Here is a 43102-nt window from a genome sequence, read left to right on the forward strand (position 1 = left end):
AGCCCGCGCACGGCGGCTATGTCGGCGAAGGGATGCTGAGCGCGGCCGTGTGCGGCGAAGTGTTCACGTCGCCGTCGACCGACGCCATACTCGCCGCGATCCGCGCGAGCGCCGGCCCGAACGGCGCGCTGCTGATCGTGAAGAACTACACCGGCGACCGGCTCAATTTCGGGCTCGCCGCCGAGCTCGCGCGCGCGGAAGGCATTCCGGTCGAAACCGTCATCGTCGCCGACGACGTATCGCTGCGCGGCCGCGTCGAGCGCGGCCAGCGGCGGGGGATCGCCGGCACCGTGCTGATCCACAAGCTCGCGGGCGCTGCCGCCGCGCGCGGGCTGCCGCTTGCCCGCGTCGCGAGCATCGCGCGCGACGCGGCGGCCGAGCTCGGCACGATGGGCGTCGCGCTCGACGGCTGCACGATCCCGGGCGCCGACAAGTCGGGATTCAGCCTCGCCGATCACGAAATCGAGCTCGGCCTCGGCATCCACGGCGAGAAAGGCGTCGAGCGCCGCGCGCCGTTGCCGGCCGACGCGCTGGCGGACACGCTGCTGTCGAGCATCGTCGCCGATCTCGTGCTCGACCGCGACGAACGCGTCGCGCTGTTCGTCAACGGCCTCGGCGCGACGCCGGAGATGGAACTCGCGATCGTGCTGCGCGCCGCGTTCGACAACCTGAGCCGGCGCGGCATCGTCGTCGCGCGCGCGTGGGCCGGCACGTTCCTGTCCGCGCTGAACATGCCGGGCTGCTCGATCTCGGTGCTGCGGCTGAACGACGAACGTGCGGCGCTGCTCGACGCGCCGACGCAGGCGCGCGCATGGCCCGGCGGCGGCATCGTCAACACGCAGATTCGCGTGGCCGCGGCCGCGTCGCAGGACGCGCCGCCGCCGCCGCTCGATGCGGCCGGCCGCGCATGGGCCGCGCGCCTGCAACCGGCGCTGCACGCAGTGGCGCAGACGCTGATCGATCACGAGCAGACGTTGACGGATCTCGATGCGGCAGCGGGCGACGGCGATCTCGGCGCGAGTATGCGCCGCGCCGCGCAGGCGATCCTCGAACTACCCGACACCGCGTACGGCACGCCGTCCGGCGCGCTCGCGGCGCTCGGCGCCGCATTGCGCCGCGCGATCGCCGGCAGTTCCGGGCCGTTCTATGCGACCGCGCTGCTGCGCGCGTCGCGCCGGCTGGCCGATATCGCCGAGCCGTCGCCGCGCGACTGGGCCGCGGCGTTCCGCGCCGCGGTGGATTCGATCGGCGAACTCGGCGGCGCGCAGGCGGGCGACCGGACGATGCTCGATGCGCTGGTGCCGGCCGTCGACGCATTCGGCCGCGCGCTCGACGGCGATCGCGATCCCGCGAGCGCATGGGCGGCGGCCGTCGACGCGGCAGAGCGAGGCGCGGAGGACACGGCGCGCATGACGCCGCGCGCGGGACGGGCCAGCTATCTCGGCGAGCGCGCGATCGGCACGCCGGATGGCGGTGCGGTGGCCGTGTCGTACTGGCTGCGCGCGCTGCTGCCGCACATGCGGTAACGGGCGCGCGCGGCCGCGTTCAGACGCCTTCGACCAGCACCGCGCGATAGCGGGCGCCCTTGAACCGGTGCTGGACGACCGCCTGGTATTCGGGGCCGTGATACCACGCGTGCGCGGCCTCCTTCGACGGGAACTCGACGATCACGACACCTTCCGGGCCTTCACCCTCGAGGATTTCCTGCTGCCCATATGCGGCAAGCACCTTCACCGGATGGCCGGCAAGGGTCGCGCCGACCTGGCTCGAGTAGAGGTCGAGCTCATGCTGGTCCTGCGTGCTTTCCCGTGTAAAGACGATGTAGGTCGCCACGATATGCGCTCCTGATCAAGGTTGAAAAAAGGGACGCCACGCGCGGCACAGTCCGAGAAATCCCGCGTGGCAGCGCGCAGCTTACCGCCGATCGCCGGGCGGCGCCGCGCCGAGCCGGCCACGGCCTCCGCGGGCCGCCCGCCACGGCGCGGGAAAACCCCGATCTCCACATCGTCCTATGACATCGGGTGTCGCTAATTGGCGGGATTACTTTGATCCTCGTCGGCGCCCGCCCGGGCGCACGCTGATAGCGAGGACCCCTCATGCGATACGTGCCATCGTGGACTTCCGTTTCCGCCGCCGCGTCCGTTCCGGACGAGACGGCTTCCCGCGGCGACGAGCCGCACAGCCTGCCGCGGGTCGCGATCGCGGCCGCCGCCCTCGGCAATGCGACCGAATGGTTCGATTACGGCATTTACGCGTACGGCCTCGCGTACATTTCCGCCGCGCTGTTTCCGGGCAACACGGCCAGCGCGACGCTGTTCGCGCTCGGCACGTTCGCGATTTCGTTCCTGATCCGCCCGCTCGGCGGCCTGTTCTGGGGGCCGCTCGGCGACCGGCTCGGCCGCAAGCGCGTGCTCGCGCTGACCGTCCTGACGATGTCGGGCGCCACGCTGCTCGTCGGCGTGCTGCCGAGCTATGCGACGGCCGGCTGGCTCGCCCCGGCCGCACTGATCGTGCTGCGCATGGTGCAGGGTTTCTCGACCGGCGGCGAATACGGCGGTGCGGCCACCTTCATTGCCGAATACGCGCCCGATTCGCGGCGCGGCCTGTGCGGCAGCTTCCTCGAATTCGCGACGCTCGCCGGCTTCTCGCTCGGCGCGTTCCTGATGCTCGGCTTCGCGCTGCTGCTCGGCGATTCGGCGATGCATGCGTGGGGCTGGCGTCTGCCGTTCCTGGTCGCCGCGCCGCTCGGCCTGATCGGCTTCTACCTGCGCTCGCGCCTCGAGGAAACGCCGGTGTTCCGCGAGCTCGAGGAACAGGCGCACCGCCGCGAGAAAAGCGTCGTCGCCGCGCTGCCGATCCGGCTGCTGCTGGTGCGCTATGCGAAGCCGCTGCTGCTCCTCGGCGGGCTCGTCGTCGCATTGAACGTCGTCAACTACGTGCTGCTCGCGTACATGCCGACCTACATGCACAAGGAACTCGGCGTCAGCGAGAACATGTCGCTGCTGATTCCGCTGATCGGTATGCTCGCGATGATGGTGCTGCTGCCGTTCGCCGGCTGGCTGTCGGACCGCGTCGGTCGCAAGACGATGTGGTGGTTCTCGCTCGTCGGGCTGTTCGTCGCGGCCGTGCCGATGTTCACGCTGATGACGCATGGTCCGCTCGGCGCGTTAATCGGCTTCGCGGTGCTCGGCGTGCTGTACGTGCCGCAGCTTGCCACCATTTCCGCGATGTTCCCGGCGATGTTCCCGACCCACGTCCGGTATGCGGGCATGGCGATCGCGTACAACGTGTCGACGTCGCTGTTCGGCGGCACCGCGCCGATCGTCAACGACTGGCTGATCGGCAAGACCGGCAACGCGCTGATTCCCGCCTACTACATGATGGCCGCGTGCGCGGTCGGGTTGGTCGCGCTGCTGGCGGTGATCGAGACGCGCGGGTGTTCGCTGCGCGGCGACACCCTTCCCGGCCAGCCGGGCTGACCTGTGCGCCGGCCGCGCCGGCTTCTCATAAACGGCATCCATTACATCGCCCGCCGTCCGGTAACGGACGGTGGGCGATGTGCGTTTCGGGCGGCTGAAGCCGCCGCCGGATTGTTGTCGTCCGGGCAACACGATGTGCGCACGTGCGGCGCTGTCGGCATGTGTCGGCCGTCACTACAATCGCTGACACGCTCGACCGGAATCCGGACGAACCGAAGCGCGCGCCATTCACGATCGCGCTCGCGAACCGCTCTGCGCCGCGCAGTGCGGATTACCTCACTCGACGAACAGGATTACTGAACATGAACGCACCCATCCGCAACGTCCAGCCGGTCATCGAACCCCTGGGCAACGAAGCTTCGGGCGAGCTCGTTCCGTCCCGCTACGCCGTACGCATCGGCGATGTCGATGTCGTGCTGATCAGCGACGGCGTGCTGCCGCTGCCGACTTCCACCATGTCCACCAATGTAAGCGAAGCGGATCGCAACGCATGGTTCGACGGCCGTTTCCTGCAACGCGACATGTTCGACTGGGCGCTCAACATCGCGCTCGTGCGCAGCGCCGATCGCGTGATCCTGATCGACTCGGGCGTGGGCGACGGCTTCGAATACTTCACGCGTGCCGGGCGCTCGGTGATGCGCCTGGAATCGGCCGGCATCGACCTGGCTGCGATCACCGATATCGTGATCACGCACATGCACATGGATCACGTGGGCGGGCTGAACGTCGACGGCGTCAAGGCGAAGCTGCGCCCGGACGTACGCATTCACGTATCGGCCGCCGAAGTGGCGTTCTGGAAAAATCCGGACTTCAGCAAGACGGTGATGCCGGAAACCGTTCCGCCCGCGCTGCGCAAGGCGGCCGCGAAGTTCGTGGAACTCTATGGCGAAAACATCGTGCCGTTCGACCGGACCGTGGAAGTCGCCGCGGGCGTGTCGGCGCGGGTCACGGGCGGCCATACGCCGGGCCACTGCGTGGTCGACATCGCATCGAACGGGGAAAAGCTGACGTTCGCGGGCGACGCGATTTTCGAAGTCAACTTCGACAATCCCGACTGGCAAAACGGCTTCGAGCACGATCCGGACGCGGCGGTCGACGTGCGTATCGCACTGTTCAACGAAGCCGCCGACACCGGCGCGCTGCTGGCCGCGGCCCATGTCGCGTTCCCGTCCATCGGGCATGTTGCGCGGCACGGCGACGGGTTCCGCTTCGTTCCGGTCGTGTGGGATTACTGAGTGACGGCCGATAGCCGACGCGCGCCGTCGGCGATGCCCTGACGGTTTCCCCCAAACCGTACCGGCAAAGAAACGCCGCCGCACTTGCATGCGGCGGCGTCACCTCACGCGCCGAAGCGCGCATCAGGACCGCTTGAAAATCACGCGACAGCCGAAAGATTCCGCTCCGCGACCTCATCCACCGCATCCTTCACGATGCCGACGATCTCGTCGGCTTCCTCGCGCGTCATCACGAGCGGCGGCGCAAACCCGAGAATGTCGCCGTGCGGCATCGCCCGCGCGATCACGCCACGCTGCAACGCGGCAGCCGACACCTGCGCGCCGATCTTCAGCGCGGGATCAAACGGCGTGCGCGCATCCTTGTCCGCCATGAACTCGAGCGCGGCCAGCATGCCGACGCTGCGCACCTCGCCGACGAGCGGATGCGCGCCGAATGCATCGCGCAGCTTCGCGCCGAAATACGCGCCCACGTCCGCAGCGTTGCCGACCAAGTTCTCGCGCTCCAGGATCGCGAGGTTCGCGAGCGCGGCGGCCGCGCATACCGGATGCCCGGAGTACGTCCACCCGTGCCCCATCGGCCCGTGTTCCTGCGAGCCGCGCGCGATCACGTCCCACACCTTCTCGCCGACGATCACGCCCGACAGCGGCGCATACGCGCTCGTCAGTCCCTTCGCGACCGTGATCAGGTCGGGCTCGATCCCGAAGTGCTGCGCGCCCATCTTCGAGCCGAGACGCCCGAACCCGCACACGACTTCGTCGGAGATCAGCAGGATGTCGTGCTTGCGCAGCACGGCCTGGATCGCGGGCCAGTAGCCGGCCGGCGGTTCGATGATGCCGCCCGTGCCCATCACCGGCTCCGCGATGAACGCGGCGACCGTGTCGGCGCCCTCGCGCGCGATCAGCTGCTCGAGTGCGTCGGCGCAGTACGCGACGAACTGCGCTTCGTTCATGCCGGCCGGCGCCCTGCGATACCAGTGCGGACACACCGTATGCTTCACGCGGTCGATCGGCAGGTCGAAATGCTGGTGGAAGCTCGGCAGGCCCGTGAGGCTGCCGGTCACGATGCCGGAGCCGTGATAGCCGCGCTCGCGCGAGATGATCTTCTTCTTGTTCGGGCGGCCGAGCACGTTGTTGTAGTACCAGACGATCTTGACCTGCGTCTCGTTCGCATCGGAACCCGACATCCCGTAATAGACCTTCTTCATCCCCGCCGGCGACCAGTCGATGATGCGCGACGACAGCTCGATGATCGCGTCCGACGCGTGACCGACGTACGTGTGGTAGTACGCGAGCTGCTTCGCCTGCTCGTACATCGCGTCGGCCACCTCGGTACGGCCGTAGCCGATGTTCACGCAGTAGAGTCCGGCGAACGCGTCGATATAGCGCTTGCCCTGGTGATCCTCGATGCGGATGCCTTCGCCGCCGCGCACGATCTTGCCCGGCAGCGCGCCGGTCTCGTGGTCGTACGCGTGCGTCGACGGGTGCATGAAGTGGGCGCGGTCCTCGCGCAGCAGTGCGTCGATGGATTTTTGCATGATGTGCTCCTTTGAATGGGTCAGGCCGTCGCCGCGACAGGCAGGCCGAGATTGCCGAGGCAGAAGTACTTAGTTTCGGTGAACGGCTCGAAGCCTTCGGCGCCGCCTTCGCGCCCGAGTCCCGACGCCTTCATCCCGCCGAACGGGATCGGCGCGCCGGTGAATTTCACGCCGTTGACCGACACCATCGCGAAGTCGAGCCGCCGCACCAGCTGGAAGATCGTGTCGATGCGCGTCGCGCACACGTACGCGGCGAGTCCGTATTCGGTGTCGTTGGCCGTTTCGACCGCTTCGTCGAGCGTGTCGAACGCGCAAACGGCCGAGATCGGCGCGAAGTTTTCCTCGTCGACCACCCGCATGCCCGGCGCGGCATCCGCAATCACGGTCGGCTCGTAGAACCATCCGCCGAGCGCATGCGGCCGGCCGCCCGCGACGATGCGCGCGCCGCGTGTCCGTGCGTCCTCGACACGCGCCACGGTCGCGTCGAACGCGGCCTGGTGCATCAGCGGGCCAACGTCGACGCCTGGCTCGAATGCGGGCCCCGTCTTGAGCGCGCGCACCGCGTTCGCATACCGTTCGACGAATGCGTCGTACAGCGGGCGCGCGACGAGAATCCGGTTCGCCGCGCAGCAGTCCTGGCCGGACGTCTGGAACTTCGCGCCGACGGCAATCCGCACCGCCTGCTCGAGATCCGCATCCTCGGTCACGATGAACGGCGCATTGCCGCCCAGTTCGAGCGCGATCTTGCGGATGCCGGCCTTCGCGGCGGTCTCGCTCACAAGCCGCCCGACGCGCGTCGAGCCGGTGAAGCTCACCGCGCGCACGCGCGCATCGCCGACCAGCGTTTCCATCGCCATCTGCGGCTCGCCGAGCACGACGTTGAACACGCCGGCCGGGAAGCCGGCCTCGTCGGCGAGCTGCGCGAGCGCGAGCGCCGAGAACGGCGTTTCATGCGCGGGCTTCACGACCACGGTACAACCGACCGCGATCGCGGCCGCCGCCTTGCGCGTGATCATCGCGGCCGGGAAATTCCACGGCGTGATCAGCGCCGCGACGCCGACCGGCTCCATCACGGTGCCCAGATGCGCGCCGTCGATGTGGGTCGGAATCGTGCGTCCCGCGAAGCGCTTCGCCTCGTTCGCGAACCATTCGACGAAGCTCGCCGCATAGCGGATCTCGCCGCGCGCTTCGGCCAGCGGCTTGCCCTGTTCCAGCGACAGCAGCGCGGCCAGATCGTCGACGTGACGCAAGATCAGCGCATGCCAGCGCAGCAATGCCGCGCTGCGCACCGCTTGCGGCGTCCAGCGCCAGGGGTCGTACGCGCGCTGCGCGGCGTCGACGGCCGCGACGATCTGCGCGCGCTCGAGCATCGGCACGTGGCCGATCACGGCCTGATCGGCGGGGTTCACGACGGCAACCGTCGCGGCACTGTCGCTGTGGATCCAGCGACCGTCGACATAGCAGGTCGACTTGAACAGAACGGGGTGTCCGGGCAGCATGCTGCGTCTCCTCGTTGGTGAGCACGAGCTTCATTGTGTCGCGCCGGCGCATGCGGAAATTTCGGTTTGCACGGCCGGAAATGCCGGTTTTTTCCGTATTGCCGCGCGCCGGCGCGAACTTTTACAGCCAGTCGGGCGCTCCGCCGGATGCGCACTTCACGACCTTCGTCACGATGTACGTGAAGTAGCGCTCGATGCCGAGGTCTTCCATCAGCAACGCATCAATGAAGCGCTGGTAATGGTCGATGTCGCGCGCGACCACGTGCAGCACGTAGTCGACGCCGCCTCCCGTCGCATAGCACTGCGCGACCTCGGGCGCGGCGGCCACGCGGTCCTCGAAGCGCCGCATGTCGGGTGCAGTGTGCCGCGACAGCGTCACCTCGACGACGATGCGGCTGCCGGAGAATGCGCCGATCCAGTCGACGTCCGCGCGATAGCCGCGGATCACGCCGCTTTCCTCGAGCTTGCGCACGCGCTCCCATGCCGGCGAAATCGACAGGTTCACGGCCTCCGCGAGCTTCGACTTCGTGATGCGCCCGTCGCGCTCGAGCAGGCGCAGGATCGCGAGGTCGTATCGGTCGAGCTTGATCACGTCGTGCGCGTCCTCATACGGCCACCGGAATGTTGCGCTCGACGATGTCGGCCACCACCGCGATCGTGTCGCCGGTCTGCACGATGCCCGGAAAATGCCGCGCCGCGAGCAGCCCGCGCCGCCGCGCGACGTACTCGACCGCCGTGACGCCCGTGCGGTCGATGTCGTGCACGCGCGCGAGCACGTCGCCGGCCTCGACCTCGCTGCCGAGATCGCGGCACATCTCGAGCAGCCCGCGATGCTCGCTCGTCGTGAAGCACGAGCCGTCCGGCATGTCGAGCAGCGTCGTCGTGCGCGGTGCGTTGCCATCGATGACGTCCTTCGCTATCACGCCCGCATGCGCGAGAAATCCATACACGCCGCGCTCGGCGATCGCGACGCTCGCCGCCGTCGACGTGCCGCCGCCGCCCAGTTCGGTCGACACGAACACCTTGCCGGCTTCCTCGGCTGCGCTGTCGTATAGGCCGACGCTGTCGAGTTCCAGCATGCGCATCGAATACGGCGCGCCGAACGCGCGCATCGCGCGCTCGCAGCGTGCCTCCTGGTCGCGATCTTCCAGCACGTGAATCGCCGCGAACGGCACGAAGTCGAGCGTGCGGCCACCCGCGTGAATGTCGAGCACGTGCGTCGCAAGCGGCAGCAAATGCCGCTGGAAGTAATCGGCGATCTTCTCGGTCACCGTGCCGTCCGGCCGGCCCGGGAAGCTGCGATTGAGGTTGCCCGCATCGATCGGCGACGTGCGGCAACCGGCACGAAACGCCGGGTAGTTCATGAACGGCACGACGATCACGCGGCCGGTCACGTCGGCCGCCTTCAGCGAACCGGCGAGCTTCGACAGCGCGACCGGCCCTTCGTACTCGTCGCCGTGATTGCCGCCGGTCAGCAACACCGTCGGCCCGTCGCCGCGCTTCACGACGGTCACCGGAATCATGATCGCGCCCCACGCGGAATCGTCGCGCGAGTAAGGCAGCTTCAGGAAGCCGTGCTGTTCGCCGTCCGCGTCGAAATCGACGGTCGGCGTAATCGGGGAAGCACGCATCGCCCTACTCCTTCACGAACAGCTTGCGCGGCACGTTGCAGAACGTCTCGACGCCGGTCTCGGTGATCAGGATGCTCTCCGTGATCTCCAGCCCCCAGTCGTCGAGCCACAGCCCGGGCATGAAGTGGAACGTCATGCCGGGTTCGAGCACCGTCCGGTCGCCCGGACGCAGGCTCATCGTGCGCTCGCCCCAGTCGGGCGGATAGCTCGCGCCGATCGGGTAGCCGCAGCGGCTGTCCTTGTCGATGCCCGCGCGGCGCAGGACCGCGAAGAACGCGTTCGCGATGTCCTCGCACACGTTGCCCGGCTTCGCGGCCGCGAGCCCGGCCTCGATCCCTTCGACCACCGCGCGCTCGCCTTCGATGAAGTGCGCGGGCGGTTTGCCGAGATAGACGGTGCGCGACAGCGGGCAGTGATAGCGGCGGTAGCAGCCGGCAATCTCGAAGAACGTGCCGGCGCCGCGCGCGAACGTCGAGTCGTCCCAGGTCAGGTGCGGCGCGGCCGCGTCGGCGCCGGTCGGCAGCAGCGGCACGATCGCCGGGTAGTCGCCGCCGAAACCATCCGCGCCGCCGATCCCGGTCGCATAGATCTGCGCGACCAGGTCGCTTTTCTTCATGCCCGGCTCGATCGTCTCGACGATGTGCGCATGCATCCGCTCGACGATGCGCGCCGCCACGCGCATGTACTCGATCTCGCGCGGCGACTTCACCGCGCGCTGCCAGTTGACGAGCGCGGTCGCGTCGACCCAGCGCGCGGCCGGCAGGTGCCTCTGCAACGACGCGTATGCCGCCGCGCTGAAGTAGTAGTTGTCGAGCTCGACGCCGATACGCAGCGTGTTCCAGCCGCGCGCGGCGATGACTTCGGTGGACAGGTAATCCATCGGGTGGCGCGCGGGCGACTGCACGTAATGATCGGGATAGCCGACGATGTTCTCGTGCGCCATGAACGCGGTGCGCTTCGCGCCGTTCGCGTCCTGGCCGCGCCCGAACCACACGGGTTCGCCGTCCAGCGCGAGCAGCACGCACTGGTGCACGTAGAACGACCAGCCGTCATAGCCGGTGAGCCAGCCCATGTTGGTCGGATCGGTGACGATCAGCAGGTCGATACCGGCCCGCTCCATCGCCGCGCGCGTCTTCGCGATCCGCGCGGCATATTCGCTGCGCGCGAACGCGAGACGCGGCGCGGCTGTCTGGGTTTCGATGACTGCGGACATCTGTCTCCTCTCAAGTCGTGAGGTCGTTGTGAAAAATCGTGCCCACTTCCGCCGCGCGGGCGCGTTGCAGCGCGAGCACGGCAATCGCGGTGTCCTGCGCGCCGGTGCCGGTCAGGTCGCAGATCGTGATGTCGTCGCGATGCGTACGGCCGTCGCGGCGGCCGGCGATCACTTCGCCGAGTTCGGGAAACACCGCGTCGGCTGCAACGGCACCGGCCGCGATCGCATGCGCGAGCTCGCCGGCCACGCGGGTCTGCTGCAGTCGGTCACAGAAATAGCGCGCGGCGCCGAACACCGGCGGCGCGAGTTCGGTCTTGTAGTCGGCGTCCGAACCCATCGCCGTCACGTGCAACCCAGGATGCAGGTCTTCCGCGTGCACGAGCGGCGCACGGCTCGGCGTGGTCGTCACCGCGATGTCCGCGTCGGCCAGCGCCGCGTGCACCGAGCGCGCGACGAGCGCGTCGATCCCGTGCGCGGCACGCACGTCGGCCGCGAATCGCGCGGCGCGTTCGGCATCACGCGCCCACACCGTCACATGGGTGATGTCGCGCACCAGCATCAGCGCGGCCAGCTGCAGCCGGGCCTGCTCGCCCGCGCCGACGATCGCCGCGCGATGCGCATCGGCGCGCGCGAGCCGGCGCGCGGCCACGGCGCCGGCCGCCGCGGTGCGTACCGCCGTCAGGTAACCGTTGTCGAGCAGCACGGCTTCGGTCAGGCCGGTACGCGCCGACAGCACGAGCATCAGCCCGTTCAGGCTCGGCAGCCCGAGCGACGGGTTGTCGAAGAAGCCGGGGCTGACCTTGATCGCGAAGCTGTCGAAGCGCGGCAGATACGCCGTCTTCACGTCCACTTCGGCATGGCGTTGCGGCAGCGCCAGATTCAGGATCGGCGGCATCACGACGGCGTCGGTCGCGAGCGACGCGAACGCGGTCTCGACCTGGTCGATCGCGACGAGATCGAGCGGCACCAGCGCACGCAGTTGCGCGTGGCCGAGCAACGTGACGGGATGGGCCATGTCAGTTCTCCGAAACGAGCCGGCGATGCACGGCCATGTCGATGTTCGCGCCGCTCACGACGACGACGACCGGGCCGCGGCGATCGCGGCGTGCGATCCGTTCATCCAGCAGGGCGGCGAGGCCGACCGCGCCGGCGCCTTCGACGACGAGCCTCTCTTCCCGATACGCATGCGCGATGCCGCGCGCGATCGACGGCTCGTCGAGCAGCACGACGTCGTCGGCCAGTGCGCGCGTCATGTCGAACGTGTAGCGGTTGTCGAGGCCGATGCCGCCGCCGAGCGAATCGGCCAGCGTCGGCTGCTCGTCGACGTCGACCGGGCGGCCGGCCGCGAGGCTCGCGTGCATCGCGGCGCCGCGTGCCATCGATACGCCGATCACGTCGATCGCCGGCCGGATCGCCTTCGCGGCAAACGCGACGCCGCTGAACAGGCCGCCGCCCGACAGCGGCACGACGAGCGTCGCCGTATCCGGCAGCGCTTCGAGTATCTCGACGCCGATCGTCGCCTGGCCCGCGATGATGCGCGGATCGTCGAACGGCGGCACGTACGCATAGCCTTCGTCGCGCACCAGCCGCCGCGCTTCCACCTGCGCGTCGTCCTGGCTGTCGCCGACGATCACCACGCGCGCGCCAAGCGCCGCGACCGCCTCGACCTTGTTGGCCGGCACGAGCGACGACATGCAGACGGCCGCGTCGATGCCGAGCGCGCGTGCCGCATGCGCGACCGCGCGGCCATGATTCCCGGTCGATGCGGTGACCACGCGCGTCACGCGTTGCGCGGCGAGTTCCGCGAGCGCGTTGGTCGCGCCGCGCAGCTTGAAGCTGCCGGTCGGCTGCAGCGTTTCGAGCTTCAGGTAGACGGGTGCGCCGACGCGCGCGGACAGCGCGGCGGACGCGACGAGCGGCGTACCGTCGGCGCGCCCGGCGAGGCAGCGGCGCGCGCGGTAGACGTCGGACAGCGACAGGAAAGACATGGAACGCACGCCTCGCGACGAATGTGATGCGATCCAGTCTAATGTTCCAAATCGCGCTTTCGAATGTCCTGATACATTGCGCGCGATGTCGCGACGACACCGCCGGTTCAGTGGAAATCGTTCAGATGCGGATACTGTTCGAACACGCCCGCGATCGTCTCGAGCGCTGCATTGCACGCCGCATCGGAGGTTTCGGCGCCGATGCACACGCGCACCGCGTTCGGCCGCTCCGTGCCGCCGACGAGAAACGGATCGGGCGACGTCACCGCAATCTTGCGGGTGCGCAATTCGCGCACGATCCGCTCGGCCTGCCAGTAATCGGGCACGCGCAGCCATGCGGAAAGTGCGTTCGGGTGCGCACCGAGCACATACGGCCCCAGTGCGGCCCGCACCATCTCCTGACGCACGGCGAGCCGCTGGCGCTGCAGTTCGACGAGCCGCCGCGCGGTGCCGTCGGCGATCCAGCGCGTCGCGATCTCGGCGATCGGCGACGTCGCCATCCAGCTGCTCACGCGCAACACGCTCTCGACGCGCAACGCGAGCCGCCGCGGCATCGCAAGATAGCCGGTGCGCAACCCCGTCAACACCGATTTCGTCATGCTCGTGCAGTAGAAGCCGAGCTCCGGAATCAGGCTGGCAATCGGCGTGCCCGTCTTCTCGGGCAGCGGGCCGTACACGTCGTCCTCGATCACGTATACGCCGTAGCGCGTCGCGATGCGCGCGATCGAGCGCCGCCGCGATTCGGTCATCATCGACACGGTCGGGTTATTGAGGGTCGGCGTGCAGACGAGCGCGCTGATCCGCTCGCCGTCGCACATCTCCTCGAAATGTTCGGGACGGATGCCGTGCTCGTCCATCTCGAGCCCTTTCAGCGTAAACCCGAGCACGTTCGCGGAGCCGATCACGCCGTGATCGGTCAGGCTCTCGCACAACACGGTGTCGCCCGGCCCGACGATCGACGCGAGCGCGAGAAAGATCCCGTGCGCCGCGCCGTTCGTGACCAGCAGCGCTTCGCGGTGCACCGGCATGTTCAGCGACGCGAGCCACGCGGCGCCCGCGTCGCGATGCGCATCGAGGCCGGCGATCGGCCGGAACGAGCGGATCCACGGCTGATCGTCGGCGCCGGCCAGCGCCGTGCACACGCTGCGCCACGCCGCATCGTGCTCCGGCGTGTGCACGATGCGGGCGATCGAGAAATCGACGAGCTCGCGCTCGGTCGTATCGAGGATGTAGTTCGACATCGATTCGGTCACGCGCGCGGCCACGAAGCTGCCGCGGCCGACCTCGCAGCGGATCAGTCCCTGACGCTCGAGCTCCTTGTACGCGTTGGTGACGGTCTGCACGCTGACGCCGAGGCTCGACGCGACGTCGCGCTGCGGCGCGAGCCGCGCGCCCGGCGCGAGCGCGCCGTTCTCGATGTCGCTGGCGATCGCCTTCACGAGCCGCTTGTATTTCGACTCGATGCCGTGCACCGCGCCGATCGCGTCGCGCCAGCCTGCCGATACCTCGGTCCGTCCCATCTCGATGTCTCCGTCGTGGCTTCCGCATGGTCGCTCAGAAAGACACCCCGAAAATATTGTCCTAGTTCAATCGCGTGCGGAAGCAGGACGCTGCGGGTCGAATCGGACGAGGCAATCGGCGTGCCCGGACGACTGCGGCCCACACCTTTTTCGGTCGATCGAAAGTCGCGGGCTGCCTACCCGCGCAGCGTGCGACGCGCCGGCTTGGAATTTGCTTTACATGCGCGGTCGTGCTCGTGTGGCCGGACAGTGGTCGTCCGCCGATTCAATATAGCCGCCGCGCCTCTTGGGACGTGCCGTCCGGGTAAAGAAAACGATAGTTTGCTATCGAATGTTTTTGCCCCTATCATCTCGCCCATGACCAATCTGCACGACCTCCGCCTCGCCGTCAGCAGCCTGCTCGTGCTCACCGCGCGCAAGTGGCGCCGCACCAGCGACGGCGTGCTGACCGCATACAACGTATCCGAAGCCTGCGCGACGCCGCTGCTGATCGCCGGGCGCCTCGGCGAAGGCGTGCGGCAAGGCACGCTCGCCGAGCACGTGGGCATCGAAGGGCCGTCGCTCGTGCGCCTGCTCGACCAGCTGTGCGCGGCCGGCCTGGCGCGCCGCGACGAGGATCCGCACGATCGCCGCGCGAAGACGATCTCGCTGACGGCCGCCGGCCGCGCGGTCACCGCAAAGATGGAGGAAGACCTGCGCGCGCTGCGCGCCCAGGTGCTCAAGGGCGTGTCGCGCGCCGATCTCGAAGCGACGCTGCGCGTGCTGAACGCGTTCAGCGCAGCCGATCCGCATCCTCCGGCGTCGCACCCGTCCCGCCCCGCCGATTCCGCGTCATGACCTATCCGAGCCTTCGCGACTGGCTGTTCTCGGGCAAGACGTTCGCCGCGTCGATGCTGGCGCTGTACCTCGGCCTGTATTTCCAGTTGCCGCGCCCGTACTGGGCGATGGCGAGCGTCTACATCGTGTCGAACCCGTTCGTCGGCGCGACGCGCTCGAAGGCGCTGTACCGTGCGCTCGGCACCGCGCTCGGCGCGGCCGCCGCGATCTTCTTCGTGCCGCCGTTCGTCGAGACGCCGCTCCTGTTCAGCATCATCGTCGCGACCTGGTGCGGCACGCTGCTGTACCTCGCGATCTCCGACCGCACCGCGCGCAGCTACGTCTTCATGCTCGCCGGCTATACGATGCCGCTGGTCGCGCTGCCGACCGTCACCGATCCGTCCACGATATTCGACGTCGCGATCGCGCGCACCGAGGAAATCGTGCTCGGCATCGTGTGCGCGAGCGTGGTGGGCAGCGCCGTGTTCCCGAACCGGCTCGCGCCGACGCTGATCGAGCGCACCGACGCGTGGTTCAAGGACGCCGCGTTCTACGGCCGAGAAACGCTGTCCGGGCACCTGGCCGGCAAGGCGCTGTCCGCATGCCGGCAGCGGCTCGCCGCGACGATCACCGGCCTCGAATTCCTGCTGAGCCAGCTGGGCTACGACCATGCGCATCCGCGTGTCCTCGCGCGCGCGCAGGCGCTCGCCGGTCGGATGCAACTGTTCCTGCCGCTGATGTCGTCGCTCGCCGATCCGCTGATCGCGCTGATGCGCGACCTGCACGTGCGCCCGCCCGCGCTCGACGCGCTGCTGGCCGACGCCGCGAAATGGTTCGACGCGCCACTGCCGGCCGTGAAGACCGGCTCCGACGGCGACATGGCGCACGATCCTGTCGCCGACGACCTGCGCGAGCGCATCGCCGCGCTGCAGCCGCCCGACAGCGCGCTGGCGAGCTGGGACGGCGCGTTGCTGTCGAATGCGCTGTGGCGGCTGCGCCAGGTCATCGACATCTGGCAGGACTGCCGCTCGCTGCGCGCGCTGATCGCGAACGAGTCCGGCGTGTGGCAGCCGCGCTACCGGCACTGGCGGCTCGGCGGCACCGAGCGCTTCTTCGATCGCGGGATGATGCTGTTCTCCACGCTGACCGTCGTGTTCGCGATCGTGTTCGCGTGCTGGCTGTGGATCTCGTCCGGCTGGCACGACGGCGCGGCCGCCGTCACGCTCGTGGCCGTGTCGTGCAGCTTCTTCGCCGCGCTCGACGAGCCCGCGCCGCTGGTGTTCAAGTTCTTCCTGTCGACCGCCGCGAGCGTCGTGTTCGCCGGCCTGTACCTGTTCGTCGTGCTGCCGCACGTACACGATTTCGCGATGCTCGTGCTGATGTTCGCGGGCCCGTTCATCCTGATCGGCACGCTGCTGCCCCGCCCGCAGTTCAACATGGTGACGATGCTCGTCGCGGTGAACACGGCCACCTTCATCAGCATCCAGAGCGCGTACGAAGCCGATTTCTTCGTGTTCCTGAACAGCAACCTCGCGGGTGTCGCCGGGCTGCTGTTCGCGTACGTGTGGACACGCGCGACGCGGCCGTTCGGCGCGGAGCTCGCGGTGCGGCGCCTGCTGCGCGCGGGCTGGGAGGACGTCGCGCGCTCCGCGTCGACGCAACCGCTCGACGATCAGCGCAACCACGCATCGCGGATGCTCGATCGCGTCACGCAGCTGCTGCCGCGCCTCGGCGCGTCCGACGACCACCGCCACCCGTCGATCGAGAGCTTCCGCGACCTGCGCATCGCGCTGAACGCGCTCGATCTGCGCCGCTCGCGTCGCAGGCTGTCGGGCGACGTGCCCGACGCGATCGATCGCGTGCTGGCCGGCGTCACCGATCACTACGCGCGCTGCGCGGCCGCGAACGCGCGCCAGCCCGTGCCGCCCGAGCTGCTCGCGACGATCGACGACGCGCTGCGGCGCGTGGCCGGCCGCAACCTGCCGGGCGCCGAGCAGGCCGACGGCGTGCCCACGCCCGCGGTACCGGCCACGCACCGCCGGCTGCGCGACACGCTGCATGCGCTCGTCGGCATGCGCCTGTCGCTGTATCCGGCCGCGGCCGCGCAAGCGCCACAGGCGCCGGACGGAGCACGCGCATGAGCCGGCTTTCCACTTTGTCCTTCCGACCGCGACCATGATCGGCGAAATCGATATCTTCGGCGTGTTCGTGCCGGCCCCGCTCGTGCTGATGCTGATCGCGTACCTGATCAACATCGTCGTGCGCGCGGTGCTCGAACGCGTCGGCTTCTACCGCCTCGTCTGGCACCGTTCGATCTTCGACCTCGGCATCTACGTGTTCGTGCTGGCCGCCGTCGTGATCGTGTCCCACCAACTCGTGGCTACCTAACGTGAAAAAAACCTGGCTCTCGGCAGGGCAAGTCCTGCTCACCCTGATCGTCGTCGTCGTGGCCGGCCTCGTGCTGTGGCGCATCATCAACTACTACATGTTCTCGCCGTGGACGCGCGACGGGCACGTGCGCGCCGACGTGATCCAGGTCGCGCCGGACGTGTCGGGCCTCATCACGTCGGTGCAGGTCGCCGACAACCAGGCGGTCAAGCGTGGTCAGGTGCTGTTCGTGATCGACCAGGCGCGCTACGCGCTCGCGGAACGGCTCGCCGAAGCGACGCTCGCGCAGCGCCGTGCGACGCTGGCGCAGGCGAAGCGCGAATACGCGCGCAACCTGCAACTCGGCAACCTGGTCGCGAGCGAACAGGTCGAGGAAAGCCGCACGCGCGTCGAGCAGGGCGAAGCCAGCGTCGCCGATGCGCAGGTGTCGCTCGACACCGCGAAGCTGAACCTGCGGCGCACGACGATCGTCAGTCCCGTGGACGGCTACCTGAACGACCGCGCACCGCGCGTCGGCGAATACGTGCCGGCCGGCCGCGCGGTGCTGTCGGTCGTCGACCGCAACTCGTTCCGCGTCGACGGCTACTTCGAGGAAACCAAGCTGCGCGGCATCCATATCGGCCAGCCGGTCGACATCATCGTGATGGGCGAGCCGCATGCGCTGCGCGGCCACGTGCAGAGCATCGTCGCCGCGATCGAGGATCGCGACCGCACGCAAGGCGCAAACCTGCTGCCGAACGTGAACCCGGCGTTCAGCTGGGTGCGGCTCGCGCAGCGCGTGCCGGTGCGCGTCGTGCTCGACGAGGTGCCTGACGATTTCCGGATGATCGCGGGCCGTACCGCGACCGTGTCGATGCGCGGCGCCGACGCGCGTCGCAACGACGACGCGAAACCGGCAGGCGCCGGCACCGCGTCGGCGGCCGCGCCGGTTTCGGCTACGTCAGGTACGGCCGCCAGCGCCGTGGGAGCATCGCAATGAAGCGGCACGGTCTGCGCGTCGCGGCGACGCTCGCCCCGCTCGCGCTCGCACTCGGTGCGTGCAAGTCGGTCGGCCCCGACTACACGCTGCCGCAACAGGCGTACGTCAACGCACCGCTCGCGAACCATGCGCTCGACGATGCGAACGGCGCGCTGGTGTCGCGCGACGCGGTGCCCGGCAACTGGTGGCAGCTGTACGACGACCCGGTACTCGACGCTCTCGTGCGCGATGCGCTGAAGTCGAACACCGACCTGCGCGTCGCCGCGGCGAACCTCGCGCGCTCGCGCGCGGCGCTGGTGGTCGCGAACGAACAGGGTGGCTTTTCGGGCAAAGCGGAAGCGGCCGTGCAGCGCGCGCAGGAATCCGCCGAGCAATACCTGCTCGAAAACAAGCTGCCGGTCGTCAACGAAGGGGCGGTCGGCATCAACGTGTCGTACGAACTCGATCTGTTCGGCAAGCTGCGGCGCGGCGTCGAAGCCGCGCGCGCGGACAGCGAGGCCGTCAAGGCGGCCGGCGACCTCGCGCGCATCACGGTCGTGGCCGACGTCGTGCGTGCATACGTCGAAGCGTGCTCGGCCGGCGACGAACTGGCGATCGCGAAGCAGTCGCTTGCGCTGCAGCAGCAGCGCGTCGCGTTGTCGCAGCGGCTGCGCGATGCCGGGCGCGGCAACCAGACCGACGTGACGCGCGGCGTGACGCAGGTGCGCACGCTCTCCGCCGACATTCCGCGCTTCGAAGGCCGCCGCAAGATCGCGCAGTACCAGCTCGCCGCGCTGCTCGCGCGCGCCCCGGCCGACCTGCCGAAAGCCGCCGCCGAATGCGAACGCCTGCCGAAGCTGCGTCAACCGATTCCGATCGGCGACGGCGCCGCGCTGCTGCGCCGCCGGCCCGACGTGCGCGAAGCCGAGCGGCAGCTCGCCGCCGCGACCGCGCGGATTGGCGTGGCGACCGCCGCGCTGTACCCGTCGGTCAGCATCGGTGCGTCGGCCGGCTCGGTCGGCGTCGCCGCCGACCTGTTCTCGTCCACCACGAATCGCTGGTCGTTCGGCCCGCTGATCAGCTGGTCGTTCCCCGTCAACGGCCAGCGTGCGCGCGTACGCGAAGCCGAAGCCGCAACCGGCGGCGCGCTCGCGCACTTCGACGGCGTCGTGCTGAATGCGCTGCGCGAAACGCAGTCGAGCCTCGCGACCTACGCGGCCGACGTGCAGCGCACGGATGCGCTGCGCACCGCGTACGAATCGGCCCGCAACTCCGCCGCCGAAACGCATCGTCTCTATGCGGCCGGCCGGGAATCGTTCATCGCCGATCTCGATGCGACGCGCACGTTGACGAGCGTGCGGGCGCAGGTCGCGGCGGCCGAGGGTCAGGTCGCGGCCGACCAGGTGCGGCTCTTCCTCGCGCTCGGCGGCGGATGGGACGGCGACGGCGCAACGGCCGCCGTGGACGCCGGCTCTGCGGCCACCGCACCTGCGGCCGGCCCGTCGGCGCCGTAGCGACATCGGCATATGTCGCATGCGTGACGAAACACCCTGCGGCGACCGGTTTTACTGATTCACGCGACAGCATTCGCAGGGGCGGCGTTGACGGTACACTGGCCGATGCATTTCCAGTCACCCGCTACCGCGGCCGGCCCGGCCGCGGCACCTACCCGGAGAGTCATCATGCGAACGAGCGCCCGCAACCAATTTGCCGGCGAGATCAGCGCCGTCAAGCCCGGTGCCGTCAACGACGAAATCACGCTGCGCACGCAGGACGGCCTCGAGATCGTCGCCGTGATCACCCACGGCAGCGCAGCGTCGCTTGGCCTCGCGGCCGGCACGAAGGCATTCGCGCTCGTCAAGGCGTCGTCGGTGATCGTGATGGTCGACGTCGACAGCAGCAAGGTGTCGGCCCGCAACTGCGTCGCGGGCACCGTCGTGTCGGTCGCGAAGGGCGCGGTCAATTCGGAGGTCGTGATCAAGGCCGCGGGCGGTGCCGAAATCATCGCGATCGTCACCAACGACAGCGTCGATCGTCTCGGGCTCGCGAGCGGCACCGCCGCAGCCGCGATCTTCAAGGCATCGAGCGTGATCGTCGGCGTCGAGTGATCGCGTGACGATCGCGACGGCGATTCATTGGACGCCGCGCATGCGTGCGACCCGGTTCTCGTCAGGAGCGACGCGATGATCGCTCCGGCCGATCGCACGCATGAACGGGCGTTGCAGTCGCTGCAAGCTGCTGCGGCCCACGCCGACGCGCCCGATGCACGGCTGTTCGGTGCGCTCGTGACGGCACGCGCGTGCCGCAACGAACTGTCGCTGCTCGGCTTGCTGCCCGGCCAGCTCGCCGGCCTGCTGGCCCGGCAGTTTCCGCACCTGCGGTCAGTCGATGCCGCCGCACTCGTGCCGACGGCCGCGCCGTCGCCGTTGCCCGCCACCCACTCGGCATTCGTCGCGACGCTGCATGCACGGCTGATGGACGACGCGAATCCCGCCGTCGCCCGCGACGATGCCGACTGCCTTGCGTCGATCATCGCGCATGCGTGCCTGCGCCCCGACCATCTGTGGCGCGACCTCGGGCTCGACGGGCGCGATGCGGTATCCGCGATGCTCGAGCGCTTTTTCCCCGTGCTCGCCGCGCGCAACATCGCTCATCTGCGCTGGAAGAAATTCCTCGCGCAGGAAGTGGCCGCATCGCGCGGCGTACCGCCCGGGCCCGCGCCCGGATGCCCCGGTTGCGAGGATTTCGGTTTCTGCTTTCCTCGAGCGCGATAGTTGCCATGGCGACGCGTGACGCCGCCTGTTTCGTCGCATCGTCAGCCGGAAAAGCCGCGTTGACCGGCATGGCAAGCGCGAACCTACCGTTACGCAACTTCGACGCCGCATCCCACTTCGACGAAAGAGCGCGGATAGCCCGCATCTCACGCGGCAACAGCTGAATGATCGTCAAATCGCTGACCGGTTGCCCGCGCGTGTTCCGCGCGTCGCACCCCGAGGCGGCAACGCGCGGCTTCCGGCACGCGAATGCCGGCAACCGGCGTCGGCGGACCGATGAACGGCCGCTCGCGCTTCCCATAAATGGGAACCTCGCGATCCGCCGCCCGTCGCTCACGACACGGTCAGTGTCGATGCCGGTGATGAATATCCGGAAAATGCGCGTGACTATGCGTGATCGGCAGATGCACGTGCGGATGCGTGTGCGGTTCATCGCCGTCATACGGGAAGTCGTGCGCATGCTGGTGATGGTCGTCGTGCCGATGCCGATGCGTATGCTCGAGCCGCTCGTGCGCATGCGTGTGTTCGTGCCGTTCGCGCACGTGCAGCCAGATGCCGAGCGCCATCAGCGCGGTCGCGATCCAGAACGTCGCGGGCGGCAGCGCGGGCCAGATCAGCAGCGACAGCACGACCCCGAACAGCGGGGCAATCGAAAAGTACGCACCGGTGCGCGCGCTGCCGAGATGACGCAGCGCGACGACGAACAGCACGAGGCTGATCCCGTAGCCGCCGAGCCCCGTCAGCATTGCCGCGGCCGTGACCGGTATCGCAGGCGGCGTCGCGCCGGTCGCCAGCGCGATGCCGATGTTCACCGGCCCCGCGATCAGCCCTTTCACGCACGCGATCACCATCGCGTCGTTGGCGGCCACCTTGCGGGTCAGGTTGTTGTCGATCGCCCAGCACAGGCATGCGCCGACGATCAGCAGCGCACCGACCGGCACGCCGGCCCGGCCCGGTGTCCACGACAACAGCGCGCCGCCGGCGACGATCGCCATCATGCCGACAAATACCTGCGTATCCACGTTCTCGCGAAACACGACCCACGCGATCACGGCCGTCAGCACGCCCTCGAGATTGAGGAGCAACGCGCTCGTGGCCGCCGGCGTGCTCGACAGCCCGAGCATCAACAGAGCCGGGCCGGCCACGCCGCCCGCCGCGATCGACCCGGCCAGCCACGGCAGATCGGCGCGCTGCAACGGCGCGGCGTCCGCGGCCGGTGCACGACGGCCGTGCCAGCCGCGCAGCAGCATCCCGATGCCTAGCCCGATGCCACTGCCGAGATAGAAAAGGCCGGCGACCATGAACGGCGACATCGCGCCGATCAGCGCCTTGGCGAGCGGTGTCGCAGCGCCAAACAGCGCGGCAGCGGCGAGCGCGACGAAAATCGCGGAATGTCTCGGGTTCATGGTCCGGGTTGAATTGACGTTGACGACGCTGGGCGTGGCTTTGGATCGAACCGGGGCTTGCCTTACTTTTCGAAAGACAGGTTGTATCGCGACAATCGGCTTGCCTGCGGGGTGATGATCCAGTCGTGATTATCGCGCGCCATTTTTGTCGCGACGAGCAAGCGGGATCGCTCGCGTGTCGGTCGACGCGTTTCGCTTCGCCATTTCGGAACGCGAATTATCGGGTCAGGCCGCTTCATTATTCTGCAATACGAAGCATTGGAACGAAAACGAAGCCGTCGAAACATCATGCATGCCGAGGCTGATCGACGAATATGAGTCGTCCGGTCGCTGTGTCTGTTCGACAGGGAGGAGATGTACCGGCCGATTCAGCGCCGGTGGAGGCAGTCCCGACCTGCCTCTGTCGAGGCAGGTCGGTCTGTCGTGTCATGCGTCGCCGCGGCTTGCAGCGGGTGCGCGGCGCGCGGTGCGGATTACTCGTTGCCGGCTGCTTGCTGTTCGACCTGCTGCGCGGCGTCGGTCTGCACCTTCGCTTCCGCTTCGGCTTGCGCCGGTTGCTGTGCGACAGTTGCCTCGGCCGGCTGCTCGGCCTTCGGCTGCTGCTGCGCACCCTTGGCCGATTGTGCCGCACCCTTGCCGCCAGGGCGGCGAGCCTTCAGACGGCGCGCACGCGCCGCGTCGTCGTGCGTCACGCGCCCGGCTTCGTTGCCCTGCAGATCGACGCGCACCGCGTCTTCGACGAGGCAGGACCAGTAGCGATTGCCGCGGCACCACGTCGACATTGCTTCGCGCAGTTCCGCTTCGTTGAGGCCCACGGCCTGCGCTTCGCGTGCGAGATCGTCCCAGATGCCAACCTTGAGCGGCACTTTAGGGGCCGGATTCTTCGGGAACGCGCGCGGAAACTTTCGCTGCAGTTTGCCGATTGCGACGATGACCGGATCGACCGGCGCCGACGGCTTCGCCGGAGCAGGCTTCGCCCGATGCTGCGCCTTCGCGCCGGCGCCCGGCTTGGCGCCGCGGGACGGCTGGTCGCCGGACTTCGGCTTCGCGCCGGCGTCCGTCGGCGCCGCCGGCCGCTTCGCGTTGCGCTCCTGCTTGGCCTTCGCTGCGAGCTGCGCCCGCAATTCGGCAAGTTGTTCAAAACCCATAAATTCAATCCACCAGGAATATAAGTGTGGTTCGTGCGGCCATGCCGCGCGGCACAAAAGCATCGCCGCCATGCGTGGGGCCGGCCTGCCGCCGGTGCGGAACACGACGGGGCCGCATCGCGCACGCCACTCTGTTTTCAGGCACCCGGCCTCGATGCCGGACAAGACAGGAGTGGAAGTATACCGGTACGCGGGACGGCCGGTTGACTCGCCGGTCTGCATTTGCCCGAGCCGCGGCGCCGAAAATGCGTCCGCGTGGTCGTGTTGCGCATTATATGGATACGTTTCCGGATGTCACGCCATTCGCGGCCCGGCCGGAAATCGGCTGTGCGGACGCTCAACTGAATACGCATCTTCCGCGCGACAGCCGTTGAACAGTGTCGTGTCGCATCCGCGATGCGTTGCGTGTCCCCGACGTCGCACGACACGCCCGCCCGACCCTCGCTTGCGCCGGCATCGGCGTCCGATTCGTTGCGTCCGCATCGATCGCGTCGCGGACGAAAATATCGGAAAGTGCGTAGTATGGCCGAATCGACCTCGTTGGCAGCACGTCCCGTCGGCTTTTCACCGCGCGCCCGATCGGCGCGCGCGATCCCGTTGCCTGCGAAAAGACCCGGTTACACGAGATGGAGCGGATGCATGGTTTCCCAAGACGACACCCCGCACGACGGCATTACGCGCGAGGAGATCCACCATCGGCAGATCGACATGCGCGGCTATCGGCGCAGCGATGGCCTGTTCGAAGTAACGGCCTGCCTCGCGGACCGCAAGACCACCGATTTCACGCCGCCCGGCGGTGCACGGACGGTCGCTGCGCTGACCCCGCTCCACGATCTCGGCGTGACGCTGGTCTTCGACGTCGACATGGTCGTGCGCGCCGTATCCACGTTCATCCGTTCGCATCCGTATGCGCAATGTCCGGGCGGCGGCGACTCGCTGCAGGCGCTCGTCGGGTTGAATATCGGCACGGGCTGGAACAGCGAGGTGCGCAAGCGCCTGCCGTCTTGCGATACGTGCACGCACCTGAAGGAATTGCTCGGCCCGATCGCCACGACGGCCTATCAGACGATGGTCGGCATGCGGCGATCGTCGCTCGATTACCGAGACAGTGAAGGCAAGCCGCTCAAGATCGACAGTTGCTATGCATACGGCGCATCGCGCGATCTCGTGAAACGTCTTTGGCCCGAATACTACCGGCCTTCGGGCACTGCAAAGGGCAACTGAAGCCCCGGCCCTCGGCGGTTCGGCGTTGTTTGCGAAATCGGTATTGCGCGAACGGCCGCAGATCCCGCCTGTATCGCTTCGTCAGATCGGCGCCCCCGGCTCCGTCCTCAGAACACGCCCAGTGCCAGCCCCGCAGCAAGCCCCGCACCCAGTTCGGCGCAGCGCGCGAGCGCGTCACCGTCGATCGTCTTCGCCGCGAGAATACGTTCCTGAGTCTGCGCATGCGTGCAGACGATCAACCCGGGCGCGACGTTCTTCAGCCGCCATCCGGTCGCGATCCGGTCGATCTGCCGCAATGCGTTCTGTCCGTCGCTGCCCGCGCAGACCATCGCCGCATACGGACGGCCGTTCACGCGATCGAGCGCCGCGTAGTAGCAGCGATCGAAGAAATCCTTCATCAACCCGGACATCGCCGCAAGATTCTCCGGCGTCGCGAACAGGTACGCGTCGGCTGCCAGTACGTCGTCGGCGCTCGTCGCGTCCGCGCGCTGCAACCTGACCTCGACGCCGGGCTGCTCGCGAGCCGCACCGGCAGCCGCTTCGGCCATCTGCTGCGTGCCTCCGGTCATCGTGTGATAGACGATCAACAGCGTCTTCATGGGTCGTTGCTCGCAGTCGGCTTCGGGGTCCGCGGACGGTATCGCCGGGTTTGGGCCGGCGGACCGGTCGACACGGGTAGGGGCGATTGTGCGTTCGTTTTCTCCGGATCGGTGGGTTTCGCGCATCGCAACGATTTCGATCGGCCCACGCTTGCGGATGCGCGGTCAGTCCTGCGTGCGATGCGACGCGGCGCCGTCGTCCGGTCGCGCGTAGTACGCGAGGAACATGTCGGCGGCCGATTCCGCCACTTTCTGCTGCTCCTGCACCGTCAGCGGCGGCTGGCCCATCGTGATCTGCGGCCAGAACGCGAATGCCTTCACGGCGCCATGCAACTGGTGCGCGGCGAACGCCGGATCGGTAACCGCCAGACGGCCGGCCGCCGCAGCCGCACGCACCCAGACCGTGACGTCTTCCTCACGCTCGCCGAGACGTTCGACCATGTCGCGCGCTCGTTCCGGCGAGTGGATGGCCGCGCCGATCGCGACGCGCGCCAGTGCGAGGAACGCGTCGTCGTTCATCAATCGCAATTTGCGGTCGAGCAGCGCGAGCAATTGCTCGCGCAGCGGCACCTCGGCGCGATAGGTCGGCGAGTTGCCGGTCCGGGTCGCATCCCACAGCTTGTTCAGGATCGCGGCGAACAGCGTCTCCTTCCCCGGGAAATGGTTGTAGACGGTTCGCTTCGACACGCCCGCCCGCGCGGCGATGCGATCCATGCTCGTCGCATCGTAGCCGGCCGCGAGAAATTCCTCGATTGCCGCATCGACGATGGCCGCGCGCTTTCGGTCAGTGAGGCGCTGAGGAGGAGTGCTGGTATCCATACAGAAATTTTACACCGGGCAGTTTACTTATCCTAAAAATAAACTACACTGTTTAGTGTACTTTATTTTTCGGACGAACCGACATGGCATCGCCTCTCGTTTTGATTCATCGCATTCTTGGCTTTGCGGCCGCCCGTCGCGGCCGGACGCTGTCCGGCAGTTCGCCGCAGCACAATGGCGAGCGCTTTGCCAATGTCGCGCCGCGGCCCGCCGAAGGATTGGGCAAGACGCTGGGCATTGCTTGGAACATGCTGGTCAACAAGCCGCGTCATACCGTGCCGGCCGGCGCGCTTCCCGTCGAATCGCTGACCCGCGAGGAACTCGACGCGGCGCCCGATCGCAGCCTGTACCGGCTCGGGCATTCGACGCTGTTGCTGAAGCTGCGCGGCGAATTCTGGTTGACCGATCCGGTGTTTGCCGAGCGCGCGTCGCCGTTCCGGCGCATCGGCCCCAAGCGCTTTCATGCTCCGCCGATGGCGCTGGAAGATCTTCCGCCGCTGCGCGGCGTAATCCTGTCGCACGATCATTACGATCACCTCGATCGCGACACGGTGCTCGCGCTGGCCGCCACCACCGGCGTGTTCGTGACGACGCTGGGCGTCGGCGATCGGCTGATCGAATGGGGGATCGATGCGAACAAGGTCCGCCAGCTCGACTGGTGGCAAAGCGTGGACGTGGCCGGGCTGACGCTGACGGCGACGCCCGCGCAACACTTCTCAGGGCGTAGCCTGTTCGACGGCAACAGTACGCTGTGGGCATCGTGGGTGATCGTCGACGACGACCTGCGCCTGTTCTTCAGTGGCGATACGGGCTATTTCGACGGCTTCCGGGAGATTGGCGAGCGCCTCGGGCCGTTCGACGTCACGCTGATCGAAACAGGCGCCTATGATGCTCAATGGCCGTACGTGCACATGCAACCGGAAGAAACCGTTCAGGCGCACATCGATTTGCGCGGACGCTGGCTGGTCCCGATTCACAACGGCACGTTCGACCTCGCCATGCATCGCTGGCACGAGCCGTTCGAGCGTGTCACGGCATTGGCGCTCGTACGCGGCATCGAGCTCTCGACACCGAGGATGGGCGAACGCGTCGATCTCGACGCGCCGCATCGTGGCGAGCGCTGGTGGCGCGCGGTCGACGAGCGCGCGGCAGCGCCGGCGGCGAAATCGCGACGCTGGCAGCTTTGCGCATCGCAGGCGACGAAGTAGTCCGCCAGTCGCTGCATGCGCCTTCCCGGAAGATGGCCGTACCGCGATTCCGGATAGTGAACGTATTGCCGGCGTCCCCTGCACGTCGACGGCCTGCCTGTCGATCCGATTTACCTGAGTAGAGAAGTCATGCATCCGGTACCCGTCCGATACATACCCGGCCGACGAGACGATGACGTCGCCATCGCGGCATTCGACCAGGCAGGCCACCGTTCGACCCGCCGCAGCCGCGAGAATGAATTGCGACAGACGCTCGTGGAGCGCGTCGCGAGATGGACCGAAGGCATCGATCACCTCAATACGGCCATTCCCAACCTGAGCTTTCATCGACGGGAAGCGCCCACGCTACCGATGGAATGCATGGTCGAGCCGAGCTTCGGTCTCGTCGTTCAGGGCGCGAAGCGGGTCATGCAGAGCGGGGATGCTTACATCTACGACGTCGACCGCTTTCTGATTACGTCGCTCGATCTGCCCGGTTCGACGCAGATCATCGAGGCAAGTCCCGACAAACCGTTTCTCGGGCTCGGCCTCAAGCTCGATTTCCGCGTCATGGCCGAACTGATGGTGCAAGTCGCGCCGGATCACGACGAGGCGCCGGCAGGCCGCGGACTCGTCGTCGGCGACATGACGGAACCGCTGTACGACGCGCTGAACCGGTTACTCGCGCTGCTGGACGACCCGAACGCGATTGCCGTTCTCGCCCCGTACATCGAGCGGGAAATCTACTATCGGCTGCTGACGAGCGACCAGGGCGCCCGCCTGCGCCAGATTGCGTCTACCGGCAGTCAGTGCAACCGCGTGTCGCGCGCGATCCGGTGGTTGCGCGCCCACTACGACGAGTCGTTGCGCGTCGATGATCTCGCGGCGCAGGTTCAGATGAGCAGTTCAACCTTCCATCACCACTTCCGTCAGCTCACCGGCATGAGTCCGTTGCAATATCAGAAATGGATACGGCTCAACGAGGCGCGGCGCCTGATGCTGACGGAGCGCCTCGACGCTGCGTCGGCGGCGTTCAGGGTCGGGTATGCGAGCCCGACCCAGTTCAACCGGGAATATAGTCGGCTGTTCGGTAATTCTCCGCGAAGGGATATCGATAGCCTGCGGGGTGGCACGGACGTCGCTCTGTCGATCGTGGCGAGTTATTGATCGCGATCGACGGACAGTGACGCTGTACAAGCTTTGACGGGATCCGCAAAGTGTGGAGCTGGATTTTCGCATGCAGGTCAAGGGGGCGCGCGTTCCCTCCCGAAGACTACGTTGTACCGGCCGTGCTCCAGAGTCCTTCCCGCCCATTCCCGGCAGCCTTCTTCTGTCCATACTCCGCGATTTCACGAATCGGAGGCGTGGCGCATGCGTTGTCACGTGACAACTGGCGCTCAATATCGGCCTAGCTTGTGCTGAATTGGTGGCTCGAGGTGACTCAGCGGTGGACTGTCCCTCCGACACGTCGACGACCTCCGGGAGCGCCCACCGAAATCATTTCATAAACTACAAATTACGTATCGATTGATACAAGTCCATCTGGGATTGCCCCATTCCGCACCGTCGGTGAACTGAAATAGTATACGCCCCCATTTCTGAGCCTGATCAGGCGCATTTTGCGTGAAACAGGATGAAGAATATGGCGCAACCCATTGCCAGACAAGGATTTCCGGCAAGCTTCGATTTTGGGCGAATGTTTCACGACCTACCCGTTTTGGGTTGTCACATGCCGCCGGCATGCGGAATCCCCGCCCATTGCCGTCAATATGCGGGGTTCCCGCGCATGTCGAGCCTTTTCCAGTTCGGGAGAGTTGATATGTGCCGCTAGAGGGCCGCCCTGCCCCTGTTAACTGAAACGAGTGGGAACACCCAACTTCACCCTCATTAAATGGGGACATATCAATGGTCTCACGATATCGCATTTGGGACATGTCTCCGCAAGCTCTCAGCAGCATAGCCTCAGCGCGTGAGCGTACGTGCGACGATGGGGGAACACTCCCGACGATGTCCGGACCTCACTACCCGGCGTTCCGCGGCAACGCCCCGTGGGACGTTCCATTTTTTATATAGCCTCGCGCTGCCGAGCTTCCAGACATCGGCTTCCTGTTGTCACGTGACAACTCGCCCTGTCGATCACCGAGGAGCCGGGGGACCAACGCTCTCGGTATCGGTGATACCTTTTCTTCCGAGCAACATGTCACCTGCGCCGCGAGCGCCGGCCCACCACGACGTCCCTTGACGATCGCGAAGTCGCTGTTACTACTCACGCTTGAATCCATTTGTCACGTGACAACTCCACCTCATTGCCGAATAGGCGTACATGGTCATGGGCGGTGCGACCTAGGGAATTGAAGCGAAGAGATTTCTCCTGAGCCCCAGTCGCAAGCGAATCGAAGATTTCCTGCGGGCGTCCGCCCGGGAGAAATCGGGAATCCAACGATTTTGTCACGTGACAACCGTCTGCTTCAGGCGACCGACACCATCACCGCCATGGATTCGTACCGGATTTCGGATGAGGTGTGCGCACGACGAAACGCCAAGCCTCTGCTAAAGATCTCGTTATGGACACCAAAGGCGGTCGGGTTACTTCCATTTTTTCGTTAGTTCTTTGCAACCGTATCGGTGATTTTTCATCGCGTCGCTACGTTCGACTACCGCTCGGCTATTCGGCCTATTTGTCACGTAACAATCACAACACCCCATAAAAAAACCACGTCATGGAACGCCTTTCTGGACATTTCTTGAATAACTGCATATATTACGCAAAACTCCTTGGAGGAATTTAATGGCTTTCAAGATCGCCGTCAGTAATCAAAAAGGTGGGACTGGAAAGACAACCATCTCCGTCAACATCGCAGCTGCGTTCGAAGCCGGCGGCAACAAGGTCGCGCTGATCGATGCCGACCCTCAAGGCACTTCCGTCCGGTGGGTCACAAGCGGCGAGAACACACTCCCGATGACTGTCCTGTCGCTCGCGCCGGCCGGCCGCGGTATCGGCGGTGAGATCAAGAAGCAGGACGCGAACTACGACGTGATCGTCGTCGACTGCCCCGGCAACCTGGAAGATCCACGTATTGCCTCCGTCCTCGAAGTGGCGGACTTCTGCCTGGTGCCGCTTTCGCCGTCGCCGGCCGATTTGTACAGCACGGTTGCGATGATCCGCATGATCGAATCGATGCGTGCCGTTCGAAATCCTCAACTTTCTTCCGCATTAATGCTGAATAGTGTCAATGGAAAAACTAAAATGCGTGAAGAAATTTTAAAAATTTTACGGGCTGAAGAAATAGGGGAGCATCTGCTCGATAGCCAGATCGCGCAACGCGAGGTCTATCGTCAGACGTTCGCGCTCGGCACCACGATCCATCACCACAATCGATACCTGAAGGGGCTGAAGGAAGCCCGGGCAGAAATCGAAAAGCTGGTCACGGAAATGGCCCAATACATCGCGTCGACGCGCGCTACCGGAGCCGCCCATGGCTAAGGACACCTCGAAAGACAAGAAACCGACCGGCAACCTGCATCTGGCAGCCGGCCTGCTGCGCGGACTCGCGCAGGAAAACGCGGCGCTCGAAACACGGCTGCCCGAGCCGGCGGCCGCACCGGCTGCCGTCGTCGAAGCGGCGCCCGCCAGTGCGCCGGCCGCAACCGCGCCCGCCGGTACGCCCGATCTGGGCGCGCCGCAGAAAGTGCTGGTCAAGGACTGCATCCCGAACCCGTTCAATCCGCGCGTGTTCTACTCGGAGTCGAGCCTGCACGAACTCGCACTGACGCTGAAACGGGAAGGGCAGATCGAGCCGATCAAGGTCACGCGGCTCCCAGAATTTCCCGGCAAGCTCGTCGTGATCGACGGGCAACGCCGGCTGCGTGCAACGAGCATCAACGGTGACGAGACGATCAATGCGACGTTCCGCACCGATCACACGCCCGAGCAGCTCTATACGATCGCGTATCGGGCGAACCACGATCACGAACGCCAGACGATCTTCGACGATGCGGTCGCGTGGAAACGTCTCCTCGACGAGAAAGTCTTTGCCGACCAGAACACGCTGGCGGAGAAAATCGGCAAGGACAAGGCATCGATCAGCAAGACGCTGTCGCTGAACGCGCTGCCGAACACGTTGCTGGAGCGGATGGCGAGTGCGAACGACGTGGTCGGTCTGCAGGCCGCGTACTTCCTGAAGCTGATCTTCGAACGCCTGGGCGAGCCGACGGCCGACCGGCTGCTGACGGCCGTGATCGACCGGAAAAAATCCGTCCGCGATCTCGAGAATTTCCTGCGAGCACAAAGCGACGGCGCCAAGAAGGCCGGACGCACGCGCTATAGCGTCCGTCATGACTTCGCGCTCGAATCGCGCGCGATCGGCCAGTTGAAGACTTATCCGGACGGACGTCTGGATCTGCAGCTCAAGGGCGTCGACGCATCCCACCAGGAAGCGCTTGCCGACAAGCTCAAGACCGTCATCGACGCGTACGTCACCGATCTGGCGGCGGCCACGCCAAAGTAACGCGCCACGGGCAAAAGGCCTCGCCTTCGCGCTGCGTCGCGAAGGCGGACTGCAACACCGTCCGCCGCACGACGGCGAGGCCGCGTTCAGTTGCCTGCGAGACTGCTTTTCAGCAGGAATTCCAGCAGGTCGTCCGAGGTTGGCTCGCCCCACGTATCAAGCGCCAGCCATCGGAAGAAGCTGGTCTGCGCGAGCTTGCTCGCCTTCTTCTTCGGTGACAGCGTCAGGTCCTTCGAACCCGCCACCGTCTCGTTGTAACGCTCGATCAGCTTGGTCTGGTCGTCGATCTCCAGTTCGCGGAAATACGCGCCGGCTTCCTCGACCTTCGCCGCCAGATATTTGTCGCGAATCTGTTCCTGCTTGCTCTGCGCGGATTCCTTCGCCGGCGCGGCCGCTTCGGTTCCCTGCCCGTCGGCCAGCGTGTAACCGTGCGTCAGCGCCTTGCGGAAGTACGCGGCAACGTTGTCGACCGGCGCCGCATTTTTCTTCGTCGTCCGATTGAGCGTATAGGCGATCGCCGCCTTGATACGCTGCACGCCGTATTGCGTGATCAGCCGGCGCGCCTCCGAACGCGGAATGCCGAACTTCGCCACCTCCTCGACCAACGCTTCGTTCTTGACGTCGCCGTCCTCGACCGTATCGGTGCTCTGCTTGCGCGTCACCTTGAACTGCACGGCTTCCACGCTGCGGCCGGACTTGTGTTCGATCAACTCGAGCGTGTGGTCCGATACTTCGTTCACCTCCTGAATGCATGGCACCAGGACCTTGCTCTTGAACAGCTTGTATTCCTTGTACGACTGCGATGCCTTGTCCTGGCCGAGAATGAGGTCGCGGAATTTCGGCAGTGGAATCTTCGCGGTGATGCCGATCCCTTCGTAGCGCACCGTGTTTTCCCACAGCGCGAGCGAGTGCGATCGCCGGAACTCGCGGGCGATCCGCATATCGATCAACGCATAGATTTCGGGATTGAGCAGTTCGCTGCGAATCTGGTCGGAGAAGCTGTACTTCAGCACCGATTGCTCGAGTTCCGCGCCGGCGAGCAGGCCCGACGCTTTCCAGACCGTCGAACGGTCGGCGGCCAGGTAGTCCCAGTTGACGACGGTACTGATCAACGAGTTGACCGTATCCTTCACGTACTTCGTATTGTTGCTGTTCAGCCCGCTCTCGTGCGACAGCGACGCGATCGAGATCGAGAAGCTCGTCCGGCCCGGTTCGAACGCCTCCTGTCGAAGCGCGTTCTTGATCAACGAGCTGAACATCTTGCGCTGCTGCAGACCGATCTTTCCCGACTTCGGTGCGATATGAATCGCCTGGACCGCCTTGCGCAGCAAGTCGGGCGGCTCGGGTGTCTGAAACAGCGAAACCTGTTTGTCTGAGCCTTTGCTTGCGGGCTTGCGCGGCATCGTGGTGTCCGGGTAAGGTTGCCTTATTGAGAGCGGACTTTATACCTTTTCGTGCGACGGAGCAACGCCCTTGCTCCAGCATCACTTTCACTATCTGAGCTAACTATCAGATATGTAATGGGAAATCCGTGTTGCGCGATTTGTTCAGAGCCCCATATCCGTCTACCTTTTGATCAAAATACTTCCCAAAAGCCGCTACCTTTCCTGGCTCGACAGCGCAACCCGGCACAAGATTTGCCACACGAAGGTACCCATCCATGGGGGCAAACGAGCGGAATCGAGATCGCCGGGAAGATTCGTGGTGCCCCGCAACACGGTCGCCTTTTTCTCCCATAACTGGCTACCTTTGTCATTTCCCATAGGAGGGTACCTGTCAGCGGGGTCGGCACAGCTGCTTTCCGGCTTGAAGGTGGAAATCGCTCCCATAAACGGCAACCATTCGTTTTCCCCATAGACGGTAACCTGTCCGGGGCCTCGGCCCTGTCTATGGGAAGGCTTCATTGAGCCCTCGAGCGACGAGTAGCGAATCGACTAAGACAATCGCCCATAAACAGCTACCTTCGAGATCCCCCATAACCGGCTACCCAAAGAAAATCGCTGTGCCTACATCCGACTACCCCACCCGGAAAAGCACCCCATAAAGAGCTACCTTCATGTGTTCCCATAGACGACTACCCAGCACGATTTACGGTCGATTTCCCATAACCGGATACGTTCGCCCCATATCCACAACCCGGATTCCCCACAACACGGTACCCCAACCCCCAAATCCACAGACCTGAAACCCCAAACCCTTCCACCTGTGCTCCCATAAATGGGTACCGAACACCCCTCAAACCCTTGCCAGACAAGGCTCTGAGCCGTCTAAAAGTAGTTAAAGAAGTAAACGTGGTTTACCAAAGATGTAAACACACGTGTGCTTGCACAGAAAGACGAACCCCATAAACCGCTACCCATGGGAGTCGTCTATGGGACATCCATCGCCAGGAGCCTCAATACAGACCGACTCGGCCCTCTTTGACACGCTGTTCCCGGAAAGCTCCAGGCCTGACAAGGCCTCCCAAAGAGGTAAGTACCCACTCACAAGCGCCGAAACGTAGAAACTTATGGGAGGAAATCCGCAGATTCGACGTAGAGGTTCCCGTTTATGGGACCCAAAATATGTCCCGTGGCACCTTCCGCACCATCGACTGACGAGTTCGAAATCATCCTGGACTGCCCGCGAATGGTTTTTTGTGCTCGCGCTGCCTCGCCTAGGGACAAGTTTTTGTCGCTCGCCTGTGGTGCTACTCGTCAAATTGAGCCCGTGGACTGTGCCCGGAGGATCCGATCCCTGGTTGTTTTCCGTCCAGCGTCCCGTCCGTTTTTCTACCTTTCGAGCTCCACCCGGGAAGTCATTGCCGTGTCCGTCGACATCGTTCCGAATCAACGTGAGGGCGCCGTCGGTACCGAAGCTCACCGCAATCGAATTCCCCGATGCTCTCGAACATGCTCACCTGCCGAAAAACCGGAGTCCCGTAAAAGCTCACCGATAGGCGGTGGCACCGGTATAAGCAAGCCGTGTAGATCGCAGCCCTCATCCACATAAGGAACCATCGATGGGGAGCAACAGAAAAGGATCGACCTCCCTGTGTGACGCCTGGGAGTCGGCAAGCACGATTGCACAGACGGACAACCTCACGGCCACAGGCATATCCACCCGGCGAACGTTGCTCGCTCATGATGGGTGTCAGCGCATCCGTGCAGCCCGTCGGGCCGACTTCTTCACCGCTCGCGTAGCCCTCGCTTTTTTCGTCAGACGTGCGGGTCGACAACCCGCTTTGTCTCCATACACAGGCAACCTTCTGCATCACGGTGCGGCAGGCGGTATCGGATAGATCACCGCACGCCGCAACGATGCAACGTATCCGTCTGAACCGCCGACGAAACGAATCGTGGTCGTTTATGGGAGGAACCGTCGCTCAAGCCGCTTCGAACGATAACGTGACGGACGGATCGACTGCTGCTGTAGTGATCGGGCAAGCACAACGATCCTCACGTCGCGCTTGAGCGTATCGATATCTCCACCAGTGAAACACCCGTCGGCGTCTCACGCCCGGTCGAGTCCTGCGGTTGCGGTCATCGAGCGCACCAACCGCGTTGTCTCCCATACGTGTATCCCCAATTCCGCCAGCACGTTGACGCCACAATTTTTGCGACACGGTTATGATGCTCAAGTCCTGACCGCGACATGACGACTGGTCAGGACAGGGGCGGTATCTCGATGGTTTTTCAAACCGTGATGGTCATCAAAAAAGAGAGTTCAGCGATGCGAATCCAGATCAGAAAACTCACGCTGGCTGCTACCGCAGCCGCTTTCCTGTTCGGCTCGGCCGTTCCGGCCTTTGCGCAGGAAACCGCAAGCGCGCCGGTTGCACAGGACGCCAAGGCCGCGAAGAGCGAAGCGCGCAAGGCGGCCAGGGCCAAACGCAAAGCCGAGCGCAAGGCTGCGCGTGCGAAGAACACCGCCGAGCTGAAGAAACTCGAAGACGCTGGGTACAAGCCCGCGGCCAATGATCCGAACTATCCGCAGAACCTGCAGAACGCGGAGAAGAAGGCCGGCGCTGCAAGCCAGTAAGCGTCGTCCGGCGGCAAGCCACGGTTCGATCCGCGGCTTGCCGCGTGTGTCGCGATTGCGCGATGCACGAAGGCAAACACGTTCCGCACATTTATTCAATTCGATTCGGAATCCTGCACGTCGTGAAGATGCACGACACACAGGCACGGGCGCTCAGCGCCGCCCGCCCGACGCAGTCGCGCTTCCCGTTGCCTTCAGCCAGTCCTTGAACGCGCGTACGGCGTCGTCGTCGGCCCGCGCTAACGCCACATACGTAAAGTAGCGCCACGGCGGCAGCGCCGGTTCGCTGAACGGCTGCACGAGCCGGCCTTCGGCGATGTCGTCGGCGACGAGCGCGATCGGCCCCATCGCGACGCCGAGCCCGTCGAGCGCGCCTTGCAGCGTCAGGTAGAAATGCTCGAGCGTGAGCGAGTGCCGCGGTACGAGATTCGGGTGCCCGGCCGCCGCGAGCCACTCCGGCCACATGCCCGGATAGGTTGCCGCGTGCAGCAGCGTGAAGCCGGCGAGATCGGCAGGCGTCTCGAGCGACCGGCCCTCCAGCAACTTCGGCGCGCACACCGGCAGCCGGACCTCGGAAAGGAATTCTTCCGCAACGTACCCGTCGATGGCCTGCGGGCCGCCGCGAACGATCAGGTCGACCTTGTCGCGCAGCTTGTCGATCGGCTCGTTCGACGTCGACAGCCGCACTTCGATGGCCGGATGCGCGACCTGGAACGACGACAGTTTCGGGACGAGCCAGCGCAGCGAGAACGTCGCGGGCGCGCTGACGCGCAGCACGCGCTGCTGCGCGTGGCCGAAATGCTGCGCGGTGGCAAGAGCGATCCGGTCGAACGAAGCACCGACCTCGGCGAGGTACGCGCGGCCGGCCGCGGTCAGTTCGACGCGCCGGTTGTGGCGTTCGAACAGCGGTCGCCCGAGCCACGCTTCCAGTTGTTGCACGTGCCGGCTGATCGCGCCGTGCGTGACGCACAGCTCGTCGGCGGCCAGCGTGAAACTGCCAAGCCGCGCGGCGGCTTCGAACGCGCGCAGCGAATTCAACGGAGGGAGTCGTCGGGCCATTGCATCGTTTCGCGTGATATTTACTCACGCGAGGTTTCAGGTTTAATCGTTTGATCGAGTGATCCGGCTCCGCCAATATGGCACACAAACGGTCGACCTGGCCGAGCGAATGTCTGAATTTCTCACATGGAGTACGGAGCATGCCGAACGTGGTGGTGGTGGGTGCCCAATGGGGCGATGAGGGCAAGGGGCGCGTCGTGGACTGGCTAGCGGCGCAGGCCGATCTCGTCGCACGCTACAACGGCGGCCACAACGCGGGCCACACGCTGGTCGTCGGCGGCAACACGTACAAGCTCGCGCTGCTGCCCAGCGGCATCGTGCGCGGCAAGCGCGGCGTGATCGGCAACGGCGTGGCGCTCGACCCGGAAGCGCTGCTCGCGGAAATCGGGCGGATGGCCGAACTCGGGCTGTCGGTGACGCCGGACAACCTGTCGATCGCCGAGAACGCGACGCTGGTGCTGCCGATCCATCGTGCAATCGACCAGGCGCAGGAGCGTTTGCGCCGCGAACCCATCGGCACCACGCTGCGCGGGATCGGGCCAGCCTACGAGGACAAGGTCGGGCGTCGCGGGCTGCGTGTCGGCGATCTCGCGGAACCGGGCGGGCTCGCGGCCAAACTCGACGTGCTCGTCGACCATCACAACGCGTGGTTCCGCGGCCTGGGGCTCGACGAATACGATCGCGACGCGATGCTGGCGGTGCTGGTCGCGCTTGCACCGAAGATCCTGCCGTTCGTGCGTCCGGTGTGGGCCGACCTCAACGACGCGACCGATCGCGGCGAGCGCATCCTGTTCGAGGGCTCTCAGGCCGTGATGCTGGACATCGACTGGGGCACCTATCCGTTCGTGACGTCGTCGGGCACCGTGGCATCGGCTGCGGCGGCCGGCACCGGGCTCGGTGCGTCGAAGCTCGGCCACGTGCTGGGTGTGACGAAGGCGTATGCGACGCGGGTCGGCGGCGGACCGTTCCTCACCGAGCTGACTGGCGCGACCGGCGAAACGCTGCGTGCGCGCGGACAGGAATTCGGCGTCAACACCGGCCGGCCGCGACGCTGCGGATGGCTCGACGCCGCGCAACTGCGTCAGGCCGTCAGGATCTCGGGCATCGATTCGCTGGCGCTGACCAAGCTCGACGTGCTCGATGGTTTCGAGTCGATCGAGCTGTGCGTCGGTTACGAATTCGACGGCGCGCGCGTCGATCATTTGCCCGCGAGCCTCGATGCGCAATCGCGCGCGAAGCCGCTCTACGAACGGTTCGAAGGCTGGCAAGGTTCCGTGAAGGGCGTACGCGAGCGTACGGCGCTGCCGCGGGCCGCGCAGGCGTTCATCTCGCGCATCGAGGCCGTGGCGGGCGCGCCGGTTTCGATGATCACGACCGGCGCGGAGCGTGACGACACGATCGTGTTGCGCAATCCGTTCGATGCTGCCGCGGCCGCGTAATGCGTGAGATGCGCTAGATGCGCAGGGCGTCGATCGAGAGCGGGATCATGGCCGGCGGGGAGTTTTTGCCGACCGCAGCGGTGGGCCTGCAGGTCCCTCCGGTACGCATGCCCGCCCGGCCAGGATGCCGCGCGGCGAGCGGCTCCGCAGCACGATTCGGCCTCCGGATCACACCGCCTACGGCGAACTGGACACGCCTGCAACGCTGCTGTACTGTTCCGCACAATTCGCGCCAGACCGGCGTGTGCCCGCGCTGCCGGCACCCTGGCCGCACGGCGGCGCGACGTGACAATCCCCGGGGACAGGTCGATGGACACGTTACAGATGATGCGCATTTTCGTCCGGGTCGCGGAAGAGGGCAGCTTCACGAGCGCGGCCCAGCGCCTGGACATCACGACGGCCTACGCGTCGCGTTCGGTCGCGCAACTCGAAACGCATCTGCGCACGCGCCTGCTCAACCGCAGCACGCGCCGCATCGCGCTGACCGACGCCGGGCAGCGCTATCTCGACCGCTGCCAGCGTATCCTCGGCTATATCGACGAAGCGGAAGCCGAGGCGGCCGATGCACAGGTGAAGCCGTCCGGACGGCTTCACGTCCACGCGACGACGAGTTTCGGCCAGTCCTACGTGGTGCCCGCGGTCGTGCGCTACCGCGAACGCTATCCGTCGGTCGCGGTCGAGCTGACGCTGTCGCAGCACGTGCCCGACATCATCGACGAAGGCTACGACGTGTCGCTGCAGTTGAGCACGACGGAGCTGCCCGATTCCGGGCTGGTATCGCAGCGGCTCGGCGACGTGGGCAGCGTGTTGTGCGCGTCGCCTGCCTACCTGAAGGCGCGCGGCACGCCGCGCACGGTGAGCGATCTCGCCGGGCATGCGTGCCTGCGGCTCGTCACGTCGCTCTTTCCGCGCGACCGCTGGCATCTCGACGGCCCGAACGGACGCGAAACGTTCGAACTGGCGGTGCCCGATTTCCAGGTGAATATCGCCGATGCGCTCGGCGCCGCGTTACGCGCGGGGCTCGGGATCGGCCCGCTGCCGATGTCGGCTGCGCTGCCCGCGCTCGCGAGCGGCGCGTTGGTGCGCGTGCTGCCCGATTACCGGTTGCAGAAGCTGACGGTCTATACGCTGTATGCGTCGCGTCAGTATCTCGATGCGAAGATCCGCACGTTCGTCGATTTCCTGCGGGAATGCGTGCCGGAGATGCTGTCCGCCGACGAGGCTGCGTTGAACGCTTGCTGCGTGTCCCGTCATGCCTGATTCATGCATGATCGGTACGTGAGTACCGCGCACTGTCTTTCGGTTCAATATAAATAATGTGGAGTCCTGCGTTAAAGAGCAGCGCATCGCGGATGTGTTCTATCAAGCCGGCATCCTGCCGAAACGCGTCGACGTCAGTCTGGCGGCGGCGCCTTCGCTCCCGTGAGCGAGTAGCCGGCCCGACGATCGGGTTCGCGGTGAGCAGCGAACCGCATGCGATACGCGTTCATGGTGCGACGCGCGACAGCGGCACCGCTTCGCCGCGCAGCCGCGCGACGTCGCGGCCCGGCGCGTCGCCGAACAGCCGTGCGTATTCGCGGCTGAACTGCGACGCGCTCACATAGCCGACACTGCGGCATGCCTGCCGCGCATCCATCGCCGACAGGCACATCAGGCGGCGGGCCTCCTGCAGCCGCAGCACCTTCTGGCATTGCAACGGACTCATCGACGTGACCGCACGGAAGTGATGGTGGAAGGTCGACGGGCTCATCTCCACCTGTCGCGCGAGCGCGTCGACCGCCATTGGATCGAGATAGTGATCGCGAATCCATGCGACGGCGCGCGAGATGCGCTGGGTCGTCGAATCGGCGTCGCCGATCTGCGCGACGCGCGCGCCCGACGGGCCGCGCAGCAGCCGGATGAGGATTTCGTCGACGATCAGCGGTGCGAGGAGGTCGAGGTCGTCCGGTTGTGCGATCAGTTGCATCAGCCGCGCGACGGCGTCGACGATTTCGGGCGTCGCGTCGAGCGTGTCGAGTGCGCGATAGTCGACGGCTTTCGGCAGCCCGCGCGGAAAGACGACGGGCGTGAGCGCCGCGATGCGGCGCGGATCGAGTTCGAGTTGCACGTAAAGGAACGGCTCGGCCGGGTTCGCGCGCGTCACGCGTCCGGTCGCTGGCAGGTCGGCGGTGGCGACCAGCATCCGCGACTCGTCGATCGTGTAGGTATCGTCGCCGACCCGCATCGACTTCGCACCCTGCCCGACGATGCTCAGGCACGCGTGGTGCACGCCGTGGTTCCACTGCGGTGGCGGCGCGGAGGCGCGCGCGACGCGCATGCCGCGCAACGGAAGGTCGAACATGCCGTCGTGCGGAGCGTACGCGGCGATCAGCGCCGCGAGCCGGGCCGCGGGCGATCGGGCTGGCGACCGAGCATCGTGATCCGGTGGGTGGCGCGGTTGGGGCGGCGTTCGGGCGTCGATTTCCATGTTACGTGAGCGGTTGGCGGAGTGGGCGATGCGATGCGCGCGTTGCGATCCGATGCCGGGGCGCAGGCACGGCGGTCACATCCTACGGCCAGTTGCGTGCGCGGGATTGCCTAAACCTGTCCGAAATTAGCCCGATCATCCGGACCTGCATGGTCGGCGGCCGCGTCGCCTGTCGTGGCGGGGTGTGCGGCGCACAAATTCGGAAATTAAGGCAAAACAATCGCAGGATCGGGCAAGCCATTTTCCGGCGGTTTCCCTACCATTGCACCTGCTGAAGGAAATGCGATTCAGCGCGCCCGGACGATACGGGCAACACCGTCCGCGTGATGCGCGGACACCGCCGGCCTTGCCCGCGTGTCGCCGCCGCGAATCGCCGGGAAAGAATCAGGACTGCGATTGAACGATCATGCATCGGGCTTGCCGAGGCCGGCTTGCGTCCGTTGCAAGCCGACGCATCCCAGTCGCGAACGTGTCGACCGACCCGGCGGAGCCGGTGTCGGGGCCGCCGCATTGGCCGGGCCGATGCGGGCGGGCTATGGCGCGGCGTCGGGTGCAGATAGACGGGCAGTCGTCCGTGCAGGGAAATCCGGACAAATGGACCAACTTCAATCGATTCGGGCATTCGTGACGGTGGCAAGGGAAGGCGGGTTTCGCCGGGCGGCGACGCGGTTGCGCGTGTCGACGGCGATGGCGAGCCGGCTGGTCGATGCGCTCGAGACGCGCCTCGGCGCGCGCCTGCTTCAACGCAGCACGAGCCACCAGTCGCTGACGGAAATCGGCGAGCTGTATCTCGCGCGCGTCGAGCGGATTCTCGGTGCGATCGACGAGATCGACGGCCGCTTCGTCGCGATGGGCAGCAAGCCGGAAGGCGTATTGCGCGTGGCCGCGCCGGTGGCGTTCGGGCTCAGCCAGTTGAGCGCACTGCTCGATCGTTTCGTGCACCGGTTTCCGGACGTGCGGCCGACCGTGACGCTGACCGATGCCCACGTCGACCTGACTACCGAGGACATCGACGTCGCGTTCCTGACCGACGGCATGCCGGTGTCCGGCGCGCACGCATTGCATACGCTGGCCGCGTACGAATCCGTGCGCGTCGCGGCACCCGATTATGTTGCCGCGCACGGCGGCGCGGCTGCGTCCGGCGACTGGCCGGACATCGCGACCGTGCGGCTCGAGTTGCCGGCGGCCGACGACGACCACGCGGCCGGGATTCGATCCGGCGTCGCGCCCGGCAATACGGGCGTCGGCCATCTCGAGATGGCGCGACGGCTGGCCGTGGCCGGCATGGGCGCGGCGGTGTTGCCCGCGTATCTCGTCGACGCCGATCTGGCGGCCGGCACGCTCGTGCGCGTGGCGCCGCTCCACCCGCTCGCGCCCGTCACGCTGAAGCTCGCGCATGCGCGTGCCGCCCGTCTGCCGGCCGCCGCGCGCGCGTTCATCGAATTCGCCGGCGCCGCATTCCGGCCCGCGCGCTAGCAGTCTGGCAGAACGCACGGCAACGCGATCCCGCCGAGGCAGCGGGCTCGCCATTCTTTTTCGGAAGCAGTTCGGCGAACGAACGCTCCGCCGGGTGCAACGCACACCCGCAACACGTGTCCGCATCCGCGGCGGACAGGAAGCTGCAGGTCCGCCGCGCGTCAGGGCCATGAGGAGATCTGGTGATTCCCATTGAAGGTCGTCTAATTGTGAGAGGTCGCTCCATGCGCGTCGAACGGGTTCCATACCGCTTAATCACTGCCGCAACGGCTGCCGTTTTCCTGGCCGCGTGCGGGAAGAAAGAATCGGCGCCGCCGCCGCAAACGCCGGAAGTCGGCGTCGTCACCGTGCAGCCTCAAGCTGTGCCGGCGGTGGCCGAATTACCGGGCCGCACCAGCGCGTTTCTCGTCGCGCAGGTCCGTGCGCGGGTCGACGGCATCGTGCTGCGCCGTGAATTCACCGAAGGCACCGACGTGAAGGCCGGTCAGCGCCTGTACAAGATCGATCCGGCGCCGTACATCGCGGCGCTGAACAGCGCGAAGGCGACGCTCGCGAGGGCGCAGGCGAACCTCGTCACGCAGAACGCACTGGTCGCGCGCTACAAGGTGCTGGTCGCCGCGAACGCGGTCAGCAAGCAGGACTACGACAACGCGGTCGCCACGCAGGGCCAGGCCGCGGCGGACGTCGCGGCCGGCAAGGCGGCGGTCGACACCG

Annotated in this window: 35 protein-coding genes and 1 pseudogene (1 of these 36 cut by a window edge); 20 read left to right on the forward strand and 16 right to left on the reverse strand. The window is 66.3% G+C overall.

The features are described from left to right. Positions 1–1526 carry the 3' portion of a dihydroxyacetone kinase subunit DhaL gene (gene dhaL, locus CFB49_RS35120; RefSeq protein ID WP_089493678.1) on the forward strand. It extends 175 nt beyond the left edge of the window, so the window shows 1526 of its 1701 coding nt (coding positions 176–1701); its start codon lies beyond the left edge, outside the window; the stop codon is at positions 1524–1526. Positions 1527–1545: 19 nt separating this feature from the next. Here dhaL and CFB49_RS35125 read toward each other — a convergent pair whose 3' ends face one another. Then, a complete protein-coding gene (locus CFB49_RS35125) occupies positions 1546–1833 on the reverse strand; it encodes a DUF1330 domain-containing protein (protein WP_069619716.1) in 288 nt (95 codons plus the stop codon). Between the two features lie 263 nt (positions 1834–2096). On the opposite strand from CFB49_RS35125, the gene CFB49_RS35130 reads away from it, so the two are divergent. Both CFB49_RS35130 and CFB49_RS35135 read left to right on the forward strand, forming a co-directional pair. Continuing rightward, entirely contained in the window at positions 2097–3479 is a 1383-nt protein-coding gene (locus tag CFB49_RS35130; RefSeq protein WP_089493679.1) for an MFS transporter, read from the forward strand. Positions 3480–3781: 302 nt separating this feature from the next. Beyond that, positions 3782–4714, forward strand: a complete 933-nt coding sequence (locus CFB49_RS35135) for an MBL fold metallo-hydrolase (RefSeq protein WP_089493680.1) — start codon at positions 3782–3784, stop codon at positions 4712–4714. Positions 4715–4854: 140 nt separating this feature from the next. On the opposite strand, the gene CFB49_RS35140 is transcribed toward CFB49_RS35135, so the two are convergent. The 8 genes from CFB49_RS35140 to ehuR form a co-directional block, all read right to left on the reverse strand. Then, entirely contained in the window at positions 4855–6249 is a 1395-nt protein-coding gene (locus CFB49_RS35140) for an aspartate aminotransferase family protein (RefSeq protein WP_089493681.1), read from the reverse strand. Between the two features lie 20 nt (positions 6250–6269). After that, positions 6270–7748, reverse strand: a complete 1479-nt coding sequence (locus CFB49_RS35145) for an NAD-dependent succinate-semialdehyde dehydrogenase (protein WP_089493682.1) — start codon at positions 7746–7748, stop codon at positions 6270–6272. A 121-nt stretch (positions 7749–7869) separates the two neighbouring features. After that, positions 7870–8340, reverse strand: a complete 471-nt coding sequence (locus tag CFB49_RS35150) for an Lrp/AsnC family transcriptional regulator (RefSeq protein ID WP_006489640.1) — start codon at positions 8338–8340, stop codon at positions 7870–7872. A 13-nt stretch (positions 8341–8353) separates the two neighbouring features. Then, positions 8354–9379 (reverse strand): N(2)-acetyl-L-2,4-diaminobutanoate deacetylase DoeB, encoded by a 1026-nt coding sequence (gene doeB, locus CFB49_RS35155; protein WP_089493683.1) that lies wholly within the window; start codon positions 9377–9379, stop codon positions 8354–8356. Positions 9380–9383: 4 nt separating this feature from the next. Beyond that, a complete protein-coding gene (gene doeA / locus CFB49_RS35160) occupies positions 9384–10592 on the reverse strand; it encodes an ectoine hydrolase DoeA (protein WP_089438104.1) in 1209 nt (402 codons plus the stop codon). Between the two features lie 10 nt (positions 10593–10602). After that, a complete protein-coding gene (locus CFB49_RS35165) occupies positions 10603–11607 on the reverse strand; it encodes a cyclodeaminase (RefSeq protein WP_089493684.1) in 1005 nt (334 codons plus the stop codon). Position 11608: 1 nt separating this feature from the next. After that, positions 11609–12580 (reverse strand): hydroxyectoine utilization dehydratase EutB, encoded by a 972-nt coding sequence (gene eutB, locus CFB49_RS35170; protein ID WP_089438106.1) that lies wholly within the window; start codon positions 12578–12580, stop codon positions 11609–11611. A gap of 107 nt (positions 12581–12687) precedes the next feature. Next, positions 12688–14100: a MocR-like ectoine utilization transcription factor EhuR gene (ehuR, locus tag CFB49_RS35175; protein ID WP_089493685.1), complete on the reverse strand. Its 1413-nt coding sequence runs from the start codon at positions 14098–14100 to the stop codon at positions 12688–12690. A 357-nt stretch (positions 14101–14457) separates the two neighbouring features. Here ehuR and CFB49_RS35180 point away from each other — a divergent pair, with 357 nt between their 5' ends. From CFB49_RS35180 to CFB49_RS35210, 7 genes are all read left to right on the forward strand, one after another. Continuing rightward, positions 14458–14937 carry a MarR family winged helix-turn-helix transcriptional regulator gene (locus tag CFB49_RS35180; protein WP_089438108.1) on the forward strand — a complete coding sequence of 160 codons (480 nt, stop codon included), beginning with the start codon at positions 14458–14460 and terminating at the stop codon, positions 14935–14937. Beyond that, a complete protein-coding gene (locus CFB49_RS35185; RefSeq protein WP_089493686.1) occupies positions 14934–17057 on the forward strand; it encodes an FUSC family protein in 2124 nt (707 codons plus the stop codon). The genes CFB49_RS35180 and CFB49_RS35185 overlap by 4 nt, the downstream gene beginning before the upstream one ends. 34 nt (positions 17058–17091) lie before the next feature. After that, positions 17092–17304 (forward strand): DUF1656 domain-containing protein, encoded by a 213-nt coding sequence (locus tag CFB49_RS35190; protein WP_006481008.1) that lies wholly within the window; start codon positions 17092–17094, stop codon positions 17302–17304. Between the two features lies 1 nt (position 17305). Next, positions 17306–18283: an efflux RND transporter periplasmic adaptor subunit gene (locus tag CFB49_RS35195; protein WP_089493687.1), complete on the forward strand. Its 978-nt coding sequence runs from the start codon at positions 17306–17308 to the stop codon at positions 18281–18283. Then, positions 18280–19776 carry an efflux transporter outer membrane subunit gene (locus CFB49_RS35200; protein WP_089438111.1) on the forward strand — a complete coding sequence of 499 codons (1497 nt, stop codon included), beginning with the start codon at positions 18280–18282 and terminating at the stop codon, positions 19774–19776. The genes CFB49_RS35195 and CFB49_RS35200 overlap by 4 nt, the downstream gene beginning before the upstream one ends. A gap of 168 nt (positions 19777–19944) precedes the next feature. Beyond that, complete coding sequence (locus tag CFB49_RS35205; RefSeq protein ID WP_069619702.1) at positions 19945–20370, forward strand: TOBE domain-containing protein; 426 nt, start codon at positions 19945–19947, stop codon at positions 20368–20370. A gap of 75 nt (positions 20371–20445) precedes the next feature. Continuing rightward, on the forward strand, positions 20446–21036 hold the full coding sequence (locus tag CFB49_RS35210; protein WP_089493763.1) for a nitrogen fixation protein NifQ: 591 nt from the start codon (positions 20446–20448) through the stop codon (positions 21034–21036). A 344-nt stretch (positions 21037–21380) separates the two neighbouring features. On the opposite strand, the gene CFB49_RS35220 is transcribed toward CFB49_RS35210, so the two are convergent. Beyond that, positions 21381–22442, reverse strand: coding sequence for a DMT family transporter (locus tag CFB49_RS35220; protein WP_089493688.1), 1062 nt, complete (start codon positions 22440–22442; stop codon positions 21381–21383). Between the two features lie 473 nt (positions 22443–22915). Beyond that, on the reverse strand, positions 22916–23590 hold the full coding sequence (locus CFB49_RS35225; RefSeq protein WP_089493689.1) for a ProQ/FinO family protein: 675 nt from the start codon (positions 23588–23590) through the stop codon (positions 22916–22918). Between the two features lie 639 nt (positions 23591–24229). On the opposite strand from CFB49_RS35225, the gene CFB49_RS35230 reads away from it, so the two are divergent. Then, on the forward strand, positions 24230–24814 hold the full coding sequence (locus CFB49_RS35230; protein WP_069619698.1) for a DUF2889 domain-containing protein: 585 nt from the start codon (positions 24230–24232) through the stop codon (positions 24812–24814). Positions 24815–24921: 107 nt separating this feature from the next. On the opposite strand, the gene CFB49_RS35235 is transcribed toward CFB49_RS35230, so the two are convergent. Both CFB49_RS35235 and CFB49_RS35240 read right to left on the reverse strand, forming a co-directional pair. After that, entirely contained in the window at positions 24922–25413 is a 492-nt protein-coding gene (locus tag CFB49_RS35235) for a flavodoxin family protein (RefSeq protein ID WP_069619697.1), read from the reverse strand. Between the two features lie 165 nt (positions 25414–25578). After that, positions 25579–26232 (reverse strand): TetR/AcrR family transcriptional regulator, encoded by a 654-nt coding sequence (locus CFB49_RS35240; protein WP_089493690.1) that lies wholly within the window; start codon positions 26230–26232, stop codon positions 25579–25581. A gap of 83 nt (positions 26233–26315) precedes the next feature. Here CFB49_RS35240 and CFB49_RS35245 point away from each other — a divergent pair, with 83 nt between their 5' ends. From CFB49_RS35245 to CFB49_RS35260, 4 genes are all read left to right on the forward strand, one after another. Further along, a complete protein-coding gene (locus CFB49_RS35245) occupies positions 26316–27440 on the forward strand; it encodes an MBL fold metallo-hydrolase (protein WP_089493691.1) in 1125 nt (374 codons plus the stop codon). Between the two features lie 129 nt (positions 27441–27569). Beyond that, the gene (locus tag CFB49_RS35250) at positions 27570–28586 is read left to right on the forward strand and encodes an AraC family transcriptional regulator (protein WP_089493692.1); all 1017 of its coding nucleotides are present in this window, start codon (positions 27570–27572) and stop codon (positions 28584–28586) included. A gap of 1621 nt (positions 28587–30207) precedes the next feature. Then, on the forward strand, positions 30208–30903 hold the full coding sequence (locus CFB49_RS35255) for a ParA family protein (protein ID WP_069619693.1): 696 nt from the start codon (positions 30208–30210) through the stop codon (positions 30901–30903). Beyond that, complete coding sequence (locus CFB49_RS35260; protein WP_089493693.1) at positions 30896–31927, forward strand: ParB/RepB/Spo0J family partition protein; 1032 nt, start codon at positions 30896–30898, stop codon at positions 31925–31927. The genes CFB49_RS35255 and CFB49_RS35260 overlap by 8 nt, the downstream gene beginning before the upstream one ends. Before the next feature lie 86 nt (positions 31928–32013). Here CFB49_RS35260 and CFB49_RS35265 read toward each other — a convergent pair whose 3' ends face one another. Further along, positions 32014–33330, reverse strand: coding sequence for a replication initiation protein (locus CFB49_RS35265; protein ID WP_069619691.1), 1317 nt, complete (start codon positions 33328–33330; stop codon positions 32014–32016). 2308 nt (positions 33331–35638) lie between these two features. On the opposite strand from CFB49_RS35265, the gene CFB49_RS35275 reads away from it, so the two are divergent. Next, the gene (locus CFB49_RS35275; protein ID WP_069619690.1) at positions 35639–35947 is read left to right on the forward strand and encodes a hypothetical protein; all 309 of its coding nucleotides are present in this window, start codon (positions 35639–35641) and stop codon (positions 35945–35947) included. Between the two features lie 153 nt (positions 35948–36100). On the opposite strand, the gene gcvA is transcribed toward CFB49_RS35275, so the two are convergent. Further along, entirely contained in the window at positions 36101–37006 is a 906-nt protein-coding gene (gcvA, locus tag CFB49_RS35280) for a transcriptional regulator GcvA (protein WP_089493695.1), read from the reverse strand. Positions 37007–37146: 140 nt separating this feature from the next. Here gcvA and CFB49_RS35285 point away from each other — a divergent pair, with 140 nt between their 5' ends. Together CFB49_RS35285 and CFB49_RS35290 are read left to right on the forward strand one after the other, a co-directional pair. Continuing rightward, positions 37147–38445: an adenylosuccinate synthase gene (locus CFB49_RS35285; protein WP_089493696.1), complete on the forward strand. Its 1299-nt coding sequence runs from the start codon at positions 37147–37149 to the stop codon at positions 38443–38445. A gap of 309 nt (positions 38446–38754) precedes the next feature. Next, entirely contained in the window at positions 38755–39705 is a 951-nt protein-coding gene (locus tag CFB49_RS35290) for a LysR family transcriptional regulator (protein ID WP_069619687.1), read from the forward strand. 226 nt (positions 39706–39931) lie between these two features. Here the strand turns inward: CFB49_RS35290 and CFB49_RS35295 are convergent, their stop codons facing one another. Beyond that, on the reverse strand, positions 39932–40912 hold the full coding sequence (locus CFB49_RS35295; protein ID WP_089493697.1) for an AraC family transcriptional regulator: 981 nt from the start codon (positions 40910–40912) through the stop codon (positions 39932–39934). 594 nt (positions 40913–41506) lie between these two features. Between CFB49_RS35295 and CFB49_RS35305 the strand changes: the two genes are divergently transcribed. Together CFB49_RS35305 and CFB49_RS35310 are read left to right on the forward strand one after the other, a co-directional pair. Next, complete coding sequence (locus tag CFB49_RS35305; RefSeq protein ID WP_069619685.1) at positions 41507–42388, forward strand: LysR family transcriptional regulator; 882 nt, start codon at positions 41507–41509, stop codon at positions 42386–42388. A 224-nt stretch (positions 42389–42612) separates the two neighbouring features. Then, positions 42613–43102 (forward strand): annotated as a pseudogene (locus CFB49_RS35310) (biotin/lipoyl-binding protein); the annotation flags it as partial.

Origin of the sequence: Burkholderia sp. AU17457 (genome assembly GCF_002223255.1) — a bacterium.
GTDB classification, from domain to species: domain Bacteria; phylum Pseudomonadota; class Gammaproteobacteria; order Burkholderiales; family Burkholderiaceae; genus Burkholderia; species Burkholderia sola.

Excerpts from the sequence above, each read along its gene's own strand:
- CFB49_RS35130 (WP_089493679.1), top strand. The coding sequence starts at position 2,097 with ATGCGATACGTGCCATCGTGGACTTCCGTTTCCGCCGCCGCGTCCGTT.
- CFB49_RS35135 (WP_089493680.1), top strand. The coding sequence starts at position 3,782 with ATGAACGCACCCATCCGCAACGTCCAGCCGGTCATCGAACCCCTGGGC.
- CFB49_RS35140 (WP_089493681.1), bottom strand. The coding sequence starts at position 6,249 with ATGCAAAAATCCATCGACGCACTGCTGCGCGAGGACCGCGCCCACTTC.
- CFB49_RS35145 (WP_089493682.1), bottom strand. The coding sequence starts at position 7,748 with ATGCTGCCCGGACACCCCGTTCTGTTCAAGTCGACCTGCTATGTCGAC.
- doeB (WP_089493683.1), bottom strand. The coding sequence starts at position 9,379 with ATGCGTGCTTCCCCGATTACGCCGACCGTCGATTTCGACGCGGACGGC.
- doeA (WP_089438104.1), bottom strand. The coding sequence starts at position 10,592 with ATGTCCGCAGTCATCGAAACCCAGACAGCCGCGCCGCGTCTCGCGTTC.
- CFB49_RS35165 (WP_089493684.1), bottom strand. The coding sequence starts at position 11,607 with ATGGCCCATCCCGTCACGTTGCTCGGCCACGCGCAACTGCGTGCGCTG.
- eutB (WP_089438106.1), bottom strand. The coding sequence starts at position 12,580 with ATGTCTTTCCTGTCGCTGTCCGACGTCTACCGCGCGCGCCGCTGCCTC.
- ehuR (WP_089493685.1), bottom strand. The coding sequence starts at position 14,100 with ATGGGACGGACCGAGGTATCGGCAGGCTGGCGCGACGCGATCGGCGCG.
- CFB49_RS35180 (WP_089438108.1), top strand. The coding sequence starts at position 14,458 with ATGACCAATCTGCACGACCTCCGCCTCGCCGTCAGCAGCCTGCTCGTG.
- CFB49_RS35185 (WP_089493686.1), top strand. The coding sequence starts at position 14,934 with ATGACCTATCCGAGCCTTCGCGACTGGCTGTTCTCGGGCAAGACGTTC.
- CFB49_RS35190 (WP_006481008.1), top strand. The coding sequence starts at position 17,092 with ATGATCGGCGAAATCGATATCTTCGGCGTGTTCGTGCCGGCCCCGCTC.
- CFB49_RS35200 (WP_089438111.1), top strand. The coding sequence starts at position 18,280 with ATGAAGCGGCACGGTCTGCGCGTCGCGGCGACGCTCGCCCCGCTCGCG.
- CFB49_RS35205 (WP_069619702.1), top strand. The coding sequence starts at position 19,945 with ATGCGAACGAGCGCCCGCAACCAATTTGCCGGCGAGATCAGCGCCGTC.
- CFB49_RS35210 (WP_089493763.1), top strand. The coding sequence starts at position 20,446 with ATGATCGCTCCGGCCGATCGCACGCATGAACGGGCGTTGCAGTCGCTG.
- CFB49_RS35220 (WP_089493688.1), bottom strand. The coding sequence starts at position 22,442 with ATGAACCCGAGACATTCCGCGATTTTCGTCGCGCTCGCCGCTGCCGCG.
- CFB49_RS35225 (WP_089493689.1), bottom strand. The coding sequence starts at position 23,590 with ATGGGTTTTGAACAACTTGCCGAATTGCGGGCGCAGCTCGCAGCGAAG.
- CFB49_RS35230 (WP_069619698.1), top strand. The coding sequence starts at position 24,230 with ATGGTTTCCCAAGACGACACCCCGCACGACGGCATTACGCGCGAGGAG.
- CFB49_RS35235 (WP_069619697.1), bottom strand. The coding sequence starts at position 25,413 with ATGAAGACGCTGTTGATCGTCTATCACACGATGACCGGAGGCACGCAG.
- CFB49_RS35240 (WP_089493690.1), bottom strand. The coding sequence starts at position 26,232 with ATGGATACCAGCACTCCTCCTCAGCGCCTCACTGACCGAAAGCGCGCG.
- CFB49_RS35245 (WP_089493691.1), top strand. The coding sequence starts at position 26,316 with ATGGCATCGCCTCTCGTTTTGATTCATCGCATTCTTGGCTTTGCGGCC.
- CFB49_RS35250 (WP_089493692.1), top strand. The coding sequence starts at position 27,570 with ATGCATCCGGTACCCGTCCGATACATACCCGGCCGACGAGACGATGAC.
- CFB49_RS35255 (WP_069619693.1), top strand. The coding sequence starts at position 30,208 with ATGGCTTTCAAGATCGCCGTCAGTAATCAAAAAGGTGGGACTGGAAAG.
- CFB49_RS35260 (WP_089493693.1), top strand. The coding sequence starts at position 30,896 with ATGGCTAAGGACACCTCGAAAGACAAGAAACCGACCGGCAACCTGCAT.
- CFB49_RS35265 (WP_069619691.1), bottom strand. The coding sequence starts at position 33,330 with ATGCCGCGCAAGCCCGCAAGCAAAGGCTCAGACAAACAGGTTTCGCTG.
- CFB49_RS35275 (WP_069619690.1), top strand. The coding sequence starts at position 35,639 with ATGCGAATCCAGATCAGAAAACTCACGCTGGCTGCTACCGCAGCCGCT.
- gcvA (WP_089493695.1), bottom strand. The coding sequence starts at position 37,006 with ATGGCCCGACGACTCCCTCCGTTGAATTCGCTGCGCGCGTTCGAAGCC.
- CFB49_RS35285 (WP_089493696.1), top strand. The coding sequence starts at position 37,147 with ATGCCGAACGTGGTGGTGGTGGGTGCCCAATGGGGCGATGAGGGCAAG.
- CFB49_RS35290 (WP_069619687.1), top strand. The coding sequence starts at position 38,755 with ATGGACACGTTACAGATGATGCGCATTTTCGTCCGGGTCGCGGAAGAG.
- CFB49_RS35295 (WP_089493697.1), bottom strand. The coding sequence starts at position 40,912 with ATGGAAATCGACGCCCGAACGCCGCCCCAACCGCGCCACCCACCGGAT.
- CFB49_RS35305 (WP_069619685.1), top strand. The coding sequence starts at position 41,507 with ATGGACCAACTTCAATCGATTCGGGCATTCGTGACGGTGGCAAGGGAA.